A 54,950-nucleotide genomic window follows, 5' to 3' on the forward strand; every position below is an offset into this window, starting at 1 on the left:
CGCCGCGATGTAGCGGACCTTGCCGTCGCGGACGAGCCGGTCGTACGCCGCCAGCGACTCCTCGAGCGGCGTCGCCGGGTCGTCGCGGTGGGAGTAGTACAGGTCGATGTGGTCGACGCCGAGCCGCTTCAGCGACGCCTCGGCGGCGGCCTCGATCGTGCCGGCCCGCTGGTTGTCGAAGCCCTTCAGCATGCCGACCTTGGTGGCCACGACGATCTCGTCGCGGTTGCCGCGCCGGGCCAGCCAGCGGCCGATGATCTCCTCGGACTCGCCGCCGGAGTTGCCTTCGGCCCAGGCCGAGTACACGTCCGCGGTGTCGACGAAGTTGCCGCCCGCCGCGTGGAAGGCGTCCAGGACCGCGAACGACTGCTGCTCGTCCGCGGTCCAGCCGAACACGTTGCCGCCGAGGCACAGGCGGGAGATTTCCAGATCGGTCGTGCTCAATTTCGGCATACTACGAACCTACCGTTTTCAACGTGAGGGGTCGACATGTTCGGGGAGTACGGGGTCTGGCTGCGCCAGGACGTCTGGGTGGAGCGTCCGGACCTTGCCGCTGAACTGGAGGAACAGGGGTTCGGCACGGTCTGGGTCGGCGGCTCGCCGGAGGGTGACCTCGTCGTACCCGAGCAGCTGCTCGGGCACACCAGGACGATCACGGTCGCGACCGGGATCGTCAACGTCTGGACGGCCGGCGCGGCCGACGTCACCCGGTCGTTCCACAGGGTGGGAAACGATCGGCTCGTGCTCGGCGTCGGCGCGGGGCACCACGTCAACCGCGGGTACACCAAGCCGTACACGAAGCTCGTGTCGTACCTCGACGAGCTCGACGTGCCTTCGTCGCGGCTCGTGCTGGCCGCGCTCGGGCCCAAGGTGCTGCGGCTGGCCGCCGAGCGCACGGCGGGCGCGCACCCGTACCTGGGGCCGCGTACGCACACGGAACTCGCCCGCTCGGTCATCGGTGACCGCGAGCTGGCGCCCGAGGTGACCGTGGTGGTCGAGGACGACCCGGTGCCGGCGCGGGCGGCGGCACGGGAGTTCCTGAAGACCTACCTGGCGCTGCCGAACTACACGAACAACTGGCTGCGCCACGGGTTCACCGAGGCGGACTTCGCGAACGGCGGTTCCGACCGTCTGGTCGACGAGCTGATCGCGTGGGGTACGCCCGAGGAGATCGCCGCGCGGCTGGAGGAACACCGGCGGCTGGGGGCGAGCCATGTGGCCGTCCAGTCGCTGAACGGCCACTACGACTTGCTCGCCAAGGCGCTCAGGCTGCGGTGACGGTCACTCCGCGCCAGAACGCCACGCGGTCCTTGATCTGCTTCGCCGCATCCTTCGGTGACGTGTAGAACCAGGCCGCGTCGGCGTTCTCGGCGCCGTCCACGACCAGGGTGTAGTAGTTCGCCGTGCCCTTCCAGGGGCAGAACGTGGTGGTGTCGGACGGTTTCAACAGGGACTGATCGACTGACGAGAGCGGGAAGTAGTGGTTCCCCTCGACGATCACCGTGTCCTCACTGGAGGCGATGATCTTGCCATTCCACCTAGCGGTCGCCATGGTCTCCACTATGCCCTCGTAGGATGCCTTCGACACGGCGTTCCGGGCACCTGAGGAGGACCACCGATGCCCATCGCAACCCCCGAGGTCTACGCCGAGATGCTTGACCGGGCCAAGGCGAACGAGTTCGCCTACCCCGCGATCAACGTCACCTCGTCGGAGACGCTCAACGCGGCGCTGCGCGGGTTCGCCGAGGCCGAGAGCGACGGCATCATCCAGGTCTCGACCGGTGGAGCGGAGTTCGCCTCCGGTACCAAGGTCAAGGACATGGTGACCGGCGCTGTCGCCCTCGCGGAGTTCGCCCACGTGGTGGCCGAGAAGTATCCGGTCAACATCGCGCTGCACACCGACCACTGCCCCAAGGACAAGCTGGACGGCTACGTCCGGCCGCTCGTGGCGATCAGCCAGGAGCGCGTCGACAAGGGCGGGAACCCACTGTTCCAGTCGCACATGTGGGACGGCTCGGCCGTGCCGCTGGACGAGAACCTGGAGATCGCGGCGGAGCTGCTCGACCTCACCGCCAAGGCCAAGATCGTGCTGGAGATCGAGGTCGGTGTCGTCGGCGGTGAAGAGGACGGCGTCGACAACGAGATCAACGACAAGCTCTACACGACGCCCGAGGACTACCTGAAGACCGTCGAGGTCCTGGGCGCCGGCGAGAAGGGCCGCTACCTGCTCGCCGCGACGTTCGGCAACGTGCACGGCGTGTACAAGCCGGGCAACGTCAAGCTGCGTCCCGAGATCCTCAAGCAGGGTCAGGACGTGGTGGCCGAGAAGCTGGGCCTGGCGGCCGGCTCCAAGCCGTTCGACCTCGTGTTCCACGGCGGCTCCGGCTCGCTGCTGGAGGAGATCCACGAGGCCGTGTCGTACGGCGTCATCAAGATGAACATCGACACGGACACCCAGTACGCGTTCACGCGGCCCATCGCGGGCCACATGTTCGCGAACTACGACGGCGTGCTGAAGGTCGACGGCGAGGTCGGCAACAAGAAGACCTACGACCCGCGCAGCTACCTGAAGGTCGCCGAGCAGGCCATGGCCGCGCGCGTCGCGCAGGCCTGTGAGCACCTGAAGTCGTCCGGCCGCATGATCGCCGGCTGACGCGTTCAACGCCGTCGGGGCCCTGTTCACTGCGTTAAATGCAGTGAACAGGGCCCCGACGGCATTTCAGACGAGCTTCATTCTCGACGCCACGGCTTGTACCTCGGGGCGATGGATGGCGAGGTCACCGACCGTCCAGAGGGTGGCGAGCAGGATGAACGTCGCCGCCGCCGACGGGAAGTAGATCGGTGGCGCCAGCAGGTACTCCTGCTGCGTCCAGATACCCACGTACCCGACGGTCGTCACGCCCGCCGAACCCAGCAGCGCGACCACGGGCACCGGCGCCTTGACCAGGTGCGCGACGTCGATCATCAAACCGACGAGCACGAGGAACAGCGGCACCGCGGACGCCGGGAAGTCGACCCCGACGAGCAGCGGCCAGATCAGGCAGCGGTACAGCACGTACGCGCCCGCGACCGCCGTCGCGGCCCACGGGAGGTTGATCGTCCGCCGCGCGATCACGAGCACCAGACCGGCCGCGACCAGGCCCCACAACGGGTACACCCAGTCCGCGATCGGCAGCGCGAACCGCACGACGGCCTCCCGGCCGACGGGCTGGCCGAGCTGGTCGGCGGCGAACTGCAACAGGATCGGCTCCGCCTCGGGCTTGCCGGAGTCCCACGCCTGCAGCGCGCGCACGCCGTACTCCTGGTGCTGGTTGGGGAACCAGACGTTCTCCAGGAAGAAGAACCACAGCGCGCCGAGCCCCAGCGTGCGGAATCTGCCCTCGGGGAAGTACTTGAGCCAGCCGCGGATCGCTCCGGCGAGCATGATCGCGGTGCCCAGGTACAGCAGGGCGTGCGAGCCGCTCCACGACGTGATGTCGAGGCCGTTGATCCGGTGGTTGATCACGTCGATCGGCAACGCCACCAGGAAGATCCCGCAACCCCACTGCATCATCCGCAGGGTCGCGCGGTCGGCGCCGTAGCCGGTGTAGGTGTGGAAGAGCGTGAGCGCGACCACGATGACGGAACCAGCGGTGTTGATCAGGTGTGGCGGCGCCAGGTCGTCGCGCAGCCACTTGAAGTGCCAGGCCACGTCCCACGACGAGCCGAGCAACTTCAACAGCAGACCGGCCAGCCAGAGCGTGTAAAGCTGCTCCGCCAGCCGGCGTGGAGTCTCTCTCCCCGGCTCGCCCCGCTCCCAGTACTGGTCGCGGAACTGCCTAACCCCCTGAATCATTTGCCCATGATGAGCCGACCTCGCATGGTCAGGTAGTGCAAACCACCCCGGTTTTACCCTGAAGTTTTCATATCGTGTTCACGTTCGGGTGAGGGCCGTTGCTCTTTTCGGCCTAGATCGGGCAAGGTGCGGGCCCATGAGCAAGAAGGTCATCGCAGGTGTTCTGGTGTCCGCGCTGATGCTGGCCGTGGTGGCCGCCGTCACCAGGGTGTTCCTGACCTGACCTGCCCGCATGCGGCACGATGGCCGCATGTCGTTGCACGAGAACCTCCTCGGCCCGGAGCCGACTCGTCTGCCCGCCCGCCCGGAGGCCGAGGCCGCCGCCGACGGCGGTACCGATCCCGCGAAGATCGTCCGGGCGTACCCGGACTTCAGCGAGGCGTGGGCCCTGCTCGCCGAACGCGCCCTGCACTCGGGTGATCCCGTCGCCGCCTACGCCTACGCGCGCACCGGCTACCACCGTGGCCTCGACCAGCTGCGCCGAGCCGGTTGGAAGGGCTTCGGGCCCGTGCCGTGGTCGCATCGCGCCAACCAGGGCTTCCTGCGCGCTCTCGCCGCTCTCGCCCGCTCCGCCCAGGAGATCGGTGAGGACGAGGAGTACGACCGCTGCAAGAAGTTCCTGACGGACAGCGACCCGCAGGCCGCGTCGGTCCTCGGCCTGGCCTGATGGCCCGCGCGCTTCGGCCGCCGAAACTGTCGGTGCCGCCTGGGAGAATTGAAGCGGGGGACCCCCTGAGGGGGACCCGTGCGAAGCGCGCGTCGGCGTCGGCCGGCCAGGGGCGTTGACGTCGTGGGAGCCGTTCGTGACGAGATCCGCCGCCGCCTCAAGCGGTGGCGGAGCACCGCCCTGCCCGTTATCCAATGCGCCCTCGCCGCAGGCCTCGCCTGGCTGGTCGCCACCAAGCTGATCGGCCACCCGCACCCGTTCTTCGCCCCGATCGCCGCCGTCGTCTGCCTCGGCGTGTCACTGGGACAGCGACTCCGCCGGGTCGGCGAGCTCGTCGTCGGTGTCAGCGTGGGTGTCGGAGTCGGCGACGCGTTGATCGGCTGGATCGGCAGCGGCCCCTGGCAGATCGCTCTGGTAGTCGCCCTGGCGATGTCCGCAGCGGTCCTCCTGGACGCCGGCCAGGTCATCGCCCTGCAGGCCGGCTCCAGCAGCGTCCTGGTGGCGACGCTGCTGCCCCCGGAGACGGGAGGCGGCCTCGACCGCATGGTCGACGCCCTGATCGGCGGTCTGGTCGGACTGGCCGTCACCGCCCTGATCCCGGCCAACCCGGTGACGGTCGCCCAGCGACAGGCGAAGACCCTCCTCGGCGAACTGGCCACCGCACTCAGGAACATCGCGACCGCGGTGTCCGAAGTGGACGCCGTAAAGGCTGCGAGCGTTCTGAGCCACCTGCGCGACACCCAGACCGCGGTGGACGAGTTCAAGTCGGCGCTCAAGACCGGCGGTGAGATCGCCACGATCGCGCCCATCCGCTGGCGCAGCAAGGACGACCTCAAGCACTACCAGCAGGCCGCGCCACCGATCGACTATGCGCTGCGCAACACCCGTGTGCTGGCCAGACGAGCACTGGCGGCGATCAGAGCGAACGAAGGCATCCCGGAGAACCTGCCGCAGACACTGCGCAGCTACGCGGACGCCGTCGACATGCTGCGCACGGAGCTGGCGAACGGCAAGGAACCCGAACAGACCCGCACCGCCATCCGGGATGCCGCGCGGCACCTGACCGCGCGGCACCTCGGTGGGGACGGGTTCTCGACCAAAGTCGTGCTGGCGCAGATCCGCAGCATCGCGGTGGACCTGCTGCAGGCGACCGGACTGAGCCGCTCGGAAGCGGCCGAGGCCCTGCCTAGCCTGTCGGGCGATTCAGCACGCCCAGCAGCAGCGAGTGCACCGAAGGATGAGCAACCGGGTCAAGCGGACACGTCCCGCCGGTGATGGCGTACCACTCGTCGGCACCCTCGTAGCGGACCAACGCCCGGAGAACCCCCGACTCGACAACGGTCTTGAGCTCCAGGTCCCCGGTGATCACGCCGACCTCGTCGGTCATGATCCCGCCCGGTCCGGCCACGAACAACGACGAGAGTTCCGGCAAATCAGCAACCTCCGAGCACGTTCGTCAACGTCGACTTCTCCGCCGAGTTGACGCTCAACCCATATCGGTACTTCACCTCTACCCACATCCTCGCGTACGTACACCGGTAGGACGTCAGCGGAGGCAGCCACTTCTCCGGCCCCTGGTCGCCCTTGGCCTGGTTGACGTTGTCCGTCACCGCGATCAGCTGCGGCCAGTAGAGCTCGTTGGCGAACGCCTGGCGCTTGCTGGTGGTCCACGTGGACGCGCCCGAGCGCCACGCCGCGGCCAGCGGCACGACGTGGTCGATGTCCAAATCGGACGCGACGGTCCACGTCGCGCCGTCGTACGGCGAGTACCAGCGGCCCGAGACCGCGGCGCACGACGAGTCGGTCTGCACGTTGGTGCCGTCGCGCTTCAGCACCACCTCACGGGTGTTGCAGGTCCCGGACTGGGTGATCCAGTGCGGGAACTTGTCCCGGGAGTACCCGGTCATCGAGCCGTCGGCGCGGACGAGCAGGGTGCTCAGATGAGAGCGGGCGTCGGCGGCAGTGGGGATGTGTTCGGGTGTCGCGAGTGCAGGGGAAACGAGCCCGAGGGTCAGTGCCAGCGCGGCAACCAACACCCCCAGGGCATTGTTAACTTTTGACATCATCCCGACCTTCCTGGTTGGAAGTGATCGGGAACACTGTCGGCTAGTAATTCGGCCAGATCAACACTTTCGGGTGACGCTCAGGTAGCTGACAGTTAAAGCCCGCGGACGAGCCGGAGGTCCTCCGTGTGCCGGTACCAGGTCCACTTGTCGACCGGACGCGGGTGCTCCACGCCGTCCAGCACCGCGGTCGTCGGGAAACAGCCGAGCTGGAACGCCCGCGGCCGGAACTCCTTCACCCGCGAGCCGATCAGCCGTCGCTGGACCACCCGGACCGCCAGCCCGAGGCCGACCTCCGGGTCCGGCGTGACCTCGACCCGCGTCGCCTGGCCGCGCAGCGCGAGGTCCGCGTCGCAGTACCCGACCCCGCGCACGGGAGCCAGAACGCCAAGCCCCACAAGGACTCCGCCGACGTCGTCGCGCACCAGCGGTACCGCGTCCGGGTCGCCCCTCAGTGCCAGCTCCAGAGCCTTTGCCGGAGTGACCGGCAACGTCCACAGCGCGGCGACGGCCGACTGCGGTGACGTGGGCACGAAGCCGACGATCGTGTCGCCGAGGCGTTCCTTGCGCATCAGCCGCAGCGCGACGGCGGCCAGGTCGGCGTCGGTGCCGGCGACGATCAGGCGGTCGGCGTCGAGGTGGGAGTCCACATCGTCCTTGCCCGGTCGCGAAGGTACTTGGACCACCTCGACACCGTCACCGTAAGTGATCAATGGCAACTGCGTGTTTCCGCAGGCCAGCACGATTCCACGCACGGTCATCTCCTGGTCTACCCTCGCTTACCGGCATTCGCTCGAACCAGTCCAAGCGCTTGGAGTTTCACATGCCGGCCGTCGTGCTGATCGGAGCCCAGTGGGGCGATGAGGGCAAGGGCAAGGCCACCGACCTGCTCGGTGAGCGTGTCCAGTGGGTTGTCCGCTACCAGGGTGGCAACAACGCGGGGCACACCGTCGTCTTGCCGAACGGCCAGAACTTCGCGCTGCACCTCATCCCCTCGGGCATTCTCACCCCCGGCGTGACCAACGTCATCGGCAACGGTGTCGTGGTCGACCCCGGCGTGCTGCTCGAGGAGCTGTCGGGGCTGGAGGAGAAGGGCGTCGACACCAGCAAGCTGCTGATCTCGGCCGACGCGCACCTGATCATGCCGTACCACGTTGCCATCGACAAGGTGACCGAGCGGTACCTCGGCAAGGCCAAGATCGGCACCACCGGTCGCGGCATCGGCCCCGCCTACCAGGACAAGCTCGCCCGCGTCGGCGTGCGCGTGCAGGACCTGCTCGACGAGAAGATCCTGCGGCAGAAGGTCGAGGCCGCCCTGGACTTCAAGAACCAGGTGCTGGTCAAGGTCTACAACCGCAAGGCGCTCGACCCGGAGCAGGTCGTGGACAGCGTGCTGGAGCACGGCTCGCACTTCGTGCACCGCATCGCGGACACCCGCCTGCAGCTCAACGAGGCGCTGGACCGCGGCGAGACCGTGCTGCTGGAGGGCTCGCAGGGCACGCTGCTCGACGTCGACCACGGCACCTACCCGTTCGTCACGTCCTCGAACCCGACGAGCGGTGGCGCGGCCGTCGGCTCGGGCATCGGCCCGACCCGGATCACCACCGTGATCGGCATCCTCAAGGCGTACACCACGCGCGTCGGCTCCGGCCCGTTCCCGACCGAGCTGAACGACGACATGGGCGAGCGCCTGCGCAAGACCGGTGGCGAGTTCGGCGTCACCACGGGCCGCAGCCGCCGCACCGGCTGGTTCGACGCCGTGATCGCCCGCTACGCCTCGCGCGTCAACGGCATCACCGACTACTTCCTCACCAAGCTGGACGTGCTGTCCGGCCTGGAGACCGTGCCCGTCTGCGTCGGGTACGAAGTGGACGGTCGCCGCACGGACGAGATGCCGATGACGCAGACCGACGTGCACCACGCCGTGCCGGTGTACGAGGAGCTGCCGGGCTGGTTCGAGGACATCAGCCACTGCCGCACGTTCGAGGAGCTGCCCGCGAACGCCCAGGCGTACGTCGAGTACCTCGAGAGCATCATCGGCGCGCGCGTGTCCGCGATCGGCGTCGGCCCCGGCCGCGAGGAGACGATCGTCCGCCACGACGTGCTCAGCTGAGCGCTCGCTTCTGGGCCTCGACCAGCGCGGTCTGCGTGACCTTCAGCTGGTCGAGGCCCTTCAGGAAGTGTGTGCCCATGGCGCTGTCGTTCGCCAGGCACGACCGCGCGCCCAGCTCCAACGAGGTCAGCGCGCCGGACCAGTTCGCGCGCACACCGTCCTCCGGCGGCTTCGGGAACGCGGCGGCGTCCTTCAGCACCGGCAACAACGCCGCGCAACCCGCCGTCATCCGGCTCACGTCGTTGGCCTGGACGCCTTCGAACACCTTCGTGTTCGCGTTCACGACGGACATGAACGTGTCCCAGCCACCGCCGTAGATCCAGATGTTGACGGCCTGGTCGTGGTTGAGCTCCGCGGCGGCCAGCGGCGGCGGCTCGATCGACGCCGCGTTCGGGGCCTTGGGCCACCACCAGACGAGGCCGACCGAGACGGCCGCGATCGCGATCGCGCCCCAAGGCCTGGCCCGCCGGGTCTCGCGGTGCGTGACACCGCCCGCGAGCAGTGCGGCGGCCGTCCCGAGGAACGGCAGCACCTGCAGCGGGCGGGTGGCCAGCACGCTGTCGACCCGCGTGCCGTCCAGGTGGCTCCACCACAGGCCGACCGTCGCGATGAGCCCGACCATCCAAGCGGCCAGCAGCGCGCCGATCCGGTCGGAGCGCCGTGCCACCACGAACGCCGTCACCAGCTGCACGAGGAAGACGAGCGCGATGCCCCACGCCGTCCGCACGAGCGCCGCGGGTGGTGAGTCCGCCGTCCACACCACGGCGAGCACGACCAACGCGCACAGGCCGCCGAGTCCACCGCCGGCCAGCGCGGCCCTGGGGAGCTCGCGACGCAGCACCAGCGGCACCAGCCACACCAGGCACAGCGCGATCGCGGTCACCACGCGGTTGAAGTTGAGCAGGAACGGCACCGTGATGCCGTCGAGCAGCACCCTGTCCACAGTGGACGACGCGAAACCGTGCAGGATCTCCACGATCGGCCGCAGGTTGTCCCGCCACAACGCGGCGATCGCCCGCGCCTCCGGGAACCAGCCGAGCACGCTGTAGGCCACGACGGCCGTGGCGGCCGCGAGCAACACCGCGTGCCCGCGCGTGGTCACCAGCGTCGCGCAGTAGCCGGCCCAGCAGCACACCAGGACCGCGGTCCCGATGAGCACCAGCCAGGCGAGGGAACCGAGCCACGAGAACGTGTAGAGGCTCTGCGCGTCGAGGAAGTCGCCGAGCACGAACCCGATCCCGAGCGCCAGCCCCGGAACCGCGAACCGGCGTGACCCCGCGGCCGCGCCGCGCCAGGCGATCGAGCCGACCAACGCCGTGACCGCGACCGTCCAGACGATCCGCATGACCGTGAACGACTCGTTGCCGTCGCGGTACCAGGTGAGATCACGCAGGCCCGTGACGGCGTGCCACCACGCGATCTGCAGCGCCAGCGCGCTCGCCAGCACCTCCCAGAAACCGGGCCGCAGCAAGGACTTCGGTTCGCGCATCGCGGCCTGCCGCGCCGCCCGCGTCGGGTGGATCGCGAGCCAGCGGCGGATCGTCCGCGTCGGCACGAGGTTGCGGTACGGGTCCTCGTCGCCCGTCCACTGCACAACAAGCGCGTCGGCGTACTTCTCGCGGGACCGCAGCACCGCGGTGCGGGCCAGGTACATGAGCACGACCATCACGCCCAGCCGCCAGCCGACGCCGAGGTTGATGATGTTGTCCGACCAGACGATCTTCCACGGCGTACTCGACAGCAGCATCGGGTTGACCAGCGTCAGCAGGTACGGCACCAGCACGACACCCAGGAACGCCCGCCACACCGCCAACGTCGCGTAGGTCGTCGTCACATCCGCCCGCACATGCGCGAGCTCGTGCAGCACGATCGCGCGGAACGACGCGGGATCACGCCGGTGCAGCATCACCAGCCCGGCGTCGAGGCACACGATCTTGCGCCGGTGATGCCCGAACGCCACACCACCCGCGCGCATGCTGTAAGGGTCGAGCACGAACTCGGGCGCCCTGCGCAGCCCCGCCCGTTCCACCAGTTCCGCGAGCGTGTCCTCGAGCCCCGCGGGCAGGGGCACCAGCCGTGAGCGCCTGATCCGCCAGCGTGGCCGGGCGAAGTAGATCACCGCGGCCACCCCGAACAACAGGAGCAGGCCGCCCGCGAGCCACGCGAGCCGCGGTTCCAGGAAGGCGGCCATGCACTCCCGGTACCGGCTCCACTTCGCCGCGTCCGGGTCGACGGAGTTCGTCGACGTCAGGTAGAGGTCCGCGCGCACCTGGCAGCGAGCGTCGTCCAGGGACGTCCTGGTGGGCCAGACGGTGGCGTACTGGCCGAAGATCTGCAGGGTGGTCGCGACGGCGAGCGCGACGAGGGCGGCGAACCGCAGCGTCGTGCCGGACGGCACTCGCGCCAGGTCAGTTCTCATGTGTGAGCTGGGCTCTCAGCGCGTCCGCGACCTGCTTCGCCTGCTCCTCGGACAGTCCGAGCTCCTTCGCGCGTTCGAACGCCATCGCGTGCAGCTCGCCGAGCTGCTCCGCGGTGATCTCCGGGAGCTCCTCCTTGCGGCGCAACCGTTTCCACAGCTTGCTGCCGACGTTGACGACCGCCTCGCCCGTCCGGTCGACCAGCCGGTTGTAGGTGGCGGTCGCGACGGCGAGCGCCACCGGTGACACGAGGGCGATCGCCACATCGATGCCCGATCCGAGAACTTCGCCCGCGCGGCCGCGCTGAGCCAGCAGCTTGTCCGGGTCGCGCAGGTAGGCACCCCGGATGGGCTCGAACAGCGCGAGCTCGTCCGGGGCGACGCTCGTGACCACTTCGCGGGCGACGGCGGTGACGAAGTCCTCGTGATCCATCCGTCGATGCTCGGTGAGGAGATCGGCAGTGTCACTCGACCGTTGGGGCTAAACGATCGTGCGCGATCCACTCATAGGAGTTCTGAATACCGGACCGCGAAAGAATGGCGATACCGGCGGGACCGACCGGGGCCGGGACGTCAGCCACCGGACCCGGTCTGCTCGCCGCGACCGTCGATCACACGATCGGCGATTTCAAGGCTTCGATAGCCGTGTCCGGGTTGTCCGCGAACAGGCCGTCGATGCCCTGCTGCAGGAACACCTCGTATTCGGCGAACGCCTTGCCGTAGGCCGCGGGATCGGCTGACGAGCGGAAGTCCGCGGGCAGGAAGTTGTTCTCGTTGCGGAACGTCCATGCGTGCACGACGAGGTGCGCCTGGTGCGCGTCGGCGACCAGCGTCGTCGGCTGCTGCAGGAACCCGGCCGCGTTGCGCGGGATGATCCGGTCCTTCGTCGCGCCGATGCCGTCGGCGTAGGTCGCGATCTCCTTGAGCCCCGCGGGCGTGATCATGTCGCTGTACGTGCGCTTGTCGCCGGAGGCGATGAAGTCGTAGGGCGCTCCGGAGGCGTTGATCAGCTGCACGATCGGCACGCGCAGCGACTTGTTCAGCTCCTTGAGGTTCGACACCTCGAACGACTGCACGAACACCTTGGCGTTGCGCCGGTTCAGGCCGTTGCGGTTGAGCGTGTCGACGAGCCGGCGCTCCAGGGGCAGGCCGATCGACTTGAAGTACGTCGGGTGCTTGGTCTCAGGGTAGATGCCGATGTCTCGGTGCAGTTCCCGCGACAAACGACGAGTCAGCGCGATGACCTCGTCGAACGTCGGCACCTCGAACCGGCCGTCGTAGAGCGTGTTGCGCGGGCGGATCTCCGGGATGCGTTCCTTGGCGCGCAACGTCTTCAGCTCGGCCAGCGTGAAGTCCTCGGTGAACCAGCCGGTGACCGCGGCGCCGTCGATCGTCTTCGTCGTCTTGCGGCCGAGGAACTCCGGGTGCGCGGCGACGTCCGTGGTGCCGCCGATCTCGTTCTCGTGCCGTGCGACCAGCTTTCCATCCTTTGTGGACACCAGGTCGGGCTCGACGTAGCCGGCGCCCATGCGCGCCGCCAGCTCGTAGGACGCCAGCGTGTGCTCCGGCCGGTACGCCGAAGCGCCTCGGTGACCGATGACGAGCGGCTCGTGCGTCTCCGTAGCCGCCGCTGACGGGATCACCATCCCGGCTAACACGACGACGGCTGCTGCGAGAGCTCTCCTCCGGTACATCGCTGACCTCCCCGTTTCGGCATTGGAACGAGCACCCAAGCATCGAAACACGAAGAACAGGTGAACGGTCACTCTCGGGAAAGTGCAGCTTCCTCCAGATCCAGTTCACGCAGCACGCGGAACAACACCTCGTCGTCGATCTCGCCGGTGTCGCGCGCCGTCACGAACACCTGCCGCTCGGCCTCCAGCATCGTGCGGCGCAGCCGCCGGTACGCCGCGGCCGGGCTCTCCGACTCCTGCCTGCCCAGCCGTTCCCACGCGGCGTTGCCCCGGTGTTCGGCGATCACCCGCAGCCGGTCGATCACGTGCGCGGGCACCCCTTCGTCGACCAGCTCGTCGAGCCGGTCGACGGCGGCCTGGGCGGCGCGGTGCTGCACCTGTGCCTCGGCCAGCGCGTCCTGGCGTTCCTCGTCGTTCTCGAAGCCGATCTTGCGGATCACCCACGGCAGCGTCATGCCCTGGATCAGCAGCGTGCCGACGACCACGACGAACGTGCAGAACAGGATCACGTTGCGCTGCTCGACGCGTGGGTCGACCGCGGCCGCGGCGGCCAGTGACACCACGCCGCGCATGCCGGCCCACGCGATCACGTTGACCTTGCCGATGTGCGGCCAGCCCTCGCGTTCGCGGATCCGCTTCGACAACCACACGGGCAGGTAGGTCGCCGGATACATCCAGACGAACCGCGCCACGATCGTCGCCAGCAGGATCGCCAGCGAACCCACGACCAGGCCGCGGTCGAGGTCGACGTCGCTGAGGATGGTGCGCAGCTGCAGCCCGATGATCGCGAAGACGAACGCCTCCAGCAGCACGTCCACCGATCGCCACACCGCGGCGTCCTGCAGCCGGGTGGAGTAGCCGGTGCGCGGCGCGGTGTGCCCGACGTACAGGCCGGCGACCACGACCGCCAGCACGCCGGACGAGTAGACGTCCTCGGCGAGCAGGTACGCGCCGAACGGCACCAGCAGGCCGAGCGCGCTCTCCAGCAGGCCCTCGCCGAGCAGCCGGCGCAGCTGTTGCACACCCCAGCCGAACGCGAAGCCGATCACGATGCCGCCGCCGGTCGCCGCGAGGAACACCAGCGCGCCCTTGCCGGGAGTCATCGCCGTGCCCACCGCGGCGGCCGTCGCGACCTTGAACGCGGTCAGCGCGGTCGCGTCGTTGATCAGGCTCTCGCCGGTCAGCAGCGTCATCGCCCGTCGCGGCAGACCGAGTCTGCGTCCGATCGTCACGGCCGCGACGGCGTCCGGTGGCGCGATGATCGCGCCCAGCACGAGCGCCGCGGGCAGCGGCAGGTCGAGCACCTGGTGCGCGACCCAGCCGACCACGATGGTCGTGAACAGCACGAGCCCCACCGCGAGGAAGCCGATCGGGCGCAGGTTCGCGCGGATGTTCAGGTAGGAGCTGTCCAGCGCGGCCGAGTACAGCAGCGGCGGCAGCACGAGCACCAGGATCAGGTGGGGATCCAGGTCGAACGCCGGCAGGCCGGGGATGTAGGACACCGCCAGCCCGACCGCCACCAGCAACAACGGTGACGACCAGTTCAACCTGCGTGCCACCGCGGTGACGAGGAGCGCTCCGAGGAGGAGCAACAAGAGTTCAGGCCCGTGCATGGCGTCAATCTTGCGTCAGGATGGATCCCATGACCTGTCCACACGTGAGCACGCTCCCCGCGTCGGTCACCCCCGACTCGCCCGACGGCTGCGCGGACTGCCTCGCGCTCGGCGAGCACCACTGGACGCACCTGCGCATGTGCCTGAGCTGCGGGCACGTCGCGTGCTGCAACTCCAGCCCGCGCAAGCACGCCGACGCGCACTTCACCGCGACCGCGCACCCGGTGATGCGGTCGATCGAGCCGGGCGAGTCGTGGCGGTGGTGCTATGTGGACGGTCGCATCGTCTGAGAAGGCTTTACAGTCCCTTTAGACGAATGCGCTGCCCATGTGATCGGCACCACAGTACGGTCGGGGCGTGACCGCAGAACCGACTCCTGACGTGGCGAAACTCGTCGCCGAGTACGACGAGGAGCGGCCCGGACGCACCCTGTCCCCGCGCTGGGAGCGGGCGATGTGGATCGCCGGCCTCGCCGTCGCGCTGCTGGTGCTGAACCAGGTCTTCTTCCCGTTCAGCAAGGGAAACCAGTTCTACCTGGTGGTTTTCCTGGGCGTGACGCTGCCGCTGGTGTTCCTCTCCTATCGGCCCGGCGGCAAGGCGCCGGAGAAGGACGATCCCGCCTGGTACGACTGGGTGTTGGCGGCGCTGGCGTTCGCCGCCGGCTGGTACCCGCTGTTCGGCGGCTTCGACGCGTTCCTCGACCGGCAGGGCGATCCGGCGACGCTCGACATCGTCGCCGGGACGGTGCTGCTGGTCCTGATCCTCGAGGCGTGCCGCCGCACGACGGGCTGGGTGCTGCCGATCGTCTGCGTGGCGTTCGTGCTCTACGCCTACTACGGCGGATACCTGCCGCCCGGCTGGACGATCGCGCACTCTGGCATCGACTTCAGCCAGATCATCAAGGGCTTCTACAACGACGCCAGCGGTTTCTACGGCATCCCGCTGGACGTCGCGGCCACCTACATCGTGCTGTTCACGATCTACGGCGCCGTGCTGAACGCCTCGGGCGCCGGGAAGTTCTTCGTGGACATCAGCTTCGCGGCGTTCCGCCGGTCGCACACCGCGCCCGGCCGGACCGCCGCGACCGCGGGCTTCCTGCTCGGCACGGTCTCCGGTTCGGGCACGGCGACCACGGTGTCGCTGGGCGCGGTGACGTGGCCGATGCTGCGGAAAGCCGGGTATCCCAAGGAGAACGCGGGCGGGCTGCTCGCGGCGTCCGGCATCGGCGCGATCCTGTCGCCGCCGACGCTGGGCGCGGCCGCGTTCATCATCGCCGAGTACCTGGAGACGTCGTACCTCAACGTCCTGGTCTGGGCGATCATCCCGACGCTGCTCTACTACCTGGGCATCGCGCTGGCCGTGGAGGCGGACGCGCGGCGGTTCGGCGCCCGCCCGGTGGACATCGAGGCGCCGTCGCCCTTGAAGCTGATCAGGACCGGTGGCTACCACTTCCTGTCGCTCGGGATCATCGTCGTCTTCCTCGCCCTGGACATCCCGGTCTACAAGGCGGTCGTCTACGCGGCGGGCGTGGCCGCGCTGTTCGCGTTGATCGACCACCGGCGGGACTGGTTTCGACTGGTCGCGGACGCGTTGTCGACCGGCGTGCGGGCCGCGCTGCCGGTGATCGCGGTGTGCGCGGCGGCCGGCGTGATCACGTCGACGATCACGAAGACCGGTCTGGGGCAGGAGCTCGCCTCGTCGCTCGTCGACCTGGCGCAGGCGATCAGTTCGAACCCGACCGTCGTGCTGGGGCTCACCGCGGTGCTCGCGGCCGTGTCGGTGTCCGTGCTCGGGCTCGCCGTGCCGGTGACGGCGTCGTTCATCATCTCGTGGGTCGTGATCGGACCCGCGCTGATCGACCTGGGCGTGGACAAGGCCGAGACGGCGATGTTCATCTTCTACTACGCGGTGTTGTCGGAGGTGACGCCGCCGACCGCGCTGGCCGCCGTCGCCGCGGCCGCCATCACGGGCGGTGACGTGTTGAAGACGATGTGGCAGACGTGGAAGTACACGCTGCCCGCGTTCCTCGTGCCGCTGGCGTTCGTCCTGACCGATGAAGGAAGCGCGTTGCTGCTGCGCGGTTCTCCCGTGGATTCGTTGTGGACGTTCGTGGTATCCGCGCTGGGTGTGGCTGCTCTGGCCGTGCTGACCGGCGGCTGGTTCTTCGGCGTCGTCGGCCTGCCGGCGCGGCTGCTGTGCGTGCCCGCCGCGTTGTTCCTGCTCTACCTGCAGCCGTTGTCCATCGGCATCGGGATCGGGTTCCTGGTGCTCGCTGTTGCCGTGCACTTCGTACTGCGTAGGAGGGTGCAAGATGCGTAAGTCGATCCTCGTTCTAGCGCTGGCGCTGGCGGTGTCCGGCTGCGGGGGCAAACGCACGGCCGACCCGTCGGCGGGCGGAAGCGGCTGCGAGGCGTCCGACGGTCGCGTCACGATCGCGACCGGCAACTCCGGTGGCGTGTACTTCGTGGTCGGTGGCGGACTGGCGAAGCTGATCAGTGACAACACCAAGCTCAAGGCGTCGGCCGCCGAGACCGGCGCATCCGTGCAGAACATCCAGCAGCTGGTCGGCGGCCAGTACGACATCGCGTTCTCGCTCGCCGACACGGCCGCGGACGCCGTGCAGGGCAAGGGCGCCTTCGACGGCAAGCCGGTGAAGGTGTCGGCGCTGGCCCGGATCTACTCGAACTACACGCAGGTGCTGGTGCGGACTGATTCCGGCATCAACAGCGTCGCGGACATGAAGGGCAAGCGGATCTCCACGGGCTCGCCGAAGTCCGGCACCGAGGTGATCGCGGGCCGGCTGCTGAAGGCCGCGGGCCTGTCGATCGACTCCGACGTGCAGGCGCAGCGCCTCGACCTGGCCAAGACCGCGGACGGCATGAAGGACGGCAGCCTGGACGGTCTCGTGTGGTCGGGCGGTCTGCCGACCGCGCAGATCACGGACATCACCACGTCGTTGAAGGACAAGGTGAAGTTCATCGACATCACGCCGCAGCTCGACGCGATGAAGCAGGTCAACCCGGTGTACGACCGCGGCACCATCCCGAAGGCGACCTACGGCCAGCCGTCGGACGCGCCGACGATCGTGGTGCCGAACGTGCTGCTCGTGCGCGAGGACTTCCCGTCGAACAACGCCTGCGCGCTGACCAAGCTACTGTTCGACAAGAAGGCCGACCTGGAGAAGGTGCATCCGGCGGCGAAGGACATCTCGAAGGAGAAGGCGGCCGCGACCGATCCGGTGCCGCTGCACCCCGGCGCCAAGCAGGCACTGGGCTGAATGGAGCCCGGCATCATGAACTACGCTGAGACACCGTGCGTGTCCTGGTCATCGGGTCTGGCGCCCGTGAACATGCCCTTGTCCTCGCGTTGTCGCGCGATCCTCAGCTGACCGCGCTTGCCTGCGCGCCTGGTAACGCGGGCATCTCCGGTCACGCGGAGATCTACGGCGTGGACGCGGGCGACCCCGCGGCGGTCGCCGCGCTGGCCAAGGACTGGGACGCCGACCTGGTCGTCATCGGCCCCGAGCAGCCACTGGTCGCCGGGGCCGCCGACGCGGTCCGCGCTGCCGGCATCCCCTGTTTCGGGCCGTCGCGTGAGGCGGCCCGGATCGAGGGCTCCAAGGCGTTCGCCAAGGACGTCATGACCGCGGCGGGCGTGCCCACGGCTGCCAGCGAGGTCATCGACAACCCCGCGCGCCTGGACTCCGCCCTGCGCCGCTTCGGCCCGACGTGGGTCGTGAAGGACGACGGCCTGGCCGCCGGCAAGGGCGTAGTCGTGACGGCCGACCTGGCTTCGGCCCGCGCCCACGCGATGACGCTGCTCGAGGGTGGCCACCCGGTGCTGCTCGAGTCGTTCCTCGACGGCCCCGAGGTGTCCCTGTTCTGCGTCACGGACGGCGAGACGGTCGTCCCACTGCTCCCCGCGCAGGACTTCAAGCGGGTCGGCGACGGCGACCACGGCCCCAACACCGGCGGCATGGGCGCCTACGCCCCGCTGCCGTGGGCCCCTTCCGGCCTCGTGGAGGACATCGTCGCCCGCTGCGTCCAGCCGGTGGTCGACGAGCTGGCGCGCCGCGGCACGCCGTTCACCGGCCTGCTGTACGCCGGTCTGGCACTCACGTCCACCGGTCCGCAGGTCATCGAGTTCAACTGCCGCTTCGGCGACCCCGAGACGCAGTCCGTGCTGGCTCTGCTTCGTACTCCACTGGCCGGTCTGTTCCTGGCCGCGGCCAATGGTGCTCTTGGTGATTTTCCTGCTTTGGAGTGGGAATCCGGCTACGCCGTGACCGTCGTGGTCGCCGCCGAGGGCTACCCCGGCCGGCCCCGCACCGGTGATGTGATCACCGGTGCCGAGGCCGACGGAGTGCTGCACGCGGGGACGCGTCGTCGTGAGGACGGCGCTGTCGTTTCCTCTGGTGGCCGGGTGCTCTCCGTTGTGGGTACGGGGAAGTCTTTGAACAAGGCCCGGGACCGTGCCTACAAGCTCATTTCCGGTATCCACCTGACCGGCTCGCACCACCGTTCGGACATCGCCCAGAAGGCGGCGGAAGGCGCGATCACGGTTCCCTGACTATAGGGGGATCTCCGCGGCGAAGCCCGGTTCGAGAGTGCGGAAGTACTCGAGGCAGTTCTTCATCTGCTCCTCGAGCAGCCCCCACTTCGGCGTGTCTTCGGCGTCAAGCATCGCGAGCACGTCGACGGACTCGGTCGCCTTCCGCCCGACTTCCAGGATCTCCGCGCGATCACCTGGGAACCGCGACACGATGTGCCCGACGTGCCAGACGTCCTTCCGGGCGCCCTGCACCAGCACTCGCCACGGCGGGTCGTAGTTCTCGACGGACTCCAGCTCGTTTCGAATCTGGAACAGTGCTCGGAAAACCGAATCGCTGACCGCCATCTTCCGGCCGAACGGGCCGTAGATCGCCATCTTGATCTCTGTGGCAGTCACGGCCTGCCACACCACTCGGCCCACCCAGAGCTGGTGCTTGCCGGAGGCGGGATCCTTGCCGTAAAGCGGAAGGTTGCGGGAGATCGGCGGGAACTCGCCGTCTTTGGTCCACTCGGGAAGTTCCTCGGCAGGTGCCGGTGCTGCAACGGGTTGGCGCATCGGTGGCCGGTGCGGGTGCATGGTCGAAATCTCCTAGCGGTACCGGTTCATGATGTCGCGCATCATTCGTTGCTGCTCTGCCATCGACTGCTCTTGGATCGCTCGTTCTGTGCCTGAAAGGTTCGGCAGGTTCTCCTGAATGTTGGCGACCGCCTTCTTGAGACGGAAGTAGTTGTCGTTGTCGGGCTGGGGAAGCTCCTCGGGCTCCCTGACCTTCGGCTGTTGGTCCGGTTCGGGGTGCTTCGGTTCCTCCGGCGGCTGGTCGGGCTCCTTGTGGTGGTCTGGAAGCTCTGGTTCTTTCTCATGAGGTTGGAAGTCGGGTTCCCTGGGCGCGGACGGCTCGTCAGGCAGATGCTTGGTGTAGCCCTCGCTGTCGAAGACGTCGTCCATGTGCCGCCTGGCCTGAGTGCCGGTCTGCTCGGCTGCTTCACGGATTCCCGTCTCCGCCGCCTCCCGAATACCGACTTCGGCCGCCTCACGCCCTGCGGTCCTGGCCGCGTTGCCCGCGACACCGGCACCATCCGTCATCGCGGCGAGCGCGATGTCCGGAATCAGCTTGCCTGCCGCGGCAAAAGGATCGTTCTTCCAGCCTTCGACGTTCGCGATCGCTTTGACAGCGTCGACGGGATGGGCCGCCATGCTCGCCACACCGGCGGCCATGGTGGCCATGTTCGCCGCGTACTGGCCGGGATGAGTCAGGTTGTAGGGATCAAGCGGGTTGATCGCCCTCAACTGTTTGCCAATGCCGGCAACGCCTTCGACGGCGCTGGTCACCAACGCGGTCTGTGCGTTGACCGCGGTGTCGACCAGATCCTCCACATTGGCGCCGAGCCGGGTGAGAAATCCCGGCTTCTCCGGAGCCCGGTCCTTCGCCTTGGTGATCACTGCGGCGGCTTCGCCCGCCGCGCTCTTCACCGCGTTGCGGGCGTCTTCGAGCAGCCGCTGCGCACTCTCGCGCTTGGCCTGCCCCGGATCGCTGAACGGCGCCATTGGCGGCGGCGCGGCGTCGTGCGAGAACGTCGCGGCGAAGGCGGCCCGGTCGTGCTCGTCCGCAGCGGCCTCGTACTGCTTCTTCGCCTGCTCGGTCGCCTGCTTGGCCTCGTTGTACAGCCGGATCGCCTCGGCGGCGTCCCGCTGTCCCTTTTCTATCGCGCCCTTGTATGTACTGAGTGCGTCGGCCGCGGGCACGAACGCCTCGGCGGCATCGCGCCACTTCGGCAACTCATCGGCGAAGTAGCTGTTGAACTTCTCCGCCGCCTCGCCCTTCCAGTCGTTGGTGTCAAGCCTGCTCAACCCGTCGTTGGCCTCCTGGAAAGCCTTGGCAAGCTGCGCATGTTCGACACCGACTCGTCGATCTTCGCCGCGCTGCCCGGCACGAGGTCTGCCGGATCGTCCGTCTCACCCAACTCGGCGCGTCCGAACCAGCTCACGACCGATCACCGCCCAGCGAGATGCTGTGCTGGTCACCGTGCACGACGCTCTCCGCGTCCTTGCTGATGGACTGCCACGCCTTGCCGACGCCCTGCGCCGCCTTCTGCTCCGGGTGATCCTCAAGCGTGAACGCGTCGCTCTTCAGTTGGTCCCACGACTTGCCCGTTGGGTCGCCGGAGCCCATCGGGTTGCCGAACTCCTGGTCGAACAACCTCTTGAGGGTGTCGCTGATCTGGTCTTCCACGCCCTTGTAGGTGCCCGCGGCCTGCTGCAGCGACTTCGCCATCGCCTGGCCCTCCTGAACCAGGTGCCGCACACCCCAATGCCAACGCTCGCAGAACTCGCCCATGGCGTCCGACAACGCCTCGTCGCCGCACTCGTCCTCGTCGAGGTTCAGTTCCTCGACGGCCGCCCCGCTCGACGCCGAGTACTTGCCGCCCCACACCATCCCGCCCAGCGTTCCGATGGTGTCGTTGATGCCCTTGACCGCCAGGTTCAACGCCTCGAGATCAACCTGATAGCCGCTCACGCATCGACCGCCAGCTCGTCGGACACGATGCCTTTCACCGGCGGCAACGCGATCATGTGCTCCGACCCGGTGTCGAACACGATGCCGGTGCGCCCCGGAAACGCGGGCAGATATGTGTCGAGCAGTCGTTCTCCTTGCACCGCGAGGTAATCAACCTCGCTCTGTGCCTTCAGATGTTGAGCGAGCTTTTCCAGGCTGGAGAACGCGGCGATCCACTTCAGACCGTTCATCTCCACCATCGGCAACGACAGTGGATCGATCCGCTGTACGTACACCGTGCTCTCCCGGAACGCCCGGATGAGCGCCTCCGGATCCCCCTCGCCCGCGCGCATGCGACGGGCCTCCTCCGTGATCGACATGCCTCTCCCCGTTGCGCCCATCCCCCCAGATCGGCCGATGCGGAACGTTACCGGCCCGTCACAACCGGTGTTCTCGGATCGTGGCGCAGAGTGGCGAGACCCACAACTCGAAGCTATTTGATCTTTTGTTTCAGGTGGTCAGCCATGGTCTTCGCGACAGGTGTGAACTTCTTCGCGTAGCTCGTGAGGTCCTTTGGAGACCACTCGCCGTGCCCTACCAGGCGAACAACCGTCCGGTTCATTCGAAAGATCAGGTTTGGCGATCCGATCTCGACGGCACACGCGTCGCCGTCGCCAACCTTCTCCACCTGCATTGGTGTACCAACCGCCTTACGCTGCGGTGAATTCGGATCGCAGTCACTGAACGCACGGGTGGCGTTGTCCTCATCGCGGAACGTCTCGAACTCGACGTCGAGCCCGTTCCCCTTCAGGCCGACGGAGCTGATCAACTCGGTCGACTTCCGCCTACAGGTCTGCCTGACGCCGTAGACCATCGACTCGTTCGTAGCGGCCTTCCACTTGAGCTCCCGCACGTTCGACTCGAACTCGACGACGCCCGAGTCCGGTGCGCCGGCAAGCCTCTCGAAGAGATCCCCGCTCAGGAGGTCGCAGGCGAGCGGAACCCCTTGGTAGCGGCCACTGAACTCGTACACCGTGTGCCCGCCGGGCCGTTTGGCCAGGTTGCCCGCGACTGCGTCAACGAGCTTGGTGAAGGCAGCCTTCGTGTCGATGCCGGCGATGTCGCCGAGGTTGGACGCGCGCAGATCGGCTTCGGTCCGACCGTCGGGAAACAGGATGCGCGTGTCGTAGTCACCGCTCTTCTCAGAGTCGGAGAACGTCTTGAGCCCGGCTGATGTCCCTTCGATTTCGTCGCCGATGGGGTGATCGCCGAGGAGCCGGTTGAACGGTGTCTGATCGATGCTCAGCGAGATCCGATCGAGGTGATCGTCGCGTGCATCGGAGTAGAAGCAGTGTGAGATCCCGTCGAGGTCACCCTTCACCGTCGCGTTCTCACGGGCTACTGAAGCGGGCAGATAGGTCTGGGTGATCCAGTCGCTCGCAGTGGAACCAAAGCCTGCCGCCACAAGGACATCTGCGGGCATGACCGTGCACGCGTCCAAAACCGGTGTGGCGCCGTAGCTGACTGTTTCGTCTGCCAGGCGTTGCTTCAAGACGTTGGCATCGGGTGGGCCGGCATCCGCGATCTGGGCGGGTCCTGGCTCGCTCTTCGATTTCGTGATCAACACCGCTGCGGTGATCCCACCGGCCACGAGGATCAGGACGGTGCAGACCAACAAGACGATCAGGCCGGTCTTCTTCGGCTTCGGCGGCGGGTAGTAGGGCTGCTGCCAGCCGTACTGCTGCGGATACTGTGGTGCGTTCATGGTTCCCCTCGTGCCTGGCCTGCCCTCCCCGGCAGGAACGATGCGGAACGTACCCGAACAAGCACTCAGCGTCGCATTGATCAGGGTCGCGGGAGCCCGGGACGAGTTCGATATCCGACACGAAGCGCGACCACCCGAAGTCGGTGGAACCAACTTCAGGTGGTCTTCGTCCAACCACAGGTGGGGCTCACGTGGGCGTTGGTAGCCTGCGAAGCGAGACCGAACCGTCACCAAACGTACGGGGGTTGGACGTCGTGACAGATCAGCAGGCGGCAGCGGGTGCTGCCCTCGGCGCCGTCATGGGTGTCGGTGGAGCGGTCGGCGCGGCCATTGGGGCGGCTTTCGCAGCTGAGGAGTCCCTCGGCAAGCTGATGGCAGGTGCCGCGGAGTCGTCGCGCAAGTTCGAGGTCAACCACGAGAACATCCTGCAGGCCGGCAAGGTAATCAGCGGCCAGGTCTTAGTGTTGCAGGAGGCGTTTGAGAAAGCGATGGAACACCTGGCCATTCGTGGGCTTCAGGATAATGTGAACCAGGCTATCGCTGAAGCGTGGAACTCGCGGCTCGCCGACGGCGAGGAATCCTATGCCGGGCGCGTCAGTCAATACCTGACCAGTCTTACGCGGCTTTGCGATCAGCTTAAATCGGCTGCCGTCCAGTACGGGTTCACCGAGGATGAAGTCAAGACGGCCATGGGAGCGGTTGGTGCGAGTTCGTAGTTCGCTGTTGTTGGTTTCGCTCGTGGTGGTGGCTGCGGGCTGCACTGTCGGCGGGACCGCCACGCCTGGTGGTACCAACACGCAGCCCACCACCTCCGGAACATCTGCGCCGTCGTCATCGAGGCCGCGCTTGGTGAAGTTGGACGGTATCGACGAGTGCAAGACGCTCACTGCTGCTCAGCAGAAGGAACTCGATATCGACAGCTCAGCAAGTGCTCCGCTCGAGGTTACTGGTGTCGGCAAAGCGCCAACCTGTCGATACCGGAGTCAGAACATTCCGTTGTTCAGCTACACGGTGGCATTGATCACTGAAAAGGGCATCGATTTCTGGGCCGAAGGCGGAAATCTTGCAATCGAGCCGATGGAGGTTTCTGGCTTTCCTGCCAAGCAGGTGAAGCTGGCTGGGACGAAAGATGCCGGCTGCTCGACTGCGGTAGACACCGCCGATGGCCAGAACCTCTACGTGACGTTCCTGCCCATCACTCGGGAATTCAGTCCGGAACAGCAGTGCGCCAACGCCAAGAAGGCTGCTGAACTCGCACTAGCGACGATACAGACATTGCGGTAGGGGGAGAAATGGTTTACAAGGACATCCCCGACTTCAGGTTTAAGGGCTACACCAACCAGCAGTTGGCGGACCTTGCCAACAAGATGAACTCGGGCGATGGTGCTCGGGCGTTCGGCGCCGCGTCGCAGGCGCTCAGGTCGCTGGCCGCGGAGTTGGAGCGCACCGACGAGGTCCTGCGCAAGGAGCTCGGCAAGCTCGGCGTCGACTGGCAGGGCATGGCCGGTGACAAGGCCAACGAGGGCATGAAGACCACGGTCGCCTACAACGAGCAGGCGAGCCAGGACGGTCAGCAGAACTCTCAGGTCACGATGGACCAGAGCGAGGCCAACAGCCGTGCCCGCAACGGTATGCCGGACCAGGGCAAGCTCAACGGCCCGACGTCTACGGACATCATCGACGACGCTGCCGGGTTCTTCGGGATCGAGACGTCGAACGCCAAGAAGGTCGAGCAGACCCAGGCCGCCCGCCAGCAGGCGATCGACAACATGAACGGGTACGTGTCGAGCAGCCAGGCCGCGCTGGACGGCTTCCGCGCGCCGGGCAACCCGCCGAACTTCGAGGTCACCGCGGCCTCGAGCGTCAGCACGCCCGTGGCGCCGGTACAGCAACCCGGCTTCGGCACCCCAGGCGTCCACGGCACGCCGGGCACGCCCGGTCTCCCCGGCTCGACGCCTGGTCTTCCCGGCAACCCGGTCAACCCCACGCCGAACCTGCCCGGTGGCACGACCGGCACTCTGCCCGGCACGCCGAACCCCGGTCAGCTGCCCGTCGGCCCCGGCATTCCGGGCAAGGCCGGATCGCCGTTGCCCGTGGGGCTTGGGATCGCGACCGCCGCGACCGCTGGGCTCAGTGCGGCTGCCGCGACCGCCAAGGGGGCCAAGGTCGTCGGCGGCGGTCGCGGACCGAGTCAAGCGCCCAAGACGCCGATCGCTCCCGGTGGGCCCAAGGGTGCGCCGACGACCCTCGGCGCCGAGAAGGGTGCTGGCACGACCAAGGGTGGTGCCGCAGGCGTGGCCGCTGAGGAGCACGGGCCGAATCGTCCGGCCGCCAAGGGTGGTGCCGCCGGTGGTAAGGGGGGCTCCGGTCTCATGTCTCCCGCTGCCGGTGCGGCCAAGGGCGAGGGCGAAGAGGACGGCGAGCACGTGCGCAAGTACGGGGTCGACTCGGACGACGTGTTCGGCGACGAGCGCATGGTGGTCCAGTCGGTCATCGGCGAAGACCCGAAGGACAAATAGTCAGTGACGACACCAGGTTCTGTCGTTCTGTCCACATTGGAGTTCGACGTCGCGTGGGAGGCGGAACGCCTGCCGAAGCGCAACGTCGCACTGGATGTGCCGAGCCCCGGCATGACGTACGAGGAACGTGCGCAGTACGTGGCCAGAGCCTGGGAGTCGTTGGAAGGGCGCGGCCTGGCCTCACGCGGCCGGGTCGTGCCCGAGCTCGCCGACGGGTTCGCCTTGCTGGCGAACCCGCAGATGAGCATCGACATCTGGATCAAGGCGGACCGGAGCATCACCGGAGTTGCCGCGGCCAGTGGTGACGAAGCGATCCTCGCTGTCATCGACGGCGAGGAGGTGTGGCTGATCGAGGCTCGCGCTACGGCGCTGGCCGAGGCGGCGGTGTCCGTTGCCGGTGAGATGCCCGCGGGCTACGGGCGGTCGATCAGTGCGCCGTACGAGGCGATCACCAAGGCGTCGGCGAAGGCCGGCCGCAACGCGCCGGACCTGATCATGGCGCTCGAAGAGCAGGGGATCCGGCTCGGCGACGCCCAGGAGCTCGCGGGCATGGTCGACGGCATGAGCGTGGTCGGGCAGTTCGGCGTCGAGCGGGGTGGGCGGCGGGCGGACCGGGTCGTGGCGTTCCACGACAACCCGTCGGGACGGTTCCTGCGGCTGCTGCGCGGTGACTGGTGCACGGTTACTCCGGCCGACAACCACCGGCTCGCCAGTTGTATCTGGGAGTTGCTCCAAGAGGTCTAGGCGGAACCCAGGGGACGCCACGGTCGTCTTAACTGATGCGGGCCTGGGGGGCCAGGGGTGTAGCCCGCCACATCTGGGAGAGACGTCCGGTGAGAGCAGTTCTCAGCCCTGCCGCCTACCGAGCCGCCTGGGAGCACCTGGGGCTCGGCGCCATGCCGATCGTGCTCTACGTCGACGCGGGCGACGAGGACGTGCGCGAGCTCGATCCTTGGCTGGTCGACGCGTTGAAGGTCATTGCGAACCCGGCGTTGAGCGTCGACGTGCGGATCGGGTTCGGCAGCACCAAGATCTCCGCGCTCGCGACCGGGAACGTGCTCGCCGTGTTGACGCGCGACACGATGACGATCAGCGAGCACGACGACCCGGTCGGCGAGCTCGTCGGCCTGCTACCCGCCGGGGACGACGTGCGCGCGCAGTTCGGGGCGGCTGTCGTCGACGCCGGCGGGCGCCGGCATCGGGCCGCCGATGTCGTCGACTGGGCGTCGCGCGACGGCATCACCCAAGAGACGTTGAAAGCCCGAATCGGGGACATGGTCGACGCGATTCGTTCTATCGTCGACAAGTAGAGAAACCAAGGGGGTTGCGGGCGTGGCTGTCGCGAAGTTCAACACCGAAGCCATGGAACAGTGCCGCACTACCGTGAGCAGTCAGGCCGGGAAATTCGGCGCCATCGGTGACGGGTTTTCCGGGCACTACGGCAATTCGGACATATTCGGAAAGTTGTCTGCCTCGGGGTCGATGGCCGGGTCCGTGAGCTCGATGGACGAGGCCGCCGGCCAGGAGTTCGCGGCAGCGGAAAAGCTGCTGGGCAAGGTCGAGCGGACGCTCGACACCGTGCAGTCCAGCGTTGCCGACATCGAGGAGTCCAACGTGCAGTCGTTCCGGGCGGTGTGAGTCGATGAGTGCGAAGGACGAGGTCGCGGCCCTGCCCGGTGGGGCACCGCTGGCCGCGCTCGCCGACAAGGTCGACAGCGCACAACCGGACGCGGTGCGGGAAATCGCGACTCGGTGGCGCGAGGCCGCGGGCAAGTGCGGCGAGAGCGGCAACGCCGTGCAGCAGTCGGTGAACCAGCTCGACGGCGCGTGGGAGGGCGGATCCGCCGACGGTTTCGTCGCTTACATGGGCAACTTCGGCAAATGCGGCACCGCTGTCGGCGAGGCGTTGAACAACGCCGCCGGTGACATCGAAGCCGCGGCCGCCGCGCTCGAAAGCGCCAAGACTTCGATGACGCGGATCTGTGAAGACCTGCTCAGCCGAGTCCGGCAATTGCGTCAGCAGTACCACAACTTCCCGCAGGAAGATCTCAACAGCGCGATCGCGGGCATGTGCGAGGAAGCGACCGGCGACGCGCAGCCCGTCATCGACCAGGCCGAGAGCGCGCTGAGCAACGCCCAGTCCGCTTTGAAGGGCCGCGCGGGCGGCATCTCGCCGAAGTTCTCCACGATGGAGGACCCGAACACGCAGACGTTCACGCCTCAGCCGGGTAAGCCGATCGAGTGGGCGCCCACGCCTCCGCCGGACGAGTCGACCAAACCGTCCTCGGCCGACGCGCAGCCTCCACAGCAGCACGCGCCCACCGGTGGAGGAACCGGGGGCGGCGGTGGAGGCGGCAGCTCTGACGGCGGTGGTGGTGGAGGCGGCGGTGGCGGCGGCCTCGGTCCCAGTGGTGGCCCGCCGTCCGGTAGCCCGCCGCCCGGCAACGTCCAGGAGTGGATCCGCGAGGCGATCAAGATCCTGCAGGCGAACGGGATCCCGGTCACCGAGGACAACATCGACGAGATCTGGGCGATCATCGAGAAGGAGTCGAGCGGAAACCCGCACGCCATCAACCTGTGGGACTCCAACGCGACGGCGGGGCACCCGTCCAAGGGCCTGATGCAGTGCATCGACTCGACCTTCAACGCCCACAAGCTGCCCGGCCACGACGACATCTGGAACCCGGTGGACAACATCATCGCTGGTGTCCGATACACGTTCTCGCGGTACGGCGGCTTCGAGGGGCACCCCGGTCTGAAGTCGATGGCGCACGGTGGCGGGTACCAGGGGTATTGATGTCGCGAACGGGCCGTTGACCGCGATCGTGCGGAACGAAACGGCCCGCTCAATCGTTGCGCAACAAGGAAGCGCGCGGGGGCAGCGGGATCAGCCCAGGTCGCGGTGGGTGTGGGCCTGGGTGCGGATTGGGATGGGCCGGCCGGCAGTCGCTTGGGATAGGTGACGCGGGGTCGGCAGCACGGGGCACGTGGGTGGGGCCTGGGCACGGCCGGTACCCGCGGGCCTGGCACGCCGGGCACAGCCCCCAGGCACGCGGGGCACGGCTGCTCGGTGCGGGTGGCAGGCGTGCCGGGTACGGGCCGGCATGGCACGGCCGGGCACAACGGGCCGGGCATAGGTGGCACGCATGCGAGGCATGGGCGGCATGGCACGGCCGGGCATGACGGGCGGGGCACCGCGGGCCGGCTGCGGGTGGGGCCGGCTGCGGTGGGTCGGCTGGGGTGGGCACGCTGGGTACAGCCGGCCGGGCACGCCGGGCTCCGCGGGGCCGGGTGCGGCGAAGGGCGGTGGGTGCCGTGGGCCCGGTGCGGTGGGGCACAGTCGGCCGGGTGCGGCGAGGTGCGGCCTGCCGGGTGCGGCGTGACGTGTGCCGTCGGCACGGGGCGCGGGGCGGCCGCGGGTGGTTAACCTGACGGCATGCTGAGTGTGGCTGCCAGGGCGAACGTTCCGCCGTTCCACGTCATGGAGGTGCTGTCCGCCGCCGCGAAGCGGCAGCGCGTGCGTGGGGACGTGGTGTCGCTTGCCGCCGGGCAGCCGTCGAGTCCGGCACCGCGGCCCGTGCGGGAGGCGGCGGAGCGGGCGTTGCGCGAGCACGCGCTGGGGTACACCGAGCAGCTGGGGATTCTGGAGCTGCGCGAGGCGATCGCGGGGCATTACGGGCGGCAGTACGGCCTCGACATCACGCCGGACGACGTGGTGGTGACGACGGGGTCGTCGGGGGCGTTTCTGCTGGCGTTCCTGAGCGCGTTCGACGCGGGGGACAAGGTCGCGCTCGCGCGGCCCGGATACCCGGCCTACCGGAACATCCTGAAGGCGTTGGGGTGTGAGGTCGTCGAGCTGCCGTGCGGGCCGGACACGCGGTTCCAGCCGACGGTCGAGATGCTCGATCCGAGCCTCAAGGGCGTGATCGTCGCCAGCCCCGCGAACCCGACCGGCACGGTCGTCGACCCGCGGCCGATCGCGGAGTGGTGCGCTGAGAACGGGGTGCGGTTCGTCAGCGACGAGATCTACCACGGCATCAGCTACGGCGAGCCGCTGCACTGTGCGTGGGAGACGTCGAACCAGGCCATCGTGGTGAACTCGTTCTCGAAGGCGTTCGCGATGACCGGGTGGCGGCTCGGCTGGATGTTGCTGCCGCAGGGGTTGCGGCGCGCGGTGGACTGCCTCACCGGCAACTTCACGCTGTGCCCGCCTGCGCTCGCGCAGTACGCCGCGGTGCAGGCGTTCACGGACGAGTCGTACGCCGAGGTCGGGCAGCATGTGGTGCGGTACAAGAAGAATCGCGACCTGCTGCTCGCTGGGCTCAAAGACCTCGGCATCGACAAGCTCGCGCCCGCGGACGGCGCGTTCTACGCGTACGCCGACGTGCGGCACCTGACGGACGACTCGATGGCCTTCTGCACCAAGCTGCTCGACGACACGGGGTTGGCGATCGTGCCCGGCATCGACTTCGATCCCGTTGACGGCAACCACTTCATCCGCATGTCGTTCGCCGGGTCCACAGAGGACATCGAGGAAGCCCTACGCCGACTCAAGGCGTGGCTCTAGCAGCACTGCCAGAGGAACCTCCCTTCACCGGAGGGCGACACGAACGCGTACCCGATGCCCGCGTCACCGAAGTTGATCTCGAACGGCAGGTCGCAGCTGTCCAGCTGTGCTATGAACTCGCTTGCGCCGTAAGGAACTTCGGGATTCTGCAACCACGAAGGCGACCCGCCGACCCGGCTGCCGATATCGCTCTCGGATTCCCCCTCGGCGACCGTGTAGTCGCGTGCGGAATGGGTTGGACCGGTCGCAACCGAGGAGAACCGCAAGAACGAAGGCAACGGGCCGGGCTGGCAGAAGAACGCGTTCTCCCCACCCTCGGGCTCGTACGTGCCGTCCACGAACTCGTCCGACGACGTCATGAACAAGTACGCGACCCGACCGGGTAGCTCGAACTGCCCCACGAAACTCATCGGCTCACCGGTCGACGCGGAGAGCGGCCACGTGGGCGCGGAGAGCCAGACGGGCTGGCCGCCGACCTTGGTGGTCGGGGAGGTGACGGGGGCTGACGGAGTGAAAACGACTCGAGAAACCATGGCACTGTTGTACCGAGAGGGTCTGACAATTTTGGACGAGGGGCGAACGCCATGTGGGCGATCATCGGCTGGCTGGTTGCGATCTGGCTCGTGCTCACGGTCGTGGGCGCCGTGGTGAAGGGCCTGTTCTGGCTCGCGATCATCGGTGGCGTCCTCGTCGCGGGCACGGCGGCGTACGGGGCGATCAAGAGCCGGAAGTAGTGGCATAACGCGCGGAACGCGCTCACCATGTAGCGGTGCTGCAGTCCGACGAGGCGAGACTCGCCAGATGGGAAGCCAGGGCCGACTGGCCGATGACGGTGCTGGCCGTCGTCTTCCTGATCGCCTACGCGTGGCAGGTGCTCGACGACAAGTCCACGAGGAACCTGCACGCCGTGCTCGAGTTCGTGCTGTGGGCCGTGTGGGCGGTGTTCGCCGTCGACTACATCACCCGCTTCAAGCTCGCCACGAACAAGAAGCGATTCGTCATCCAGCACGTGTTCGACCTGCTGGCCGTTCTGCTGCCCATGGTCCGCCAGCTGCGCGTCCTGCGGCTGGTCACCGTGCTCAAGGTCCTCAACAAACAGTTCCAGGGCAAGATTCGCCAGCGGGTCAGCGTCTACGTCGCCGGCGTCACGTTCCTGGTCTCTCTTTGCGCCAGCCTCGCCGTGCTCGACGCCGAACGCCATGCGGAGAACGCGAGCATCACGACGTTCCCCGACGCCCTCTGGTGGACGATCACCACCATGTCCACGGTCGGCTACGGCGACCGATACCCCGTCACCACCGAGGGCAGGCTGGTCGCCGCACTCCTCATGGTCGGCGGCATCGCGCTTCTCGGTGTCATCACCGGCACCATCGCCAGCTGGCTGGTCGAGAAGCTGAAGGGCGTCGAGGAGGCGGAGCAAGAGCTCTCGGCCGAGCTCCGGAAGCTACGCGCCGAGGTCGCGGAACTCCGCGCCGAGCTCAAGACCGCTGCGCCACAGCCGGGCGTCCAGGCCGAACGCCCGAGCGCCTGACACGTTCGTCTCCCGATCGTCGTAGAACACCAGGTCGGACGTGCCGATCACGGACACCAGGTGCTCCCACATGAGCGAATCCGGCTTGGCGAACCCGAGGTCGCCGGAGAACACCAGGTGCCGGAAGTGCTTGGTCCACGGCTGCCGCGACGCCACCCGTGCGAACGACGAAGGCGCGTTCGAAAGCAACGCCAGCGGCACGCCCGCACCATCCAGATCGGCGAGCAGCGACACCACGGACGGCGACACCTGCAGCCACCCGTCGATGTCCACGGACGTCAACTCCGACGCGAGCGAAGCGGAAACCGAAACCCCCAGCCGTGAGCCGATCTCCTGCCAGTAGTCCACATCGGACTGTCCGCGGTCGTACGGGTCCCGCGCGGGCCAGTAGGCAGACTCGAACTCCGGCAGAGAAACCCCGTACATCGACGCCAGCTGAGGCAACGCCGTGGTGTAACGGCTGATCACCTCGCCGTAGTCGAACACGATCCAGCGCACGTCAGCTGACCTCCCCGATCCGACGAAGCACTTCCTTCACATCGGACGCGTCCACGTCCCGATGCGTCACGAACCGCACCTTCCCCGCCATCGGCGACGCCAGCACCCCCAGGTGCTCCAGGCCGTGCAGCGTCACCGCCAGATCGGGTACCGACGCCAGCACGATGTTCGTCGCCGGTTCGGCCACGTCCCACCCCAGCGACCGCAGGCCCTCGGCCAGCGCCCGAGCATGATCATGGTCCAGAGCCAACGAAGGGATCCGGTCCAGCGCGACCAGGCCCGCGGCCGCGAGCACGCCACCCTGGCGCACCCCGCCACCGAGCATCTTGCGCACCCGCCGCGCCTCGGTCACGAACGACGACGACCCCGCCACGACGGACCCGACCGGTGCGCCCAGGCCCTTCGACAAACACACCTGCACGGTGTCGCAGCCCACGGTCAGCGCCGCCGGCGGCACGTCCAGTGCCACCGAGGCGTTCCACAGCCGGGCCCCGTCCAGATGCACCCGAAGACCGACATCGGCAGCGGCGGCCACCAGCGATGCGTGCTCATCCGGCGGCGTGACGGTGCCACCCGAGGCGTTGTGCGTGTTCTCCAGGCACAACAACGTCGTCCGCAGCCCGTAATAAGGCGTCTCACCACCGGCCGACGAACGGATGGAAGCGGGCGTCAAGTCCAGAGCGTGAGGCATCCCGCCCGCGATCCACGCGGCGGTGCCGAGCTCGGCGTCCAGCACGTGCGCACCGGGCGAGGCGAGGAAGCGGTCGCCGCGCGAGAGGTGCAGCGTCAACGCGATGAGGTTGCCCATCGAGCCGGACGGCACCCACAGCGCCGCCTCGACACCCAACAGGGCCGCGACCCGCTCTTCCAGGGCCAACATGGTCGGGTCGTGCCCGAGGACGTCGTCCGCGACCTCCGCGGCGGCCATGGCCCGCCGCATCTCCTCGTCCGGTTCGGTGACGGTGTCGGACCGCAGGTCGATGGGGAACACAGCTTCGATCACATCACACTCGCCTCACGACCGATGGGGTGATGTAGCTCTCTCTGATGGTTCATGCAACCGTTGGTGGCCGATGCACCGTCCGGTAAGTGCAAGCACGAGGAGCGGAGAGAGTCCGCGTGGATCAGCGCGACGAGCAGGAGTTCGCGGAGTACTTCGTGGCTCGCCGGGAGGCCGTGCGCCGAACGGCATACCTGCTGTGTGGTGACTGGCACCGGGCGGACGACTTCGCGCAGACCGCGTTCGTCGCGGTGCACCGGAAGTGGCGCAAGATCCGGGACAAACAGGCCCTGGACGCCTACGTCCGCAGGACGCTGGTGCGCGCGGTGATCGACGAGTCCCGGCGTCCCTGGCGGCGGGAGCGTTTCGTGGACGAGATCCCCGAGACGCCCTCCTCCGACGGTGAGGTCGGCGACGCGGTGGCGACGCGCGACACGCTCATGAAGGGCTTGCGGCGGGTACCTCCCCGGCAACGGGCGGTGCTCGTGCTGAGGTTCCTCGAGGGCCTCGACGTCGCCACGGCGGCGGAGGTGCTCGGGTGCTCGGAAGGAACTGTGAAAAGTCAGACCGCACGAGGACTGGAAGCGCTGAGGGAAGCTTTGGGTGACGCCATCGACGATCTGCGGCCGGCGTCATGAGCGAGAGGTGTAGCTAGGTGGACGAGCACAAGCTCGCGGAGCTGTTCCGCGACGCGGTGCGCGACGCGCCACCGGCGTCCTTCGACGAAGGGGACGTCCGGTCGGCGTCCCGTCGCCTCACCACGCGCCGCCGCACCCAGTTCGCGGTCGGGACCACGATGGTCGTCGTTCTCGGACTCGGCGGGACGGTTCTCGCCACGTCATTGATTCCGAAGGGCGACTCCGCTAATACAAGTGCTGCACAGGGTGAGGCCACCGCCATGAAGGCGCCGGCCGACCCTCGTGACGGCTCATTCGGCATGCAGAGTGTTCCCAGTGGCGGGTCTACGCAGGGGGATTCGTCACCTGGGACCGTCGGCCCTGAAACAGAGGCCGACACCAAGTCCGCACCGCAGGGGTGCGGCGCAGTGGACCGGAAGCTCGCCGACGCCCTCGCCGCCGAGCTTTCGGTTCCCACTGGCCAGGAGGCCGTTCCGGTCGACATCGGCTGCCCGGAGGGCTCGCGGGCGGCGACGTTCGTGGTGGAGGGTCAGCGGGTCTCCGCGATCGTGACCCCGCCCGGTGCCGCCATGCAGTTCCTGGCGAACACGAAGTTCACGCAGGTGCAGACGGCGAGCAAGCAGACGCTGCACGTCTTCGTCGAACCGGCGGACGGTCCGGCGGCCGATCGGGTGCAGCAGATCGCCTCCGATCTGCAGGGGCAGTTCTGACGCCCGGCCGGGGCACTACTCTGGCTCGACCATGACCGCAGCCACTCCGAAGGGCGAGCGCCGCAGGCAGGCGCTCGTCGAGGCCGCCGCGGAGCTGCTCGCCGACGGCGGGTTCGACGCGGTCCGGCACCGCGCCGTCGCCGAACGCGCCGGGTTGCCGCTGGCCTCCACCACCTACTACTTCGACTCGCTCGACGACCTGATCGTCGCCGCCACGGAGTTCCACGCACGTCAGGAACTGGCGTGGGGCGTGCAGCGGCTCACCGAGGTCGCCGACCGCCTGAACGACGACGAGGTGCTCGCCGGCCTGATCCTCGACCTGCTGCTCGGCCGCAGCACCGACGCCGAGGCCGTGGTGCTGCGTTATGAGCGGCTCGTCGCGACCGGTCGTCGTCCCTACCTGCGTCCGCTCATGCGCACGCTGGGTGGTGAGCTCCGCGAGCTGATCAACGAGATCTTCACGCGGTCCGGTCGCAGCCTCGCCGAGGAACGGATCGAGGAGCTGATCGCGCTGGTCGACGGCGCGGTGGTGAACGCGTTGATCGAGGTCGACTCGGACCCGCGCGGCGTGGCCGACCGGATGTTGCGCACCGCACTGTCCCGTAAGGACTGATGCAACCCCACGTCCCTCCGGTGCGTTTCCCCCTGTGGAAGCGTGGAAGGGGCATGCATGCGCAAGGCGGACGAGCAGGGCTTTCGTGAGTTCGCGACGTCCCATGCGGCCGCGCTCCGGCGTACGGCTTACCTCTTCTGTGGCGACTGGCACACCGCCGAGGACCTGATGCAGGCCAGCCTGATGAAGATGTACCTGGCCTGGCGACGGGTGCACGGCATGGACAACGTGAACGCGTACGCCCGCAAGGTGCTGCTGCGGACCTGGCTGGACGAGAAGCGCAGGCCGTGGCGCCGCGCCGAGCAGCATGACGGAGAGCTGCCCGACCACGCCGACGCGACGGCCGATCCGGACCTCACCAGCAGCCGCCTGTGGGCGCGTGAGCTGGTACACACAGCGTTGCTGCAGGTACCTCCCAGACAACGTGCCGTGCTCGTGCTGAGGTACTTCGAGGACCTGTCGGTCGCCGAGGTCGCCGTCGCCATGGGCTGCAGCGAGGGCACGGTCAAGAGCCAGACGGCACGCGGGCTCGCCGCGCTGCGCGCCGCCGTCGAGAAGCTGGACAGCAGCACCGCGGGGAGGGTCGCGTCATGAGTGAGCAGGACATCCGGGAAGGCATGCGGGTCGCAGTCTGGGACGAGCCGCCGCTCGACTTCGACCCCGACCAGCTGATCGCGAAGGCCGAGAAGGTGCGCAGCCGCCGGCGCGCCCTGGTCAGCGTGGGGGTCGGCACCGCGCTGGTGGTGGTGTCGGCGTTCGCGCTGCCCACCTTTCTGATCAGGTCCAACTCGGACAACCCAGGGGTGAACGTCGCCAAGGCGCCGACCTCCAGCGCCGAACCCACCGACCCGGACACCAGGCGCTCCCGCCGGCTCAGCCAGCGGGTGGCCGACCGGTTGCCGCACGTCCTGCCCAGCGCGAGGGGCATCTCGGTGGTCCCGGAGCGGCCGTCCATCTTCGACAAGCCGAACGCGCCGACGACGAAGCAGAACGCGCCGACGACGCAGCCGAAGGCGAACGGCAAGGTGACGGCCTACATCGGCTTCGAGGATGGCATCGGCCCGACCGCGATCCAGCTCGTGGTCGCCGACTCCACCGGCAGGGCGCCGGACGTCTGCGCGGGCGGTCAGCTGTGCCAGCAGGAGGACCAGCCGGACGGCACCAAGGTCGTGATCAGCGAGGTGAGGGAGGGCTCCGAGCTGACCACGGTCGCGGTGACGCACATCCGCAAGGACGGGATGACGGTCACGCTGTACTCGTTCTCACACAACCCGACGAACGGCAGCGGTCTGCGCCAGACCGTGCCCATCGGCCCTGATGGGCTGCGTCAGCTGGCGACAGACCCCCTCATCACCTGGGACTAGTCTGGCCGCGTGAGCAAGCCCCGCATCGCGAACGTACTGGCCAACCGCTACGCCTCGACCGATCTCGTGACCCTGTGGTCGGCCGAGCACAAGATCGTCCTGGAGCGCCAGCTGTGGCTGGCCGTGCTCCGCGCGCAGGTCTCCGCGGGTCTCGACGTGCCCAGCGCGGCGCTGGACGACTACGCGCGCGTGCTGGAGCAGGTCGACCTCGAGTCGATCGCCGCCCGCGAACGGATCACGCGGCACGACGTGAAGGCGCGCATCGAGGAGTTCAACGCGCTCGCCGGTCACGAGCACGTGCACAAGGGCATGACCTCGCGCGATCTGACCGAGAACGTCGAGCAACTGCAGATCCTGCGCTCGCTCGAGTGCGTGCGCGGCAAGACCGCGGCCGTGCTGGCCCGGCTCGCCCGGCTGGCCGCCGAGCACAGCGACCTGGTGCTGGCCGGTCGTTCCCACAACGTCGCCGCGCAGGCCACCACGCTGGGCAAGCGCTTCGCGTCGGCCGCCGACGAGCTGCTGGTGGCGTTCCGCCGGCTCGACGAGCTGATCGCGCGCTACCCGTTGCGCGGCATCAAGGGGCCGGTCGGTACCGCGCAGGACATGCTCGACCTGCTCGGGTCGCGCGAGGAGCTGGAGACGCTGGAGCAGGCGGTCGCCGGTCACCTCGGGTTCTCGCGGGTGCTCACCAGCGTCGGCCAGGTGTATCCGCGCTCGCTGGACTTCGACGTGCTGTCGTGCCTGGTCCAGCTGGCCGCGGCGCCGTCGTCGCTGGCGAAGACCATCCGGCTGATGGCGGGCCACGAGCTGGTCACCGAGGGCTTCAAGCCGGGCCAGGTCGGGTCGTCGGCGATGCCGCACAAGATGAACACGCGGTCGTGCGAGCGGGTCAACGGCTTCGCGGTGATCCTGCGCGGCTACCTGTCGATGGTCGGCGAGCTGGCGGGCGACCAGTGGAACGAGGGCGACGTGTCGTGCTCGGTGGTGCGCCGCGTCGCGCTGCCGGACGCCTTCTTCGCGTTCGACGGCCTGCTGGAGACGCTGCTGACCGTGCTCGACGAGTTCGGCGCGTACCCGGCCGTCGTCGCGCGTGAACTGGACCGCTACCTGCCGTTCCTGGCGACGACCAAGGTGCTGATGGCCGCCGTCCGCGCCGGTGTCGGCCGGGAGACCGCGCACGAGGCGATCAAGGAGAACGCCGTCGCGGTCGCGCTGGCCATGCGCGAGGACGGCCTGGCGGAGAACGACCTGCTCGCGCGGCTCGCCGCCGACTCGCGCCTGCCGCTGGACCGCCCGGCGCTGGACGCGCTGCTCGCCGACCGGCTGTCGTTCACCGGCGTGGCCTCCGACCAGGTGGCGTCGGTCGTGGCTCAGGTCGAGGACGTGCTGGCCAAGTACCCGGCCGCGGCCGGATACGCGCCGGAGCCCATCCTGTGAAGGTCCACTCGCTGATCCACTACCCGGTCAAGGGTCTCGGTGGCGTGCCCGTCTCGTCGTCGTTCGTCGACGAGACCGGACTGCGCGGCGACCGCATGCTGATGCTGGTGGAGGCCGCGACGGGGACGTTCCTCAGCCAGCGGCGGGAGCCGCGGATGGCGGCGCTGCGGCCGCGGCTGGACGGCTCGGTGCTGTCGGTCGACGGGTTCTCGACGTCGATCGACCACGACGGGCCGCGGATCCCGGTGACCGTGCACGGGTGGTCGGGCTACGGCGTGGACCAGGGGGATGCGGCGGCCACGTTCTTCTCCGACACGCTCGGGGTCGCCTGCCGGCTGACGAGCGTGCCGCCGGAGCAGTCGCGGATCGGGTCCGGCCTGACGCCGGGGCCGGTGGGTTTCGCCGACGGCCACGCGATCCTCGTCACGTCGCTGTCCTCTTTGGACGGACTGAACGAGCGGATCGCCTCCCGCGGCGGGCAGCCGGTGCCGATGGACCGGTTCCGGCCGAACATCGTCGTGTCCGGCTGGCCGGAGGCGCACACCGAGGACCGGGTGCGGCGGCTGACGATCGGCAGCGTCGAGCTCGGGTATGCGAAGGACTGCATCCGGTGCGCGGTGCCGACCGTGGACCAGGAGACCGGGCTGAAGGACGGGCCCGAGCCGACGCGGACGCTCGCCTCCTACCGGCGGCATCCCGAGGGCGGGGTGGCGTTCGGCATGAAGGCGGCCGTGCTGCGGACCGGTGAGCTGGCGGTCGGCGACAAGGTCGACGTGGACGAGTGGGCGGACCCGATCATCGGCGGGTCCTGAGGCGGCTCAGGCCTTGGTCCACCGGAGCCTGTTGGTGGAGTCGTTCTTCCGGCAGACGAGCGGCTCCCCGCGGGGGCTCACGCCGATCGCTCCCTCGGGCTTGCACGGCGCCCCTTCGACCACGAAAAGCCCCCGGTCGGGCGTCTCGGACACGGTCGTCGGCTGCACGGGCGGCCGCACCTGCTGAGGCGGCGGCTTCGCGACCGAGGTCGTCGTGGTGGTGGTCGGCGGTAACGAGGTGGTGGTCGTCGTCTTGACCGAGATCTCGGCCACCGCCGGCGGAGCCAGGCTGACCTGCGACGGCCTGGTGGACGGCACGACCGAGGCCGAAGCCGGGGACGCGGTGTCGGCGCCGCCGCTCCAGCCGGTCACGGCCAGCACGACGAGGAGGAGGCCGCTGGCGGCGGCCGGAATCCACAGCGCCTTTCGGGTGAGCACGGGTTGCACTGTAAGGCCAGTGCGCGGTTCGCAGAAGCGACGAACACGCAGAGTAGGCTCAGCGCGTGTCGACGCTCGCTGACTACCAGCACATCGCTCGCGGCAAGGTCCGTGACCTGTACGAAGTGGACGACGAGCTGTTGCTGTTCGTCGCGTCCGACCGGATCTCGGCCTACGACTACGTGCTGAGCACCCCGATCCCGGACAAGGGGCGCATCCTCACCGCGATGAGCGTGTTCTGGTTCGAGCGCTTCCAGCCGAACCACCTCGTCGCCCACGACGACTCGCGCATTCCCGCCGAGGTCAAGGGGCGCGCCCTCCTCGTCCGCAAGCTGAAGATGATCGACGTCGAGTGCGTGGCGCGCGGTTATCTGACCGGCTCGGGGCTCAAGGACTACCAGGCGACCGGCGCGGTGTGCGGCGTCGAGCTGCCCGCGGGCCTGCGGGAGGCCGACGAGCTGGCCGAGCCGATCTTCACGCCCGCGACGAAGGCCGAGATCGGGGCGCACGACGAGAACGTCAGTTTCGACGTCATCGTCGCCAAGCACGGCCAGGAGCTGGCCGAAGAGCTCCGCGACCGCACGGTCGAGCTGTACCGGCAGGCGCGGGAGTACGCGAGGTCGAGGGGCGTCATCCTCGCCGACACGAAGTTCGAGTTCGGGCACGACGAGCAGGGCAACCTGGTGCTCGCGGACGAGGTGTTCACGCCGGACTCGTCGCGGTACTGGCCGGCCGAGGGCTACGCGCCCGGCCGCGTGCAGCCGTCGTTCGACAAGCAGTTCGTGCGTGACTGGCTGACGGCCAACTGGGACCGCCAGGGCACCCCGCCGCCGCTGCCGGACGACGTCGTCGAGGCGACGCGCAAGCGGTACGTCGAGGCCTACGAGCTGATTACCGGTCGGTCCTTCGCCGACTGGCTCGGCTGAGTTCGTCGGGCTGTCACGTCACGGCCATCCGGGCATGGCGCACTGATGAGGTGCGCTCACAGCTGGTGGTCTCCCTCTCCGGCATCGGCACCAGAACGACGGACCGGTGCGCGGAGCTCGCCGCCGAACTCGATCGGCGGCACGTGCCGTTGTCCCTGCTCGTGGCACCGCGCGAGCTCGGCGGTGCGCAGGACTGGGTCAGAACGCGGACCGGTGACGGCGACGCGCTCGTGCTGCACGGGCTCGGTCATCGCAGGCTGCCCGCCCACGAGGCCGGGCTGCTGCTGACCGGCGCGCGGCGCGCGATGGAGGTGCTCGGCCTCGACGCCGACTGCTTCGCGCCGAAGCGCAGCATCGCCTCGCCCGGCACGCTCGCCGCGTTGCGCAGGCACCGGTTCAGCCTCTGCGCGGACGCCGTCGCAGTGCGCGACCTGCGCACCGGCACCGCGCAGGCGGGCCGCGTCCACGCGCTCGGGGAGCGGGTCGAGTCGCTGCGCTGCTTCGCGCTCGTCTACTCCGCCGCGCGCACGGCCCGGCGGGGCGGGCTCGTCCGCATCGCCGTCGACGCCGCCGACCTCGACCGGGTCGGGCCGCGCCAGGCCGTGCTCGACGCCGTGGACGTCGCACTGCAGCACGGCGCCCAGCCCACGACCTACGTCAGACTTCCGTCTCCTCGCCGGGCGGCAGCAGCGTGACGGTCGTCCCGTCCGGCCTGAGGTTCTCGAACTGGGTGTAGGCCATCTGCGGCATGGCCAGCACCTTCTCGTGGATCGGCACGGCGACCCGCGGCGCGATCTCGCGCAGGAAGTCGACCGCCTCGCCGAGCTTGAGCCACGGCGCGCCGGTCGGCAGGCCCAGTACGTCGACGTCCTCGTCGGGCACGAACAGCGAGTCGCCGGGGTGGTAGAACGCGCCGTCGTCGATCACGTACCCCGTGTTCGGCACGATCGGGATGTCGCGGTGGATCACCGCGTGCTCGCCGCCGACGACCCGCACCGACGCGCCACCGATCTTGATCACCTCACCCGGCGTCGCCACGCGCGCGTTCTCGACCTGCGCCGCCGACCCGGAATCGGTGATCAACTGCGCCTTGGGGTTTCTCTTGAGCAACGCCGGCAGCTTGTCGAGATCCAGGTGGTCGAAGTGCTGGTGCGTGATCAGCACCGCGTCCAGGTCGGTGACCTCCTCGAACCCGGCGGAGAAGATGCCCGGATCGATCAACAGGCGGGTTGATCCGGTGTCCAGCAGCACGCAAGCGTGACCAAAATGGACAACTCGCATGGATTCCTCCATTACCGACTTTCGGCGGCAGACACGATCGTGTGACGTGAGAAGTATCGAGGGGTATGTGGAGAACCCTGCAACTCCTCGTAGCCCTGGCTTTGGCCATCCCAACAACAACATCCACTTCTACACCGACCGCACTCCAGGCGCCGCAATCCGAGCAGATCGGCACCGAGGAATCGGTTTCCGTTCACGTGGGCGGCAAGACGCGGACCACCACCATCGACCGTGCCGGCTCCGGCTACGTGAAGGTCCACTTCACCGACGTCCGGCTGATGAAGGGCGACGTGCTCACGGTCTCCAACCCTGCGGGGACCGAGTCGTACACCTACACGCGGGACCTGAAGTCGTCCCTCACGGCGACGATCGACGAGACCGGCTTCTGGGCCATGTCGATCACCGGCTCCACCGCGGTGATCACGGTGAAGTCGATGTTCAGCCGCGTTCGCGCCGACAAGATCACTCGCGGGTTCACGGACGCGGAGTTCGCCGCGCGGCCGTCGACCCAGAGCATCTGCGGCACGAACGACTACAAGGACGCGACCTGCTACCAGACCAGCAACCCGACGGAGTTCAAGCGCAGCGGCGCGGTGGCCAAGCTGCTGCGCAACGGCAGCTCGCTGTGCACCTCGTGGCGGGTCGGCCCGAACAACCGGATGCTGACCAACAACCACTGCTTCACCAGCACCACCGGCATCGAGGTGTGGTTCAACTACCAGTGCCCGACCTGCGGCGGCACCACGTCCGCCCCGGTCACCAAGGTGCTGGCGGCATCGGTGCTCAAGACCGACCGGCCGTTGGACTACACGCTGTTCACCGTGAACAACTTCACGGCCATCAGCTCGTTCGGCTACCTCGAGCTGGACGCGCGGGTGCCCGCGGTCGGTGAGCGGATGTACGTCGTCGGCCATCCCGCAGGGAAGCTGAAGAAGATCTCCCTGAAGGACGGCACCGCCAACTGCGTCGTGCGCGCGGTGAAGGTCAACGGCAACGTGGCGCAGTCCGACATCTCGTACATGTGCGACACGGAGGGCGGCTCGTCAGGCTCGCCGGTGCTGTCCGGCGTGTCGCACAAGGTGATCGGCCTGCACCACTTCGGCGGCTGCCCGAACCAGGGCGTCCGCATCGACCTGGTGGCAGCGCAGATCGGTTCGCTGCTCTGATCAACCAGCGGCGGTAAGCACTTCCTGCTCCTCCCGCGGGGTCAGCCCGGCCTTGCGGTGCCGATCGATGCCGAGGCCGCGTTCGTACTCGAGCGAGTCGACCGCGGTCTCGGCCAACGGCCTGGTCTTCAACCCGGCCGCGAGCGCGGGCCCGGCGTCGCGGAACATCATCGCCCGGTGGCTCGGCGGCAACCACAACGGCAGGCTGCGCGGCCCGCTCCACGGCGTCACGTTGAGCTCGCTGAGCATGTTCTCCGGAATGCGCACGAGCTCGGTGCCCGGCGCCGCCGTGGCCCCGGCGATCTCGCCGAGCATCATCCCGAGCGGCTCGCTCGGTCCGATCGCGTCGTAAGTGCCGCTCAGGTGCAGCTCCGCCGCGTCCATGATCCAGCTGGCGAGGTCGCGCACGTCGATGTGCTGCCCGGCCTGGTCGACGGCGTCCGGCACGACGACCTGCCCGCCCTGCGACATGCGGGCCGGCCAGTACCCGAAGCGGTCCGACGGGTCACCCGGCCCGGTGATCAGCCCGGCCCGGACGATGAACGCGTTCTCGTGTACCTCTTTGACCGCGTTCTCGGCGGCCACCTTCTGCGCGCCGTACCGCTCGCTGGTGAACTCGGCGTTGGGGTCGTCCTCCAGCGGCTCGAAGGTCTCGTGCCTGCCCGCCCGCGAGAGGTCCTTGTAGACCGAGCAGCTGGAGACGAACGTCCAGTGGTCGGCTCTGATCTGCCGAACGGCTTCCCGCGCCCACGTCACCGATGTTCGCGCCACGTCCACCACGGCGTCGAAGTGTTCTTGTTTCAGCTGGTCGTAGGCGTTCGGGCGGTCCCGGTCGGTCGGCACCAGGGTCGCGCCCCTGGGTGCCCGGCCGGACTCGCCGCGGGCCGCGCACAGCACCTCGTGGCCGCGGGACAGGGCCTCTTTGGCCACCGTCCTGCTGAGGAACAACGTGCCACCGAGCACCAGGATCTTCATGATCTCCACACTCCCCCCGAGTCGGCCCGGCTGCCAGTGGAATCGCTGCCAGCGGAACAACTGGGCTTGACGAACACCACGACCGGGCGGTTTCACTCTAGGGTCGTTCGGGTCCGGTCGATGGACGATTCGTGAGTCTGCACGCGTTCGTCGACGAGTCCCGCCGCAACAGCACCTATCTGCTGGCTGCGGCGCTGGTCGAACCTCGCCAGTTGAGCCACTTGCGGAAGCTCCTCATGGGGCTCCGCATGCCGAACCAGCGAGAGCTGCACTTCAAGAAGGAGACTCCCGCGCGGCGGAGGTTGATCGTCTCTCGGCTCATCGACGCCGATGTCCGGACCGACCTGTACGTGGCGTGCTGCCGGCGCGGCGAGGAGAAGGCCCGGCAGAGGTGCGTCACCCGGCTCACCGATGACCTGCTGGACGTCCGCGCTCATCGGTTGGTGATGGACAGCCGTGAGGTGCGTGATGAGCATGACCAGCTGACGATTCGGCTCGCGCTGGGTAAGCGCGCCCGGGAGACCGGCCTCGTCTACGAGCACCTCGCCAGCGAGAACGATCCGCTGCTGTGGATCCCGGACATCGTGGCCTGGTGCTACGGCGCGGGCGACGATTGGCTGCGACGGATCAAGCCGACCGTGCGCAACGTCATCGACCTGAGGGAGCCGTAGAAAGCGCGAAGCACGGCCGCCGACCGTCCGGACGGGGACCGTGCTCACTTCTCCGGCTTACGGGCCGAAGCTGCGACCAGGCTACCAAATCCCGCGACAACCCGGCGATCCACAAAGGGGTGAAACTGTTGCCCGCAACACCTGTCGAGTTGATGAACAAGCAGGTCAGGTAGGCTCTGCGGGTACCGCCAGCCCTCTCCGATACAGGGAGCAGCCTGTCGTGGCCCGAGTCGTCGTCGACGTCATGCCGAAGCCCGAGATTCTCGACCCCCAAGGCCAGGCGGTGGCGAACGCGCTGCCCCGCCTCGGTTTCGAGGGAATCGCCGAAGTCCGCCAGGGCAAGCACTTCGAGCTGGAGGTCGCCGACGACGTCGACGACGCCACGCTCGCCAAGATCGCCGAAACGTTCCTCGCCAATCCCGTGATCGAGGACTGGACCGTGCGCAGGGTCGAAGCATGAGGGTCGGTGTCATCACCTTCCCCGGCACTCTCGACGACGTTGACGCGCAGCGTGCCGTGAAGTACGCCGAGGGCGAGGCCGTGCCGTTGTGGCACGCGGACCACGACCTCAAGGGTGTGGACGCCGTGATCGTGCCCGGCGGGTTCTCGTACGGCGACTACCTGCGGTGTGGCGCGATCGCCCGGTTCGCGCCCGTCATGCAGGAAGTGGTCGAGGCCGCGAACAAGGGCATGCCGGTGCTGGGCATCTGCAACGGCTTCCAGATCCTCTGCGAGGCGCACCTGCTGCCCGGCGCCCTGACGCGCAACCACAAGCTGCACTTCGTGTGCCGCGACCAGTGGCTCAGCGTCGAGAACAACCAGACCGCGTGGACCACTCGCTACGAAAAACAAGCCGAGATCCTCGTCCCGCTCAAGTCCGGTGAGGGCGGCTACCAGGCCGACGAGAACACGCTGAAGGAACTCGAAGACAACGGACGAGTCGTCTTCCGGTACGTCGGCGAGAACCCGAACGGCAGCCGAAACAACATCGCGGGCATCACGAACGCCAAGGGCAACGTCGTCGGCCTCATGCCGCACCCCGAGCACGCCATCGAGGCCCTCACCGGCCCGACGGACGACGGGCTCGGCATGTTCCTCTCCCTCGTTGACTCGGTGGTGAAGGCATGAGCATCGACACCGTCAAGAACGCCGAAAGCACACCGGAGCAGGACCAGCCGTACAAGGAGCTGGGCCTCAAGGACGACGAGTACGCGCGCATCAAGGAGATCCTCGGACGCCGTCCCACGGACGCCGAGCTCGCGATGTACTCGGTCATGTGGAGCGAGCACTGCTCCTACAAGTCGTCGAAGGTGCACCTCAAGTACTTCAGCGAGACGACCACCGACGAGATGCGCGCGAAGATGCTCGCCGGCATCGGCGAGAACGCGGGCGTCGTCGACATCGGTGACGGCTGGGCCATCACGTTCAAGGCGGAGAGCCACAACCATCCGTCCTATGTGGAGCCCTACCAGGGTGCCGCGACGGGCGTCGGCGGCATCGTGCGCGACATCCTCGCGATGGGCGCTCGGCCGCTCGCCGTCATGGACCCGCTGCGGTTCGGGCCCGCGGACGCGCCGGACACGCGACGTGTGTTGCCCGGCATCGTCGCCGGCGTCGGTGGGTACGGGAACTGCCTGGGGCTGCCGAACATCGGCGGTGAGGTCGTGTTCGATCCGACCTACATCGGCAACCCGCTGGTGAACGCCCTGTGCGTCGGTGCGATGCGGGTCGAGGACCTGCACCTCGCACACGCGAGTGGTACCGGCAACAAGGTCATCCTCTACGGCGCGCGCACCGGCCTCGACGGCATCGGCGGCGTGTCCGTTCTCGCGAGCGAGACGTTCGACGACACCGCCGGCAAGCGCAAGAAGCTGCCGAGCGTGCAGGTGGGCGACCCGTTCACCGAGAAGGTGCTGATCGAGTGCTCGCTGGAGCTCTTCCAGAAGGGCATCGTCGTCGGCATCCAGGACCTCGGCGGCGCCGGGCTTTCCTGTGCCACCAGTGAGCTCGCGAGTGCGGGCGACGGCGGCATGCACGTGTGGCTCGACCGGGTTCCGCTGCGCGCCAGCGGCATGACGCCCGCGGAGATCCTGTCCAGCGAGTCGCAGGAACGCATGTGCGCGGTCGTCGAGCCGCACAACGTGGAGGCCTTCATGGAGGTCTGCCGCAAGTGGGACGTCATCGCCACCGAGATCGGTGAGGTGACCGAGGGCGACCGGCTCGTGATCACGTGGCACGACGAGGTCGTCGTGGACGTCCCGCCGCGCACCGTCGCGCACGAGGGCCCGGTCTACCACCGGCCGATCGAGCGGCCCGCGGACCAGGACGCGCTCATCGCCAACACGCCGGACAGCCTGGAACGCCCGAAGGACCTGCTGCAGCTCATCAAGACCATGGCTGCCAGCCCGAACCTGTCGTCGAAGAAGTGGGTCACCGAGCAGTACGACCGCTATGTGCGCGGTGGCACGGTGCTCGCGCAGCCGGCCGACGCGGGCATGATCCGGATCGACGAGAGGACCCACCGCGGGGTGGCGCTCTCGACGGACTGCAACGGCCGCTACACCAAGCTGGACCCGTACACGGGTGCGCAGCTGGCGCTGGCCGAGGCGTACCGCAACGTAGCCGCGAGTGGTGCGACGCCGGTCGCGGTGACGAACTGCCTCAACTTCGGCTCGCCCGAGGATCCCGGCGTGATGTGGCAGTTCGAGCAGGCCGTGAAGGGCCTCGCGGACGGCTGTGTCGAGCTGGGCATCCCGGTGACCGGCGGCAACGTCAGCTTCTACAACCAGACCGGTTCCACGGCGATCCTGCCGACGCCGGTCGTGGGTGTGCTCGGCGTGATCGACGACGTCCGCAGGCGCATCCCGACGGGTATCGGCGCCGAGGCGGGCGAAACCCTGCTGCTGCTGGGTGAGACGCACGCCGAGTTCGGCGGCTCCGAGTGGGCGCACCACGTGCACGGTCACCTCGGTGGTCTCCCGCCGAAGGTGGACCTGGCGAGGGAGAAGCTGCTCGGCGAGATCCTCGTGGCCGGTTCGCGCGACGGCATGCTGTCCGCCGCGCACGACCTGTCCGAGGGCGGCCTGGCGCAGGCGCTCGTGGAGACCTGCCTGATCGGCGAGACCGGCGCGCGGATCTTCCTCGAGGGCGACCTGTTCACCGAGCTGTTCAGCGAGTCGTCGGGCCGGGTGCTCGTCGCCGTGCCGCGTACGGAGGAGCAGCGCTTCACCGACATGTGCACGGCGCGTCAGCTGCCGTGGCGCAAGGTCGGCGTGGTCGATCCGGAGTCGGACTCGCTGGAGATCCAGGACCTCGGCCAGCTGCCGCTCGCCGAGCTCCGCGCGGCCTGGGAGGGCACCCTCCCAGCCCTGTTCGACTAATACCGTTATGGCCACCTTGACGGACCTCAAGTCCGTCAAGGTGGCCATAACGGCACTAACCCGTGGCGATGCGCAGCAGCTGGTCCGCCTTGCCGTTGAAGATGTTCTGGTCACCGGGGAAGAGTCCGGCGGCCTTCCACTGCCAGATGGTGTGGAACTCGAAGCCCGCGGGCAGCGCGCCCGGATGGTCGAGGTGGTCGCCGTACCGCGCGACCCACAACGGGTTGTTGTCGCCGAACTTCACGGACCCGCCGACGCACTTGTTCCACCAGCTGGTGGACGTGTAGATCATCGGATAGCGCTTGGTCCGCTCGAACACGCGGTTGCTGAACTCGACGACCCACTTGGTCATCAGCTCCTGGTTCATCCCGTAGCAGGTCTCGCCGTACGGGTTGTACTCCATGTCCAGCGCGGGCGGCAGCGTCTTGCCGTCGGCCGACCAGCCGCCGCCGTTGTCCACGAAGTGGTTGGCCTGCGCGACGCCGTCGGCCCGGTCGGGCAGCGCGAAGTGGTAGGCGCCGCGGATCATGCCGACCTCGTAGGAACCGTTGTACTGCTGGGCGAAGAACGGGTTCTTGTACGTCACGCCCTCGGTGGCCTTGATGTAGGCGAACCGCGCGCCCTTGTTCCAGGAGTCCTGCCAGTTCACGTCCTTCTGGTGACTCGACACGTCCATGCCGGGCACCTTGCCGTCCAACGGCGGATCGACGTCGGCACGGTCCCAGCCCTCGTGCTTCGCGATCTCCGAACCGGCGTAATGATCCGCGGAGCCCTCGGGAAGGGGCTCCGCGGATGCGGGTGTCTGCATGGCCGCGACGACCGCGACGGCAGTGATCAAGGTCCGCATGGCCTAGATCGTGCGTCCGTTCGTCTCAATCGGCCACTGGACTCACCCGTCCAGGCGGGTTAGCTCCTCTTCGGACAACTTTAGGTGGGTGGCCGCGGCCGAATCGCGGATGCTGGCCGGGCGCGAAGACCCCGGAATGGGGATCACCACGGGCGCCTTCGCGAGCATCCACGCCAGGCACACCTGCTGCGGGCTCACGCCGTGCGCGTCGCCGACCTCCTTGAACGGACCGGCGAGCCGGCCCGCGCTGGAGATGCCGCCGAGCGGACTCCACGGCAGGAACGCGATGTCGAGCTTCGCGCACAGCTCCAGTTCGGGCTCTGAGGAACGGAACGACGGCGAGAACTGGTTCTGCACCGCCGCGAGCCGGCCGCCGAGGATGTCGTTGGCCAGCAGGATCTCCTCGGGGTTGAAGTTGGAGATGCCCGCGAAGCGGATCTTGCCCTGGTCCAGCAGCTCCTTGAGCGCCCCGAACGACTCGGCGATCGGCACCTTCGGGTCCGGCCGGTGGAACTGGTACAGGAAGATCTGGTCCACGCCGAGCCGGCGCAGCGAGTCGTCGCACGCCCGGAACAGGTACTCCGGCCGTCCGTCCAGGCCCCAGCCGCCGCCCGGCGTGCGGGTGTGCCCGCCCTTGGTCGCGACGAAGACCTCTTCGGATCGGCCGCGCAACGCCTCGGCGATCAGCTCCTCGTTGTGGCCGAAGTCCCGGTCGTCCAGCGAGTACGCGTCGGCCGTGTCGATCAGCGTGACGCCGGCGTCGACGGCCGCGTTGATGGTCTCGATTGCCTGCTGCCGGTCGGGCCTGCCCTCGATGGACACGGGCATGCCGCCCAGTCCGATCGCGCTGACCTCGACCCCTCCGATTCGGCGCTTCTGCATGGTGTCCACTCTGCGCCCTCGCGATTAAGCTGTCCAACGCAAAGAACTGATGCCATTGAGCATTGCAGGTGATGAATGTGGAACTGCGTCAGCTCGAATACTTCGTCGCGGTCGCCGAGGAGTGCCACTTCACGCGGGCGGCCCGGCGGATGCACGTCGCGCAGTCCGGCCTGTCGGCGTCGATCCGGGCGCTCGAGGTGGAGCTGGGCGCGCCGCTGTTCCTGCGCACCACCCGCCAGGTCGAGCTGACCCAGGCCGGGCACGCCCTGCTGCCCGAGGCGCGCCGCGCGCTCGGCACCATCGAGTCGGCCCGCGACGCGGTCGCGGCCGTGCAGGGACTGCTGCGCGGCACGCTGTCCGTCGGCAGCCTGCAGTGCCTGCACGTGGTGCACCTGCCCGCGGTGCTGGCCCGGTTCCACGAGCTGCACCCCGGTGTCGAGATCCGCATGCGCCAGGCCGGTTCCGGAGAACTGGTCGAGGAGGTGCGCGCCGGACGGCTCGACATCGCGTTCGTCACCCGGCAGTCGAAGTGTCCGGACGACGTGCGAGTGTCCACTTTGGCCACCGAACCGCTGGTCCTCGCCTGCGCGCCGGAAAGTCCATTCGCGCAACGGGAGTCGGTGTCACTAGCCGAGCTCGCCGGTCAGTCCTTCGTGGACTTCAACCCGGACTGGGGCACGCGCGACGAGGTCGACCGGACCCTCGCCAAGGCCGGCGTCGAGCGGCACGTCGCGGTCGAGGTCAACGACGTGCACTCACTGCTGGACTTCGTCGGCTTCGGACTTGGCGTCGCCCTTGTCCCACAGTCGTTTGCGGTCAAGCCCACCCGCGCCCACTTCATCGGTCTCCGTGGGGAGGTACCCGTCGCGGAGACCGTCGTCGTCACGAGCAATACCGTCAGCGCGGCCGCCACCACTCTTGTGGACATAGTTCTTGAAGCCAAGTCCGGCCGGATCCGTGCTGCCGGTTAGCGCCCAGCCGGTCACATCCCGGCGGAAGTCCGTGTCCGGCAGGATCTCCAGCTCGCCGATCTGCTCGGCGGGCGGCTCGTCGCTCGGATGCAGGAACGTGCCGACCTTCGCGCCGTTCCACTCGGCCTCGCGCCCGAACGTGACCTCCTGGAACGACACCCCGCCCATCAGCTCGGCCTTCCCGAGCTGCAGGCGGCCGTGGAACGTGGCGCCGGAGAACAGCGCGGGCCGGCACGTGTGCAGCTCGCGGAACCGGCTGTAGCCGTAGAACTGCGCGCGCCGCGCGGTCAGCCAGCCGATCCGCCTGCCCTCCAGCCGGAGGTACTCCAGCGACGCGCCGCTGAGGTCCAGGTCGTACGCGGGCCCGTCGTGCCGGTCGTCGCCCCACGGCAGCAGGTCGGTGATCAGGCGTTGGGCGGTGAGCCGCACCTGACGCTCGTGGTCCTCCTCGTGCACGTTGCCGTCGTGATGGCGGTCGGGGTCGGAGCCGTGTGCGTACACGGGATGCCAGAACGGGCGGCGCAGGTAGGCGCACAGCACGTCCAGCACGGTCTGCTTGTAGCGCGGCGTGGAGTTCGCGAGCCACGCCAGCGCGTGCATCGCGCCCACCCGCACCTGGTCGGCCTCGTTGCCCAGCAGCTCGACGGAGCGGGCGAACCGCTCGTCGGCGACCTTCTCGCTCTCCAGGCCGTGCCGCACGCTCTCCAGGTCGTGCCGCGCCTCCTCGAGGCGGCGGCGCCGGTCGTTGAGCCACAACGCGTAGATCGCCACCACGGCGCCGCCGGCGACGCCCGCGGTCTTGATCACCTCGATCTTGCTGGCGCCCTTGTCCCACAACAGTATTCCCGTGCCGGTCCCGATCGTCACGACGACCGCGAACAGCACCGCGATCAGCCAGCGCATGACACCCCCTCGGGCAGGTCGACGGCCTCGCCGAACGACGCGCCCTCGAACTTGGTCTCACCGAGGAACTTCGCACCGGTGAACACCGCCCGGCCGGTCGAGGCGAACCGCGGGAACCACGTCTTGCCGTGCACCTCGGTCTCCTGGAAGTAGAGCCGGCCCGTCGCCTTGGCCTCCGTCCAGTACATGTCACCGTGAATCTTCATGTGGTGGAACGCGTTCGACTCGTCGAGCACCGCGACCCGCGCGAAGAGTTCGCCGACCTGCTTGTACGAGATGTCGAAGTAGTTCAGGTACGCCTTGGTGAGGTTCAGGTCGTACCGTGGCGCGTCCTTCGCGTCCCAGGGCGGCAGCAGGTCCGCGATCAGCCGCTGTGCGGTCAGGCGCACCTCGAGCTCCTCGTCCGACCGCTCGGTGTAGGGCCGCCGCAGGTAGGCGCAGAGGATGTCGAGCACGGTCTGCGTGTACCCGGCCCGCGACTTGGCGAGGCCGGCGAGCGCGTGCATGGCGCCCACGCGGACCTGGGTCGTCTCGTGCCCCAGCAGCTCGATGGCGCGCGCGAACCGTTCGTCGGCCACCCGGTAGAGGTCATGTTCCGCACGTGCCTCGTCCGTCCGGCGCCGCCGGTCGTTCAGCCAAAGGGCGTAGAGGGCGACGACCGCACCGCCCGCGAACCCGCCGGTCTTGATCGCCTCGTTCTTCGGCGTGGCCGGCTCCAGCGCCAGGAGGAAGCCTCCGACCAGCAGGAACATTCCGATGGAACCGAGTAGTGTCGGAATGAGCAGGCTTTGTTTGCGCCGGTGCTTGCCGACCAGCGCGACGAGCGCCACGACTACGACAATGGCACCAATGATCCAGAGGAACCTCACGAGGACCGCATTCTGCCAAGCAGGTGGTGTGCGCGGCCGAAGAATTGGCCCATGATGTTCCCCGACAGAATCCGCCGGTGGATGAGGTGAGCGCGTGGAGCGGCCGAACTGGGCACCGGGTGACATCGACCTGGAGCGGCCGAGTGTCGCACGGGTCTACGACTACTGGTTGGGCGGAGCGCACAACTTCGCGGCCGACCGGGCCGTCGCACAGCGGGCCCTCGACACCATGCCGGACCTGCGGCGCGTGATCGTGAGTCACCGGGCGTTCCTCCGCCGGGCCGTCCGGTTCCTGCTGGAACAGGGCGTCCGGCAGTTCCTCGACCTCGGTTCGGGCATCCCGACCGTCGGCAACGTGCACGAGATCGCCCAGGACGGCGACCCGGACTCCAAGGTCGTCTACGTCGACATCGACCCCGTCGCCGTGGCGCACAGCCGGTCGCTGCTGCTCGGCAACGACCGGGTCAGCGTGCTGCAGGCCGACGTCCGGGACGGCGCGTACGTGATGAAGTCGCCCGAGGTGACCGACCTGTTCGACCTCGAGCGGCCGGTCGGCGTGTTGATGATCGCGCTGCTGCACTTCGTGCCGGACTCCGACGACCCGCTCGGCATCCTCGCGACCTACCTGGACGCGTTGCCGTCCGGCAGCTACCTCGCGATCTCGCACGCGGGCTACGAGGAGGGCGAGGACGGCGAGGGCTGGACCGCGACCCGCAACATGTACGACCGGAACGTCACCCCGATGACCTACCGCAACCGTGAACAGTTCACCCGGCTCTTCGCCGGGCTGGAGCTCGTCGACCCCGGTGTGGTGCGGCTTCCGCTGTGGCGGCCGGAGTCCCTGGAGGACGTCGACGACACGGGCGCGCCCTTCCCGGTGTTCGGCGCGGTGGGCAGAAAGGCGTGAGAGTCGACCGCACAGCGCGACCAGCCGTATGCTGCGCGTTCGTGGCGGTAGGGCCAGCGACATGACCGAACGGGTTGACCACCGGGTGCGTGACGACCGATCCCAACTGGACCCGGCTGTACTGGCCGGGGCCGAGTCCTTCGCGCGTAGCTGGGCTACCGCGGTGATCGGCAGCAGCTACGTGCCGATGACGCGTGCCGAGGTCGCGCAGCACCTGCAGGAGCTGACCGAGCTGCTGGTCGAGGCCCTCTACGCGACCCCGTTCCGCACGGCGCCCGGCTACGAGATCGGCGCCCGGCTGGTCGACGCGCACTTCACCGGCACCGACACCCTCGGCCGCACCATCCAGCTGATCGGCGACGACCTGCTGGTCGAGCTGAACGCGGAGAACGACGACCGGCTCCGGTCCCGTCTAGCCGCCCTTCAGGGCGCGCTCTCCGCCGGCTACGCCCGCGCGTTGCGCGAACGCACCCTCGCCGAGCAGGAGGCCATCCGCGCGGCCGTGCTCGACGCCCGCGACCAGGCCGAGGCGGCGCTGCGCGCGTCGGAGGCCCGGTTCCGCGCCATGTTCACCGAGGCCGCGATCGGCATCGGCATCGCGGACATCGAGGGCCGCATCCTGGACGTGAACCAGGCGCTGCAGGACATGCTGGGTTTCAGCGTCGAGGAGATGCGCCAGTACAACGTGCGCGACCTGATGCACCCGGAGGACGCGGGCAGCGTCTGGCGGCTCTACGACCAGCTCATCGCGGGCGAGTGCGACCATTACCGGGCCGAGAAGCGGTTCCACCGCGCGGACGGCGAGCAGGTGTGGACGCACCTCACGTTGTCGCTCGTCCGCGACGACCACGGCGAGCCGCAGTACCAGGTCGCGATGATCGAGGACGTCACCGACCGGCACCTGTTGCAGAACCGTCTGCGCTATCAGGCGTTGCACGACCCGCTGACGGGTCTGCCGAACCGCGCGCTGTTCCTGGAACGGCTCGGCCGCGTGTTCAACAACCGCGGCAAGAAGCGCCGCGCCGGGCTCTGCTACCTGGACCTCGACGGGTTCAAGGTGATCAACGACTCGCTCGGCCACGACATCGGCGACCAGCTGCTGGTCGAGGTCGGCCGCAGGCTGGACCACTCGGTGTCCGGCGAGGGCAAGCTGGTCGCGCGCATGGGCGGCGACGAGTTCGTGATCCTCGTCGAGGGCTCGTCCGGCACCGGCGACATCGTGGATGTCGCCGACCGGGTGCTGCGCGAGATGGAGGCACCGATCCGCATCGGCGGGCACGAGCTGTCCGTCTCCGCGTCGATCGGCATCGTCGAGCGCCCGCTGGCCGGCACCACCGCCGCGGACCTGATGCGGGACGCGGACATCACGCTGTACTGGGCCAAGGCGGATGGAAAGTCCCGCTGGGCGCTGTACGACCCGGAGCGCAACGCGCGCGAGGTCGCCCGGTTCACCCTGTCCGCCACGATGCCGCGTGCCTTGGAACGCGACGAGTTCTACGTCGAGTACCAGCCCCTGGTGCGCCTGGAGGATTCGACGGTCGTCGGCGTCGAGGCGCTGGTCCGCTGGCAGCACCCGGAGTTCGGCCGGCTCGCGCCGGACCGGTTCATCGAGCTGGCCGAGGAGACCGGCCTGATCGTCCCCTTGGGACGGTGGGTGCTGCGCAAGGCGTGCGAGGAGGCGCGCCGCTGGCTGGTCGAGTTCGGCGACGCCGCGCCGTTCGTGTCGGTCAACCTGGCCGTGCGGCAGTCGCGCGACCCGGAGCTCGTGCGGGACGTGAAGCGGATCCTCGACGAGTGCGCTTTACCCCCGCACCACCTCCAGCTGGAGCTCACC

The 54,950-nt window shown here is 68.4% G+C and carries 62 protein-coding genes (2 of these 62 running past the window's edge); 38 read left to right on the forward strand and 24 right to left on the reverse strand.

The window, feature by feature from the left end:
- Positions 1 to 453 carry the beginning of an aldo/keto reductase gene (locus tag QSK35_RS26905; RefSeq protein ID WP_285750290.1) on the reverse strand. 465 nt of this gene lie to the left of the window's left edge, so 453 of the gene's 918 nt are visible here — the first part of the coding sequence; it begins with the start codon at positions 451 to 453; its stop codon lies off the left edge, out of view.
- Between the two features lie 36 nt (positions 454 to 489).
- Between QSK35_RS26905 and QSK35_RS26910 the strand changes: the two genes are divergently transcribed.
- Positions 490 to 1,278 (forward strand): TIGR03620 family F420-dependent LLM class oxidoreductase, encoded by a 789-nt coding sequence (locus QSK35_RS26910; RefSeq protein WP_285750292.1) that lies wholly within the window; start codon positions 490 to 492, stop codon positions 1,276 to 1,278.
- Here QSK35_RS26910 and QSK35_RS26915 read toward each other — a convergent pair.
- Entirely contained in the window at positions 1,265 to 1,552 is a 288-nt protein-coding gene (locus QSK35_RS26915; RefSeq protein ID WP_285750293.1) for a DUF427 domain-containing protein, read from the reverse strand. The genes QSK35_RS26910 and QSK35_RS26915 overlap by 14 nt on opposite strands.
- 66 nt (positions 1,553 to 1,618) lie before the next feature.
- Between QSK35_RS26915 and fbaA the strand changes: the two genes are divergently transcribed.
- Entirely contained in the window at positions 1,619 to 2,653 is a 1,035-nt protein-coding gene (gene fbaA / locus QSK35_RS26920; RefSeq protein ID WP_285750294.1) for a class II fructose-bisphosphate aldolase, read from the forward strand.
- A 66-nt stretch (positions 2,654 to 2,719) separates the two neighbouring features.
- Here the strand turns inward: fbaA and QSK35_RS26925 are convergent, their stop codons facing one another.
- Positions 2,720 to 3,835, reverse strand: coding sequence for a hypothetical protein (locus QSK35_RS26925; RefSeq protein ID WP_285750295.1), 1,116 nt, complete (start codon positions 3,833 to 3,835; stop codon positions 2,720 to 2,722).
- Between the two features lie 88 nt (positions 3,836 to 3,923).
- On the opposite strand from QSK35_RS26925, the gene QSK35_RS26930 reads away from it, so the two are divergent.
- From QSK35_RS26930 to QSK35_RS26940, 3 genes are all read left to right on the forward strand, one after another.
- Positions 3,924 to 4,058 carry a hypothetical protein gene (locus QSK35_RS26930; protein ID WP_285750296.1) on the forward strand — a complete coding sequence of 45 codons (135 nt, stop codon included), beginning with the start codon at positions 3,924 to 3,926 and terminating at the stop codon, positions 4,056 to 4,058.
- Between the two features lie 9 nt (positions 4,059 to 4,067).
- On the forward strand, positions 4,068 to 4,502 hold the full coding sequence (locus QSK35_RS26935; protein ID WP_285750297.1) for a DUF3151 domain-containing protein: 435 nt from the start codon (positions 4,068 to 4,070) through the stop codon (positions 4,500 to 4,502).
- 123 nt (positions 4,503 to 4,625) lie between these two features.
- Positions 4,626 to 5,777: an FUSC family protein gene (locus QSK35_RS26940; RefSeq protein ID WP_285750298.1), complete on the forward strand. Its 1,152-nt coding sequence runs from the start codon at positions 4,626 to 4,628 to the stop codon at positions 5,775 to 5,777.
- Positions 5,778 to 5,935: 158 nt separating this feature from the next.
- Here the strand turns inward: QSK35_RS26940 and QSK35_RS26945 are convergent, their stop codons facing one another.
- A complete protein-coding gene (locus tag QSK35_RS26945) occupies positions 5,936 to 6,565 on the reverse strand; it encodes a GmrSD restriction endonuclease domain-containing protein (RefSeq protein ID WP_285750367.1) in 630 nt (209 codons plus the stop codon).
- Positions 6,566 to 6,660: 95 nt separating this feature from the next.
- Entirely contained in the window at positions 6,661 to 7,326 is a 666-nt protein-coding gene (locus tag QSK35_RS26950) for a hypothetical protein (RefSeq protein WP_502881722.1), read from the reverse strand.
- A gap of 62 nt (positions 7,327 to 7,388) precedes the next feature.
- On the opposite strand from QSK35_RS26950, the gene QSK35_RS26955 reads away from it, so the two are divergent.
- On the forward strand, positions 7,389 to 8,678 hold the full coding sequence (locus tag QSK35_RS26955; RefSeq protein ID WP_285750300.1) for an adenylosuccinate synthase: 1,290 nt from the start codon (positions 7,389 to 7,391) through the stop codon (positions 8,676 to 8,678).
- Here the strand turns inward: QSK35_RS26955 and QSK35_RS26960 are convergent.
- From QSK35_RS26960 to QSK35_RS26975, 4 genes are all read right to left on the reverse strand, one after another.
- Positions 8,671 to 11,097, reverse strand: coding sequence for a M48 family metalloprotease (locus tag QSK35_RS26960; RefSeq protein WP_285750301.1), 2,427 nt, complete (start codon positions 11,095 to 11,097; stop codon positions 8,671 to 8,673). The two genes, QSK35_RS26955 and QSK35_RS26960, sit on opposite strands and share 8 nt — an antisense overlap.
- Positions 11,087 to 11,527, reverse strand: a complete 441-nt coding sequence (locus QSK35_RS26965) for a hypothetical protein (protein ID WP_285750302.1) — start codon at positions 11,525 to 11,527, stop codon at positions 11,087 to 11,089. The genes QSK35_RS26960 and QSK35_RS26965 overlap by 11 nt, the downstream gene beginning before the upstream one ends.
- A 178-nt stretch (positions 11,528 to 11,705) precedes the next feature.
- Entirely contained in the window at positions 11,706 to 12,788 is a 1,083-nt protein-coding gene (locus QSK35_RS26970; RefSeq protein WP_285750303.1) for a glycerophosphodiester phosphodiesterase, read from the reverse strand.
- A 68-nt stretch (positions 12,789 to 12,856) separates the two neighbouring features.
- Positions 12,857 to 14,401 (reverse strand): Na+/H+ antiporter, encoded by a 1,545-nt coding sequence (locus tag QSK35_RS26975; protein ID WP_285750304.1) that lies wholly within the window; start codon positions 14,399 to 14,401, stop codon positions 12,857 to 12,859.
- A 29-nt stretch (positions 14,402 to 14,430) separates the two neighbouring features.
- Between QSK35_RS26975 and QSK35_RS26980 the strand changes: the two genes are divergently transcribed.
- The 4 genes from QSK35_RS26980 to purD all read left to right on the forward strand — a co-directional run bounded on the left by QSK35_RS26980 (position 14,431) and on the right by purD (position 18,970).
- The gene (locus tag QSK35_RS26980; RefSeq protein ID WP_285750305.1) at positions 14,431 to 14,691 is read left to right on the forward strand and encodes a UBP-type zinc finger domain-containing protein; all 261 of its coding nucleotides are present in this window, start codon (positions 14,431 to 14,433) and stop codon (positions 14,689 to 14,691) included.
- A gap of 67 nt (positions 14,692 to 14,758) precedes the next feature.
- Positions 14,759 to 16,720 carry a TRAP transporter permease gene (locus QSK35_RS26985; protein ID WP_285750306.1) on the forward strand — a complete coding sequence of 654 codons (1,962 nt, stop codon included), beginning with the start codon at positions 14,759 to 14,761 and terminating at the stop codon, positions 16,718 to 16,720.
- Positions 16,713 to 17,678, forward strand: a complete 966-nt coding sequence (locus tag QSK35_RS26990) for a TAXI family TRAP transporter solute-binding subunit (RefSeq protein ID WP_285750307.1) — start codon at positions 16,713 to 16,715, stop codon at positions 17,676 to 17,678. Before QSK35_RS26985 ends, QSK35_RS26990 begins: the two co-directional genes overlap by 8 nt.
- A gap of 35 nt (positions 17,679 to 17,713) precedes the next feature.
- Positions 17,714 to 18,970: a phosphoribosylamine--glycine ligase gene (gene purD, locus QSK35_RS26995; RefSeq protein WP_285750308.1), complete on the forward strand. Its 1,257-nt coding sequence runs from the start codon at positions 17,714 to 17,716 to the stop codon at positions 18,968 to 18,970.
- Here the strand turns inward: purD and QSK35_RS27000 are convergent, their stop codons facing one another.
- The 6 genes from QSK35_RS27000 to QSK35_RS27025 all read right to left on the reverse strand — a co-directional run bounded on the left by QSK35_RS27000 (position 18,971) and on the right by QSK35_RS27025 (position 23,211).
- The gene (locus QSK35_RS27000) at positions 18,971 to 19,507 is read right to left on the reverse strand and encodes a hypothetical protein (protein WP_285750309.1); all 537 of its coding nucleotides are present in this window, start codon (positions 19,505 to 19,507) and stop codon (positions 18,971 to 18,973) included.
- Positions 19,508 to 19,540: 33 nt separating this feature from the next.
- The gene (locus tag QSK35_RS27005; RefSeq protein ID WP_285750310.1) at positions 19,541 to 20,800 is read right to left on the reverse strand and encodes a putative T7SS-secreted protein; all 1,260 of its coding nucleotides are present in this window, start codon (positions 20,798 to 20,800) and stop codon (positions 19,541 to 19,543) included.
- Complete coding sequence (locus tag QSK35_RS27010) at positions 20,797 to 20,937, reverse strand: hypothetical protein (protein ID WP_285750311.1); 141 nt, start codon at positions 20,935 to 20,937, stop codon at positions 20,797 to 20,799. Before QSK35_RS27010 ends, QSK35_RS27005 begins: the two co-directional genes overlap by 4 nt.
- Complete coding sequence (locus QSK35_RS27015) at positions 20,934 to 21,467, reverse strand: hypothetical protein (protein ID WP_285750312.1); 534 nt, start codon at positions 21,465 to 21,467, stop codon at positions 20,934 to 20,936. The genes QSK35_RS27010 and QSK35_RS27015 overlap by 4 nt, the downstream gene beginning before the upstream one ends.
- Entirely contained in the window at positions 21,464 to 21,826 is a 363-nt protein-coding gene (locus QSK35_RS27020) for an SseB family protein (protein WP_285750313.1), read from the reverse strand. The genes QSK35_RS27015 and QSK35_RS27020 overlap by 4 nt, the downstream gene beginning before the upstream one ends.
- 113 nt (positions 21,827 to 21,939) lie before the next feature.
- Positions 21,940 to 23,211 carry a hypothetical protein gene (locus tag QSK35_RS27025; RefSeq protein ID WP_285750314.1) on the reverse strand — a complete coding sequence of 424 codons (1,272 nt, stop codon included), beginning with the start codon at positions 23,209 to 23,211 and terminating at the stop codon, positions 21,940 to 21,942.
- A 254-nt stretch (positions 23,212 to 23,465) separates the two neighbouring features.
- Between QSK35_RS27025 and QSK35_RS27030 the strand changes: the two genes are divergently transcribed.
- From QSK35_RS27030 to QSK35_RS27070, 9 genes are all read left to right on the forward strand, one after another.
- Complete coding sequence (locus QSK35_RS27030) at positions 23,466 to 23,927, forward strand: hypothetical protein (protein WP_285750315.1); 462 nt, start codon at positions 23,466 to 23,468, stop codon at positions 23,925 to 23,927.
- On the forward strand, positions 23,914 to 24,495 hold the full coding sequence (locus tag QSK35_RS27035; RefSeq protein ID WP_285750316.1) for a DUF3558 domain-containing protein: 582 nt from the start codon (positions 23,914 to 23,916) through the stop codon (positions 24,493 to 24,495). Before QSK35_RS27030 ends, QSK35_RS27035 begins: the two co-directional genes overlap by 14 nt.
- Before the next feature lie 8 nt (positions 24,496 to 24,503).
- Positions 24,504 to 25,730 (forward strand): PPE domain-containing protein, encoded by a 1,227-nt coding sequence (locus QSK35_RS27040; protein WP_285750317.1) that lies wholly within the window; start codon positions 24,504 to 24,506, stop codon positions 25,728 to 25,730.
- A gap of 3 nt (positions 25,731 to 25,733) precedes the next feature.
- Entirely contained in the window at positions 25,734 to 26,474 is a 741-nt protein-coding gene (locus tag QSK35_RS27045; RefSeq protein WP_285750318.1) for an ESX secretion-associated protein EspG, read from the forward strand.
- 89 nt (positions 26,475 to 26,563) lie between these two features.
- Positions 26,564 to 27,040 (forward strand): ESX secretion-associated protein EspG, encoded by a 477-nt coding sequence (locus QSK35_RS27050; RefSeq protein ID WP_285750319.1) that lies wholly within the window; start codon positions 26,564 to 26,566, stop codon positions 27,038 to 27,040.
- A 22-nt stretch (positions 27,041 to 27,062) separates the two neighbouring features.
- Positions 27,063 to 27,368 (forward strand): hypothetical protein, encoded by a 306-nt coding sequence (locus QSK35_RS27055; RefSeq protein ID WP_285750320.1) that lies wholly within the window; start codon positions 27,063 to 27,065, stop codon positions 27,366 to 27,368.
- Positions 27,369 to 27,372: 4 nt separating this feature from the next.
- Positions 27,373 to 28,527, forward strand: coding sequence for a transglycosylase SLT domain-containing protein (locus tag QSK35_RS27060; RefSeq protein WP_285750321.1), 1,155 nt, complete (start codon positions 27,373 to 27,375; stop codon positions 28,525 to 28,527).
- A gap of 349 nt (positions 28,528 to 28,876) precedes the next feature.
- Positions 28,877 to 29,113 carry a hypothetical protein gene (locus QSK35_RS27065; RefSeq protein WP_285750322.1) on the forward strand — a complete coding sequence of 79 codons (237 nt, stop codon included), beginning with the start codon at positions 28,877 to 28,879 and terminating at the stop codon, positions 29,111 to 29,113.
- A gap of 53 nt (positions 29,114 to 29,166) precedes the next feature.
- Entirely contained in the window at positions 29,167 to 30,297 is a 1,131-nt protein-coding gene (locus QSK35_RS27070) for a pyridoxal phosphate-dependent aminotransferase (protein WP_285750323.1), read from the forward strand.
- Here the strand turns inward: QSK35_RS27070 and QSK35_RS27075 are convergent.
- A complete protein-coding gene (locus QSK35_RS27075) occupies positions 30,294 to 30,830 on the reverse strand; it encodes a YwqG family protein (RefSeq protein WP_285750324.1) in 537 nt (178 codons plus the stop codon). The genes QSK35_RS27070 and QSK35_RS27075 overlap by 4 nt on opposite strands.
- A gap of 51 nt (positions 30,831 to 30,881) precedes the next feature.
- Here QSK35_RS27075 and QSK35_RS27080 point away from each other — a divergent pair, with 51 nt between their 5' ends.
- Positions 30,882 to 31,031 carry a hypothetical protein gene (locus tag QSK35_RS27080; RefSeq protein ID WP_285750325.1) on the forward strand — a complete coding sequence of 50 codons (150 nt, stop codon included), beginning with the start codon at positions 30,882 to 30,884 and terminating at the stop codon, positions 31,029 to 31,031.
- Between the two features lie 35 nt (positions 31,032 to 31,066).
- The gene (locus QSK35_RS27085; protein ID WP_285750326.1) at positions 31,067 to 31,828 is read left to right on the forward strand and encodes a potassium channel family protein; all 762 of its coding nucleotides are present in this window, start codon (positions 31,067 to 31,069) and stop codon (positions 31,826 to 31,828) included.
- Here the strand turns inward: QSK35_RS27085 and QSK35_RS27090 are convergent.
- Entirely contained in the window at positions 31,742 to 32,326 is a 585-nt protein-coding gene (locus tag QSK35_RS27090; protein ID WP_285750327.1) for an HAD-IA family hydrolase, read from the reverse strand. The two genes, QSK35_RS27085 and QSK35_RS27090, sit on opposite strands and share 87 nt — an antisense overlap.
- A gap of 1 nt (position 32,327) precedes the next feature.
- Entirely contained in the window at positions 32,328 to 33,326 is a 999-nt protein-coding gene (locus QSK35_RS27095) for a threonine aldolase family protein (RefSeq protein WP_285750368.1), read from the reverse strand.
- A 119-nt stretch (positions 33,327 to 33,445) separates the two neighbouring features.
- Between QSK35_RS27095 and QSK35_RS27100 the strand changes: the two genes are divergently transcribed.
- From QSK35_RS27100 to QSK35_RS27130, 7 genes are read left to right on the forward strand one after another with little or no spacing between them, the layout of a single operon-like run.
- Positions 33,446 to 33,964: a SigE family RNA polymerase sigma factor gene (locus QSK35_RS27100; protein ID WP_285750328.1), complete on the forward strand. Its 519-nt coding sequence runs from the start codon at positions 33,446 to 33,448 to the stop codon at positions 33,962 to 33,964.
- Between the two features lie 17 nt (positions 33,965 to 33,981).
- Positions 33,982 to 34,674: a hypothetical protein gene (locus tag QSK35_RS27105; protein ID WP_285750329.1), complete on the forward strand. Its 693-nt coding sequence runs from the start codon at positions 33,982 to 33,984 to the stop codon at positions 34,672 to 34,674.
- Between the two features lie 31 nt (positions 34,675 to 34,705).
- Positions 34,706 to 35,287 (forward strand): TetR/AcrR family transcriptional regulator, encoded by a 582-nt coding sequence (locus QSK35_RS27110; RefSeq protein WP_285750330.1) that lies wholly within the window; start codon positions 34,706 to 34,708, stop codon positions 35,285 to 35,287.
- A 57-nt stretch (positions 35,288 to 35,344) separates the two neighbouring features.
- Positions 35,345 to 35,881 carry an RNA polymerase sigma factor gene (locus tag QSK35_RS27115; RefSeq protein WP_285750331.1) on the forward strand — a complete coding sequence of 179 codons (537 nt, stop codon included), beginning with the start codon at positions 35,345 to 35,347 and terminating at the stop codon, positions 35,879 to 35,881.
- A complete protein-coding gene (locus QSK35_RS27120) occupies positions 35,878 to 36,651 on the forward strand; it encodes a hypothetical protein (protein WP_285750332.1) in 774 nt (257 codons plus the stop codon). Before QSK35_RS27115 ends, QSK35_RS27120 begins: the two co-directional genes overlap by 4 nt.
- 9 nt (positions 36,652 to 36,660) lie before the next feature.
- Positions 36,661 to 38,088 carry an adenylosuccinate lyase gene (purB, locus tag QSK35_RS27125; RefSeq protein ID WP_285750333.1) on the forward strand — a complete coding sequence of 476 codons (1,428 nt, stop codon included), beginning with the start codon at positions 36,661 to 36,663 and terminating at the stop codon, positions 38,086 to 38,088.
- Positions 38,085 to 38,900: an MOSC domain-containing protein gene (locus QSK35_RS27130; RefSeq protein ID WP_285750334.1), complete on the forward strand. Its 816-nt coding sequence runs from the start codon at positions 38,085 to 38,087 to the stop codon at positions 38,898 to 38,900. Before purB ends, QSK35_RS27130 begins: the two co-directional genes overlap by 4 nt.
- Positions 38,901 to 38,906: 6 nt before the next feature.
- On the opposite strand, the gene QSK35_RS27135 is transcribed toward QSK35_RS27130, so the two are convergent.
- Positions 38,907 to 39,338: a hypothetical protein gene (locus tag QSK35_RS27135; RefSeq protein WP_285750335.1), complete on the reverse strand. Its 432-nt coding sequence runs from the start codon at positions 39,336 to 39,338 to the stop codon at positions 38,907 to 38,909.
- A gap of 65 nt (positions 39,339 to 39,403) precedes the next feature.
- Here QSK35_RS27135 and QSK35_RS27140 point away from each other — a divergent pair, with 65 nt between their 5' ends.
- Both QSK35_RS27140 and QSK35_RS27145 read left to right on the forward strand, forming a co-directional pair.
- Positions 39,404 to 40,264 carry a phosphoribosylaminoimidazolesuccinocarboxamide synthase gene (locus QSK35_RS27140; RefSeq protein ID WP_285750336.1) on the forward strand — a complete coding sequence of 287 codons (861 nt, stop codon included), beginning with the start codon at positions 39,404 to 39,406 and terminating at the stop codon, positions 40,262 to 40,264.
- 50 nt (positions 40,265 to 40,314) lie between these two features.
- Entirely contained in the window at positions 40,315 to 40,959 is a 645-nt protein-coding gene (locus tag QSK35_RS27145; protein ID WP_285750337.1) for a DUF2334 domain-containing protein, read from the forward strand.
- Here QSK35_RS27145 and QSK35_RS27150 read toward each other — a convergent pair.
- Positions 40,922 to 41,545 (reverse strand): MBL fold metallo-hydrolase, encoded by a 624-nt coding sequence (locus tag QSK35_RS27150; RefSeq protein WP_285750338.1) that lies wholly within the window; start codon positions 41,543 to 41,545, stop codon positions 40,922 to 40,924. The two genes, QSK35_RS27145 and QSK35_RS27150, sit on opposite strands and share 38 nt — an antisense overlap.
- Before the next feature lie 65 nt (positions 41,546 to 41,610).
- Here QSK35_RS27150 and QSK35_RS27155 point away from each other — a divergent pair, with 65 nt between their 5' ends.
- On the forward strand, positions 41,611 to 42,711 hold the full coding sequence (locus QSK35_RS27155; RefSeq protein ID WP_285750339.1) for a trypsin-like serine peptidase: 1,101 nt from the start codon (positions 41,611 to 41,613) through the stop codon (positions 42,709 to 42,711).
- Here QSK35_RS27155 and QSK35_RS27160 read toward each other — a convergent pair whose 3' ends face one another.
- Positions 42,712 to 43,686, reverse strand: coding sequence for an NAD-dependent epimerase/dehydratase family protein (locus tag QSK35_RS27160; RefSeq protein ID WP_285750340.1), 975 nt, complete (start codon positions 43,684 to 43,686; stop codon positions 42,712 to 42,714).
- Positions 43,687 to 43,817: 131 nt separating this feature from the next.
- Here QSK35_RS27160 and QSK35_RS27165 point away from each other — a divergent pair, with 131 nt between their 5' ends.
- The 4 genes from QSK35_RS27165 (at position 43,818) to purL (ending at position 47,737) form a co-directional block, all read left to right on the forward strand.
- A complete protein-coding gene (locus QSK35_RS27165) occupies positions 43,818 to 44,357 on the forward strand; it encodes a hypothetical protein (RefSeq protein WP_285750342.1) in 540 nt (179 codons plus the stop codon).
- Between the two features lie 220 nt (positions 44,358 to 44,577).
- A complete protein-coding gene (gene purS / locus QSK35_RS27170) occupies positions 44,578 to 44,817 on the forward strand; it encodes a phosphoribosylformylglycinamidine synthase subunit PurS (RefSeq protein ID WP_285750343.1) in 240 nt (79 codons plus the stop codon).
- Positions 44,814 to 45,485: a phosphoribosylformylglycinamidine synthase subunit PurQ gene (gene purQ / locus QSK35_RS27175; protein WP_285750344.1), complete on the forward strand. Its 672-nt coding sequence runs from the start codon at positions 44,814 to 44,816 to the stop codon at positions 45,483 to 45,485. Before purS ends, purQ begins: the two co-directional genes overlap by 4 nt.
- Positions 45,482 to 47,737: a phosphoribosylformylglycinamidine synthase subunit PurL gene (gene purL / locus QSK35_RS27180; protein WP_285750345.1), complete on the forward strand. Its 2,256-nt coding sequence runs from the start codon at positions 45,482 to 45,484 to the stop codon at positions 47,735 to 47,737. Before purQ ends, purL begins: the two co-directional genes overlap by 4 nt.
- Before the next feature lie 55 nt (positions 47,738 to 47,792).
- Here the strand turns inward: purL and QSK35_RS27185 are convergent, their stop codons facing one another.
- Positions 47,793 to 48,584 (reverse strand): lysozyme, encoded by a 792-nt coding sequence (locus QSK35_RS27185; RefSeq protein ID WP_285750346.1) that lies wholly within the window; start codon positions 48,582 to 48,584, stop codon positions 47,793 to 47,795.
- Between the two features lie 42 nt (positions 48,585 to 48,626).
- Complete coding sequence (locus QSK35_RS27190; RefSeq protein ID WP_285750347.1) at positions 48,627 to 49,466, reverse strand: aldo/keto reductase; 840 nt, start codon at positions 49,464 to 49,466, stop codon at positions 48,627 to 48,629.
- A 77-nt stretch (positions 49,467 to 49,543) separates the two neighbouring features.
- On the opposite strand from QSK35_RS27190, the gene QSK35_RS27195 reads away from it, so the two are divergent.
- A complete protein-coding gene (locus QSK35_RS27195; protein ID WP_285750348.1) occupies positions 49,544 to 50,437 on the forward strand; it encodes a LysR family transcriptional regulator in 894 nt (297 codons plus the stop codon).
- An 890-nt stretch (positions 50,438 to 51,327) separates the two neighbouring features.
- Here the strand turns inward: QSK35_RS27195 and QSK35_RS27205 are convergent.
- Positions 51,328 to 52,209, reverse strand: coding sequence for a hypothetical protein (locus tag QSK35_RS27205; RefSeq protein WP_285750349.1), 882 nt, complete (start codon positions 52,207 to 52,209; stop codon positions 51,328 to 51,330).
- Between the two features lie 94 nt (positions 52,210 to 52,303).
- Between QSK35_RS27205 and QSK35_RS27210 the strand changes: the two genes are divergently transcribed.
- Both QSK35_RS27210 and QSK35_RS27215 read left to right on the forward strand, forming a co-directional pair.
- Positions 52,304 to 53,116: an SAM-dependent methyltransferase gene (locus QSK35_RS27210; RefSeq protein WP_285750350.1), complete on the forward strand. Its 813-nt coding sequence runs from the start codon at positions 52,304 to 52,306 to the stop codon at positions 53,114 to 53,116.
- Between the two features lie 61 nt (positions 53,117 to 53,177).
- A protein-coding gene (locus tag QSK35_RS27215) for a putative bifunctional diguanylate cyclase/phosphodiesterase (RefSeq protein WP_285750351.1) crosses the window boundary here: on the forward strand, positions 53,178 to 54,950 show its 5' portion. It continues 393 nt past the right edge of the window; the window shows 1,773 of its 2,166 coding nt (coding positions 1-1,773); it begins with the start codon at positions 53,178 to 53,180; its stop codon lies off the right edge, out of view.

Origin of the sequence: Lentzea sp. NBRC 105346 (assembly GCF_030269605.1) — a bacterium.
In the GTDB taxonomy this organism is placed as follows: domain Bacteria; phylum Actinomycetota; class Actinomycetes; order Mycobacteriales; family Pseudonocardiaceae; genus Lentzea.

What these genes read in the sequence shown, in the direction of transcription:
- QSK35_RS26910 (WP_285750292.1), top strand. Translation starts at nt 490, where the DNA reads ATGTTCGGGGAGTACGGGGTCTGGCTGCGCCAGGACGTCTGGGTGGAG.
- QSK35_RS26915 (WP_285750293.1), bottom strand. Translation starts at nt 1,552, where the DNA reads ATGGCGACCGCTAGGTGGAATGGCAAGATCATCGCCTCCAGTGAGGAC.
- fbaA (WP_285750294.1), top strand. Translation starts at nt 1,619, where the DNA reads ATGCCCATCGCAACCCCCGAGGTCTACGCCGAGATGCTTGACCGGGCC.
- QSK35_RS26925 (WP_285750295.1), bottom strand. Translation starts at nt 3,835, where the DNA reads ATGATTCAGGGGGTTAGGCAGTTCCGCGACCAGTACTGGGAGCGGGGC.
- QSK35_RS26935 (WP_285750297.1), top strand. Translation starts at nt 4,068, where the DNA reads ATGCGGCACGATGGCCGCATGTCGTTGCACGAGAACCTCCTCGGCCCG.
- QSK35_RS26945 (WP_285750367.1), bottom strand. Translation starts at nt 6,565, where the DNA reads ATGTCAAAAGTTAACAATGCCCTGGGGGTGTTGGTTGCCGCGCTGGCA.
- QSK35_RS26950 (WP_502881722.1), bottom strand. Translation starts at nt 7,326, where the DNA reads ATGACCGTGCGTGGAATCGTGCTGGCCTGCGGAAACACGCAGTTGCCA.
- QSK35_RS26955 (WP_285750300.1), top strand. Translation starts at nt 7,389, where the DNA reads ATGCCGGCCGTCGTGCTGATCGGAGCCCAGTGGGGCGATGAGGGCAAG.
- QSK35_RS26960 (WP_285750301.1), bottom strand. Translation starts at nt 11,097, where the DNA reads ATGAGAACTGACCTGGCGCGAGTGCCGTCCGGCACGACGCTGCGGTTC.
- QSK35_RS26965 (WP_285750302.1), bottom strand. Translation starts at nt 11,527, where the DNA reads ATGGATCACGAGGACTTCGTCACCGCCGTCGCCCGCGAAGTGGTCACG.
- QSK35_RS26970 (WP_285750303.1), bottom strand. Translation starts at nt 12,788, where the DNA reads ATGTACCGGAGGAGAGCTCTCGCAGCAGCCGTCGTCGTGTTAGCCGGG.
- QSK35_RS26975 (WP_285750304.1), bottom strand. Translation starts at nt 14,401, where the DNA reads ATGCACGGGCCTGAACTCTTGTTGCTCCTCCTCGGAGCGCTCCTCGTC.
- QSK35_RS26980 (WP_285750305.1), top strand. Translation starts at nt 14,431, where the DNA reads ATGACCTGTCCACACGTGAGCACGCTCCCCGCGTCGGTCACCCCCGAC.
- QSK35_RS26990 (WP_285750307.1), top strand. Translation starts at nt 16,713, where the DNA reads ATGCGTAAGTCGATCCTCGTTCTAGCGCTGGCGCTGGCGGTGTCCGGC.
- QSK35_RS27000 (WP_285750309.1), bottom strand. Translation starts at nt 19,507, where the DNA reads ATGCGCCAACCCGTTGCAGCACCGGCACCTGCCGAGGAACTTCCCGAG.
- QSK35_RS27020 (WP_285750313.1), bottom strand. Translation starts at nt 21,826, where the DNA reads ATGTCGATCACGGAGGAGGCCCGTCGCATGCGCGCGGGCGAGGGGGAT.
- QSK35_RS27025 (WP_285750314.1), bottom strand. Translation starts at nt 23,211, where the DNA reads ATGAACGCACCACAGTATCCGCAGCAGTACGGCTGGCAGCAGCCCTAC.
- QSK35_RS27040 (WP_285750317.1), top strand. Translation starts at nt 24,504, where the DNA reads ATGGTTTACAAGGACATCCCCGACTTCAGGTTTAAGGGCTACACCAAC.
- QSK35_RS27060 (WP_285750321.1), top strand. Translation starts at nt 27,373, where the DNA reads ATGAGTGCGAAGGACGAGGTCGCGGCCCTGCCCGGTGGGGCACCGCTG.
- QSK35_RS27065 (WP_285750322.1), top strand. Translation starts at nt 28,877, where the DNA reads ATGCGAGGCATGGGCGGCATGGCACGGCCGGGCATGACGGGCGGGGCA.
- QSK35_RS27070 (WP_285750323.1), top strand. Translation starts at nt 29,167, where the DNA reads ATGCTGAGTGTGGCTGCCAGGGCGAACGTTCCGCCGTTCCACGTCATG.
- QSK35_RS27075 (WP_285750324.1), bottom strand. Translation starts at nt 30,830, where the DNA reads ATGGTTTCTCGAGTCGTTTTCACTCCGTCAGCCCCCGTCACCTCCCCG.
- QSK35_RS27080 (WP_285750325.1), top strand. Translation starts at nt 30,882, where the DNA reads ATGTGGGCGATCATCGGCTGGCTGGTTGCGATCTGGCTCGTGCTCACG.
- QSK35_RS27110 (WP_285750330.1), top strand. Translation starts at nt 34,706, where the DNA reads ATGACCGCAGCCACTCCGAAGGGCGAGCGCCGCAGGCAGGCGCTCGTC.
- QSK35_RS27115 (WP_285750331.1), top strand. Translation starts at nt 35,345, where the DNA reads ATGCGCAAGGCGGACGAGCAGGGCTTTCGTGAGTTCGCGACGTCCCAT.
- QSK35_RS27120 (WP_285750332.1), top strand. Translation starts at nt 35,878, where the DNA reads ATGAGTGAGCAGGACATCCGGGAAGGCATGCGGGTCGCAGTCTGGGAC.
- QSK35_RS27150 (WP_285750338.1), bottom strand. Translation starts at nt 41,545, where the DNA reads ATGCGAGTTGTCCATTTTGGTCACGCTTGCGTGCTGCTGGACACCGGA.
- QSK35_RS27155 (WP_285750339.1), top strand. Translation starts at nt 41,611, where the DNA reads ATGTGGAGAACCCTGCAACTCCTCGTAGCCCTGGCTTTGGCCATCCCA.
- QSK35_RS27160 (WP_285750340.1), bottom strand. Translation starts at nt 43,686, where the DNA reads ATGAAGATCCTGGTGCTCGGTGGCACGTTGTTCCTCAGCAGGACGGTG.
- purQ (WP_285750344.1), top strand. Translation starts at nt 44,814, where the DNA reads ATGAGGGTCGGTGTCATCACCTTCCCCGGCACTCTCGACGACGTTGAC.
- purL (WP_285750345.1), top strand. Translation starts at nt 45,482, where the DNA reads ATGAGCATCGACACCGTCAAGAACGCCGAAAGCACACCGGAGCAGGAC.
- QSK35_RS27185 (WP_285750346.1), bottom strand. Translation starts at nt 48,584, where the DNA reads ATGCGGACCTTGATCACTGCCGTCGCGGTCGTCGCGGCCATGCAGACA.
- QSK35_RS27190 (WP_285750347.1), bottom strand. Translation starts at nt 49,466, where the DNA reads ATGCAGAAGCGCCGAATCGGAGGGGTCGAGGTCAGCGCGATCGGACTG.